The 56,636-nt window shown below is 70.9% G+C and carries 49 protein-coding genes and 1 tRNA gene (1 of these 50 running past the window's edge); 21 read left to right on the forward strand and 29 right to left on the reverse strand.

Going from position 1 to position 56,636, the window contains the following annotated elements:
- Positions 1–228 precede the first annotated feature (228 nt).
- Positions 229–301 (reverse strand) — tRNA-Lys (locus ACZ6JE_RS04480).
- A 97-nt stretch (positions 302–398) separates the two neighbouring features.
- Here ACZ6JE_RS04480 and bcp point away from each other — a divergent pair.
- Complete coding sequence (bcp, locus tag ACZ6JE_RS04485; protein WP_463463055.1) at positions 399–869, forward strand: thioredoxin-dependent thiol peroxidase; 471 nt, start codon at positions 399–401, stop codon at positions 867–869.
- Between the two features lie 42 nt (positions 870–911).
- Here bcp and ACZ6JE_RS04490 read toward each other — a convergent pair whose 3' ends face one another.
- The gene (locus ACZ6JE_RS04490) at positions 912–1,370 is read right to left on the reverse strand and encodes a hypothetical protein (protein WP_464318311.1); all 459 of its coding nucleotides are present in this window, start codon (positions 1,368–1,370) and stop codon (positions 912–914) included.
- Between the two features lie 167 nt (positions 1,371–1,537).
- Here ACZ6JE_RS04490 and ACZ6JE_RS04495 point away from each other — a divergent pair, with 167 nt between their 5' ends.
- Complete coding sequence (locus ACZ6JE_RS04495) at positions 1,538–1,786, forward strand: WhiB family transcriptional regulator (protein WP_055796236.1); 249 nt, start codon at positions 1,538–1,540, stop codon at positions 1,784–1,786.
- Between the two features lie 129 nt (positions 1,787–1,915).
- Here the strand turns inward: ACZ6JE_RS04495 and ACZ6JE_RS04500 are convergent, their stop codons facing one another.
- Positions 1,916–3,409 (reverse strand): sensor histidine kinase, encoded by a 1,494-nt coding sequence (locus tag ACZ6JE_RS04500; RefSeq protein WP_192058435.1) that lies wholly within the window; start codon positions 3,407–3,409, stop codon positions 1,916–1,918.
- A 227-nt stretch (positions 3,410–3,636) separates the two neighbouring features.
- Between ACZ6JE_RS04500 and ACZ6JE_RS04505 the strand changes: the two genes are divergently transcribed.
- Positions 3,637–4,053, forward strand: coding sequence for an Rv3235 family protein (locus tag ACZ6JE_RS04505; protein ID WP_192058437.1), 417 nt, complete (start codon positions 3,637–3,639; stop codon positions 4,051–4,053).
- Positions 4,054–4,142: 89 nt separating this feature from the next.
- Here ACZ6JE_RS04505 and secA read toward each other — a convergent pair whose 3' ends face one another.
- From secA to mtrA, 6 genes are all read right to left on the reverse strand, one after another.
- Positions 4,143–6,983 carry a preprotein translocase subunit SecA gene (secA, locus tag ACZ6JE_RS04510; protein WP_320476862.1) on the reverse strand — a complete coding sequence of 947 codons (2,841 nt, stop codon included), beginning with the start codon at positions 6,981–6,983 and terminating at the stop codon, positions 4,143–4,145.
- Between the two features lie 223 nt (positions 6,984–7,206).
- Positions 7,207–7,920 (reverse strand): ribosome hibernation-promoting factor, HPF/YfiA family, encoded by a 714-nt coding sequence (gene hpf / locus ACZ6JE_RS04515; protein ID WP_192058441.1) that lies wholly within the window; start codon positions 7,918–7,920, stop codon positions 7,207–7,209.
- A gap of 155 nt (positions 7,921–8,075) precedes the next feature.
- Positions 8,076–8,723, reverse strand: coding sequence for a ComF family protein (locus tag ACZ6JE_RS04520; RefSeq protein ID WP_243213544.1), 648 nt, complete (start codon positions 8,721–8,723; stop codon positions 8,076–8,078).
- Positions 8,724–8,828: 105 nt separating this feature from the next.
- The gene (locus tag ACZ6JE_RS04525) at positions 8,829–10,517 is read right to left on the reverse strand and encodes an LpqB family beta-propeller domain-containing protein (RefSeq protein WP_320476864.1); all 1,689 of its coding nucleotides are present in this window, start codon (positions 10,515–10,517) and stop codon (positions 8,829–8,831) included.
- Positions 10,514–12,133, reverse strand: coding sequence for an MtrAB system histidine kinase MtrB (gene mtrB, locus ACZ6JE_RS04530; protein WP_243213546.1), 1,620 nt, complete (start codon positions 12,131–12,133; stop codon positions 10,514–10,516). The genes ACZ6JE_RS04525 and mtrB overlap by 4 nt, the downstream gene beginning before the upstream one ends.
- Before the next feature lie 96 nt (positions 12,134–12,229).
- Positions 12,230–12,910 carry an MtrAB system response regulator MtrA gene (gene mtrA / locus ACZ6JE_RS04535; RefSeq protein ID WP_243213547.1) on the reverse strand — a complete coding sequence of 227 codons (681 nt, stop codon included), beginning with the start codon at positions 12,908–12,910 and terminating at the stop codon, positions 12,230–12,232.
- Positions 12,911–13,062: 152 nt separating this feature from the next.
- Here mtrA and ACZ6JE_RS04540 point away from each other — a divergent pair, with 152 nt between their 5' ends.
- The 5 genes from ACZ6JE_RS04540 to ACZ6JE_RS04560 all read left to right on the forward strand — a co-directional run bounded on the left by ACZ6JE_RS04540 (position 13,063) and on the right by ACZ6JE_RS04560 (position 18,388).
- The gene (locus ACZ6JE_RS04540; RefSeq protein ID WP_464318312.1) at positions 13,063–14,220 is read left to right on the forward strand and encodes a hypothetical protein; all 1,158 of its coding nucleotides are present in this window, start codon (positions 13,063–13,065) and stop codon (positions 14,218–14,220) included.
- Complete coding sequence (locus tag ACZ6JE_RS04545; RefSeq protein WP_464318313.1) at positions 14,217–14,888, forward strand: DUF4129 domain-containing protein; 672 nt, start codon at positions 14,217–14,219, stop codon at positions 14,886–14,888. Before ACZ6JE_RS04540 ends, ACZ6JE_RS04545 begins: the two co-directional genes overlap by 4 nt.
- On the forward strand, positions 14,885–16,060 hold the full coding sequence (locus ACZ6JE_RS04550; RefSeq protein WP_464318314.1) for a DUF4350 domain-containing protein: 1,176 nt from the start codon (positions 14,885–14,887) through the stop codon (positions 16,058–16,060). The genes ACZ6JE_RS04545 and ACZ6JE_RS04550 overlap by 4 nt, the downstream gene beginning before the upstream one ends.
- A gap of 79 nt (positions 16,061–16,139) precedes the next feature.
- On the forward strand, positions 16,140–17,093 hold the full coding sequence (locus ACZ6JE_RS04555) for an AAA family ATPase (protein WP_464318315.1): 954 nt from the start codon (positions 16,140–16,142) through the stop codon (positions 17,091–17,093).
- Between the two features lie 2 nt (positions 17,094–17,095).
- A complete protein-coding gene (locus ACZ6JE_RS04560; protein WP_192058460.1) occupies positions 17,096–18,388 on the forward strand; it encodes a DUF58 domain-containing protein in 1,293 nt (430 codons plus the stop codon).
- On the opposite strand, the gene ACZ6JE_RS04565 is transcribed toward ACZ6JE_RS04560, so the two are convergent.
- Entirely contained in the window at positions 18,385–19,380 is a 996-nt protein-coding gene (locus tag ACZ6JE_RS04565; RefSeq protein ID WP_464318316.1) for a stage II sporulation protein M, read from the reverse strand. The genes ACZ6JE_RS04560 and ACZ6JE_RS04565 overlap by 4 nt on opposite strands.
- Positions 19,381–19,398: 18 nt before the next feature.
- On the opposite strand from ACZ6JE_RS04565, the gene ACZ6JE_RS04570 reads away from it, so the two are divergent.
- Positions 19,399–20,283: an RDD family protein gene (locus ACZ6JE_RS04570; RefSeq protein WP_464318317.1), complete on the forward strand. Its 885-nt coding sequence runs from the start codon at positions 19,399–19,401 to the stop codon at positions 20,281–20,283.
- 1 nt (position 20,284) lies between these two features.
- On the opposite strand, the gene ACZ6JE_RS04575 is transcribed toward ACZ6JE_RS04570, so the two are convergent.
- From ACZ6JE_RS04575 to ACZ6JE_RS04585, 3 genes are all read right to left on the reverse strand, one after another.
- Complete coding sequence (locus tag ACZ6JE_RS04575; protein WP_464318414.1) at positions 20,285–20,536, reverse strand: metal-sensitive transcriptional regulator; 252 nt, start codon at positions 20,534–20,536, stop codon at positions 20,285–20,287.
- 153 nt (positions 20,537–20,689) lie between these two features.
- Complete coding sequence (locus ACZ6JE_RS04580) at positions 20,690–22,108, reverse strand: phosphomannomutase/phosphoglucomutase (RefSeq protein ID WP_464318318.1); 1,419 nt, start codon at positions 22,106–22,108, stop codon at positions 20,690–20,692.
- The gene (locus ACZ6JE_RS04585) at positions 22,098–22,310 is read right to left on the reverse strand and encodes a DUF3499 family protein (RefSeq protein WP_192058472.1); all 213 of its coding nucleotides are present in this window, start codon (positions 22,308–22,310) and stop codon (positions 22,098–22,100) included. The genes ACZ6JE_RS04580 and ACZ6JE_RS04585 overlap by 11 nt, the downstream gene beginning before the upstream one ends.
- Before the next feature lie 61 nt (positions 22,311–22,371).
- On the opposite strand from ACZ6JE_RS04585, the gene ACZ6JE_RS04590 reads away from it, so the two are divergent.
- Positions 22,372–22,821 (forward strand): metallopeptidase family protein, encoded by a 450-nt coding sequence (locus ACZ6JE_RS04590; RefSeq protein WP_192058474.1) that lies wholly within the window; start codon positions 22,372–22,374, stop codon positions 22,819–22,821.
- 22 nt (positions 22,822–22,843) lie between these two features.
- Here the strand turns inward: ACZ6JE_RS04590 and ACZ6JE_RS04595 are convergent, their stop codons facing one another.
- From ACZ6JE_RS04595 to manA, 5 genes are all read right to left on the reverse strand, one after another.
- The gene (locus ACZ6JE_RS04595) at positions 22,844–24,253 is read right to left on the reverse strand and encodes a DUF5719 family protein (protein WP_464318319.1); all 1,410 of its coding nucleotides are present in this window, start codon (positions 24,251–24,253) and stop codon (positions 22,844–22,846) included.
- The gene (locus tag ACZ6JE_RS04600) at positions 24,246–27,089 is read right to left on the reverse strand and encodes a glycosyltransferase family 2 protein (protein WP_464318320.1); all 2,844 of its coding nucleotides are present in this window, start codon (positions 27,087–27,089) and stop codon (positions 24,246–24,248) included. The genes ACZ6JE_RS04595 and ACZ6JE_RS04600 overlap by 8 nt, the downstream gene beginning before the upstream one ends.
- Before the next feature lie 142 nt (positions 27,090–27,231).
- Positions 27,232–27,549, reverse strand: a complete 318-nt coding sequence (locus ACZ6JE_RS04605) for a WhiB family transcriptional regulator (RefSeq protein ID WP_192058482.1) — start codon at positions 27,547–27,549, stop codon at positions 27,232–27,234.
- Between the two features lie 172 nt (positions 27,550–27,721).
- On the reverse strand, positions 27,722–28,681 hold the full coding sequence (galE, locus tag ACZ6JE_RS04610; protein ID WP_192058485.1) for a UDP-glucose 4-epimerase GalE: 960 nt from the start codon (positions 28,679–28,681) through the stop codon (positions 27,722–27,724).
- Between the two features lie 73 nt (positions 28,682–28,754).
- Positions 28,755–29,921: a mannose-6-phosphate isomerase, class I gene (gene manA / locus ACZ6JE_RS04615; protein ID WP_192058487.1), complete on the reverse strand. Its 1,167-nt coding sequence runs from the start codon at positions 29,919–29,921 to the stop codon at positions 28,755–28,757.
- A gap of 179 nt (positions 29,922–30,100) precedes the next feature.
- Here manA and ACZ6JE_RS04620 point away from each other — a divergent pair, with 179 nt between their 5' ends.
- The 3 genes from ACZ6JE_RS04620 (at position 30,101) to ACZ6JE_RS04630 (ending at position 34,048) form a co-directional block, all read left to right on the forward strand.
- Positions 30,101–31,297, forward strand: a complete 1,197-nt coding sequence (locus tag ACZ6JE_RS04620) for an acyl-CoA dehydrogenase family protein (protein WP_243213563.1) — start codon at positions 30,101–30,103, stop codon at positions 31,295–31,297.
- A 68-nt stretch (positions 31,298–31,365) separates the two neighbouring features.
- On the forward strand, positions 31,366–32,718 hold the full coding sequence (locus ACZ6JE_RS04625; protein ID WP_320476875.1) for an O-antigen ligase family protein: 1,353 nt from the start codon (positions 31,366–31,368) through the stop codon (positions 32,716–32,718).
- Between the two features lie 37 nt (positions 32,719–32,755).
- Positions 32,756–34,048, forward strand: a complete 1,293-nt coding sequence (locus ACZ6JE_RS04630; protein WP_320479011.1) for an exopolysaccharide production protein — start codon at positions 32,756–32,758, stop codon at positions 34,046–34,048.
- A gap of 24 nt (positions 34,049–34,072) precedes the next feature.
- Here ACZ6JE_RS04630 and ACZ6JE_RS04635 read toward each other — a convergent pair whose 3' ends face one another.
- Positions 34,073–35,446 carry a hypothetical protein gene (locus tag ACZ6JE_RS04635; protein WP_192058495.1) on the reverse strand — a complete coding sequence of 458 codons (1,374 nt, stop codon included), beginning with the start codon at positions 35,444–35,446 and terminating at the stop codon, positions 34,073–34,075.
- 124 nt (positions 35,447–35,570) lie between these two features.
- Between ACZ6JE_RS04635 and ACZ6JE_RS04640 the strand changes: the two genes are divergently transcribed.
- Positions 35,571–38,129 carry a glycosyltransferase gene (locus ACZ6JE_RS04640; protein WP_192058496.1) on the forward strand — a complete coding sequence of 853 codons (2,559 nt, stop codon included), beginning with the start codon at positions 35,571–35,573 and terminating at the stop codon, positions 38,127–38,129.
- Between the two features lie 55 nt (positions 38,130–38,184).
- On the opposite strand, the gene ACZ6JE_RS04645 is transcribed toward ACZ6JE_RS04640, so the two are convergent.
- The gene (locus ACZ6JE_RS04645; protein ID WP_464318321.1) at positions 38,185–38,814 is read right to left on the reverse strand and encodes a hypothetical protein; all 630 of its coding nucleotides are present in this window, start codon (positions 38,812–38,814) and stop codon (positions 38,185–38,187) included.
- A gap of 14 nt (positions 38,815–38,828) precedes the next feature.
- Positions 38,829–40,628, reverse strand: a complete 1,800-nt coding sequence (locus tag ACZ6JE_RS04650) for a hypothetical protein (RefSeq protein WP_192058501.1) — start codon at positions 40,626–40,628, stop codon at positions 38,829–38,831.
- 181 nt (positions 40,629–40,809) lie between these two features.
- On the opposite strand from ACZ6JE_RS04650, the gene ACZ6JE_RS04655 reads away from it, so the two are divergent.
- Entirely contained in the window at positions 40,810–41,772 is a 963-nt protein-coding gene (locus tag ACZ6JE_RS04655) for a glycosyltransferase family 2 protein (RefSeq protein ID WP_320476880.1), read from the forward strand.
- Between the two features lie 16 nt (positions 41,773–41,788).
- Here ACZ6JE_RS04655 and ACZ6JE_RS04660 read toward each other — a convergent pair whose 3' ends face one another.
- Together ACZ6JE_RS04660 and ACZ6JE_RS04665 are read right to left on the reverse strand one after the other, a co-directional pair.
- The gene (locus ACZ6JE_RS04660; RefSeq protein ID WP_243213575.1) at positions 41,789–42,523 is read right to left on the reverse strand and encodes an ABC transporter ATP-binding protein; all 735 of its coding nucleotides are present in this window, start codon (positions 42,521–42,523) and stop codon (positions 41,789–41,791) included.
- Positions 42,520–43,353, reverse strand: coding sequence for an ABC transporter permease (locus tag ACZ6JE_RS04665; RefSeq protein WP_192058505.1), 834 nt, complete (start codon positions 43,351–43,353; stop codon positions 42,520–42,522). The genes ACZ6JE_RS04660 and ACZ6JE_RS04665 overlap by 4 nt, the downstream gene beginning before the upstream one ends.
- Positions 43,354–43,493: 140 nt before the next feature.
- Here ACZ6JE_RS04665 and ACZ6JE_RS04670 point away from each other — a divergent pair, with 140 nt between their 5' ends.
- The 4 genes from ACZ6JE_RS04670 (at position 43,494) to ACZ6JE_RS04685 (ending at position 49,256) form a co-directional block, all read left to right on the forward strand.
- Positions 43,494–44,606: a glycosyltransferase family 4 protein gene (locus ACZ6JE_RS04670; protein ID WP_464318322.1), complete on the forward strand. Its 1,113-nt coding sequence runs from the start codon at positions 43,494–43,496 to the stop codon at positions 44,604–44,606.
- Complete coding sequence (locus tag ACZ6JE_RS04675) at positions 44,603–45,463, forward strand: glycosyltransferase family 2 protein (protein ID WP_464318323.1); 861 nt, start codon at positions 44,603–44,605, stop codon at positions 45,461–45,463. Before ACZ6JE_RS04670 ends, ACZ6JE_RS04675 begins: the two co-directional genes overlap by 4 nt.
- Positions 45,464–45,675: 212 nt before the next feature.
- Entirely contained in the window at positions 45,676–48,108 is a 2,433-nt protein-coding gene (locus tag ACZ6JE_RS04680) for a glycosyltransferase (RefSeq protein ID WP_192058512.1), read from the forward strand.
- On the forward strand, positions 48,108–49,256 hold the full coding sequence (locus ACZ6JE_RS04685) for a glycosyltransferase family 2 protein (protein ID WP_464318324.1): 1,149 nt from the start codon (positions 48,108–48,110) through the stop codon (positions 49,254–49,256). The genes ACZ6JE_RS04680 and ACZ6JE_RS04685 overlap by 1 nt, the downstream gene beginning before the upstream one ends.
- A 66-nt stretch (positions 49,257–49,322) precedes the next feature.
- Here the strand turns inward: ACZ6JE_RS04685 and ACZ6JE_RS04690 are convergent, their stop codons facing one another.
- Entirely contained in the window at positions 49,323–51,257 is a 1,935-nt protein-coding gene (locus ACZ6JE_RS04690) for a glycosyltransferase family protein (protein WP_464318325.1), read from the reverse strand.
- Positions 51,258–51,352: 95 nt separating this feature from the next.
- Here ACZ6JE_RS04690 and ACZ6JE_RS04695 point away from each other — a divergent pair, with 95 nt between their 5' ends.
- Positions 51,353–52,432 (forward strand): hypothetical protein, encoded by a 1,080-nt coding sequence (locus ACZ6JE_RS04695; RefSeq protein WP_192058519.1) that lies wholly within the window; start codon positions 51,353–51,355, stop codon positions 52,430–52,432.
- Between the two features lie 24 nt (positions 52,433–52,456).
- Here ACZ6JE_RS04695 and ACZ6JE_RS04700 read toward each other — a convergent pair whose 3' ends face one another.
- The 5 genes from ACZ6JE_RS04700 to ACZ6JE_RS04720 form a co-directional block, all read right to left on the reverse strand.
- A complete protein-coding gene (locus ACZ6JE_RS04700) occupies positions 52,457–53,533 on the reverse strand; it encodes a glycosyltransferase family protein (RefSeq protein ID WP_464318326.1) in 1,077 nt (358 codons plus the stop codon).
- Positions 53,534–53,553: 20 nt separating this feature from the next.
- Positions 53,554–54,414: a glucose-1-phosphate thymidylyltransferase RfbA gene (rfbA, locus tag ACZ6JE_RS04705; protein ID WP_192058523.1), complete on the reverse strand. Its 861-nt coding sequence runs from the start codon at positions 54,412–54,414 to the stop codon at positions 53,554–53,556.
- Positions 54,411–55,028, reverse strand: a complete 618-nt coding sequence (locus ACZ6JE_RS04710; RefSeq protein ID WP_464318327.1) for a dTDP-4-dehydrorhamnose 3,5-epimerase family protein — start codon at positions 55,026–55,028, stop codon at positions 54,411–54,413. Before ACZ6JE_RS04710 ends, rfbA begins: the two co-directional genes overlap by 4 nt.
- A gap of 52 nt (positions 55,029–55,080) precedes the next feature.
- Positions 55,081–55,311 carry a hypothetical protein gene (locus ACZ6JE_RS04715; protein WP_192058527.1) on the reverse strand — a complete coding sequence of 77 codons (231 nt, stop codon included), beginning with the start codon at positions 55,309–55,311 and terminating at the stop codon, positions 55,081–55,083.
- A 62-nt stretch (positions 55,312–55,373) separates the two neighbouring features.
- Positions 55,374–56,273, reverse strand: a complete 900-nt coding sequence (locus tag ACZ6JE_RS04720) for a M15 family metallopeptidase (protein WP_464318328.1) — start codon at positions 56,271–56,273, stop codon at positions 55,374–55,376.
- Positions 56,274–56,399: 126 nt separating this feature from the next.
- Here ACZ6JE_RS04720 and rfbB point away from each other — a divergent pair, with 126 nt between their 5' ends.
- Positions 56,400–56,636, forward strand: partial view of a dTDP-glucose 4,6-dehydratase gene (gene rfbB, locus ACZ6JE_RS04725; RefSeq protein ID WP_192058531.1) — the start only. Its footprint extends 747 nt past the window's final position; 237 of the gene's 984 nt are visible here — the first part of the coding sequence; it begins with the start codon at positions 56,400–56,402; its stop codon lies beyond the right edge, outside the window.

Genomic DNA, 56,636 nt, shown 5'->3' on the forward strand with positions numbered 1-56,636 from the left:
GCCCCCGCGACGAGCGAAGCGACGTCGCCCCGTCCCCACCCCGCGGCCAGCGAAGCGAAGCCGCACCGCGACGAGCGAAGCGACGTCGCCCCCGAGCAACACGCACCTGGCGGCAAAGCACCCCCACCCCGCGCGGCCCCAGGCCGCACGTCGGCGGAGCCGACCAGACCGGCACGACGAAAAATCCCCCGCTTCATCGACTGATGAACACGGGGGACCCATTTTTCGTGCACCCCCTCGGACTTGAACCGAGAACCCACTGATTAAGAGTCAGTTGCTCTGCCAATTGAGCTAGAGGTGCGCGCCGCGGTATGCCCCGCAACGAGGACCAACATTAGCATGAGTTCTGACCCCACTTGAACACACGGGCGCCTCGCGCGCCTGCAGATCGGAGCATCATGGCCACGAGACTCGAGAAGGGCGCCCCGGCGCCGACCTTCACCCTGGACGACGAGAGCGGTTCGCCGGTCTCGCTGGCGGACTTCGCGGGGCAGAACGTCATCGTGTACTTCTACCCGGCGGCATCGACGCCCGGCTGCACGACCGAGGCGTGCGACTTCCGCGACAACATCAATTCGCTGAAGTCGGCCGGCTATCAGGTGCTCGGCGTGTCGAAGGACGCCCCGGAGGCGCTCCGCCGATTCAAGGACGAGCAGGGCTTGAACTTCCCGCTGCTGAGCGACCCCGAGCTCACGGTGCACGAGGCCTACGGCGCCTACGGCGAGAAGAACAGCTACGGACGCATCGTCACCGGCACCATCCGTTCGACGTTCGTCGTCGACGGAGAGGGCGCCGTCGTGCTGCCGCTCTACAACGTGAAGGCGACGGGGCACGTGGCGTCGCTGCGGAAGAAGCTCGCGCTCGACTGACCCCTCCCCCTGTCGCCGCCCCGCGCCTCCTGCACCGTCCGGTCAGTAGGTGCGGGGCGGCACGTCGTCGCGGCGGGACGTGGCCGCCACCACCGACGCGGTGAGCAGCAGCACGACGACGAGCACGGCCGGCACGATGAGCCAGAGGCCGATGGTCGGGTTGGCGAACGTGCCCTGCAGGCTGCCGACGCCGACCGCGATCTGCAGCACCTGCCACACGATGGCCGCACCGCGGATCCAGGCTCGACCACGGAAGGCGCCGACCACGATGGAGCCGATCCAGGCGGTCGCCATCAGGGTCAGCACGAGCACGGCGACGGCCGACGCGTACGACGACGGCGTCTCGACGACGAGTTCGACGAGCAGGTAGCCGGCGGCGGACGCCACGACGGCGAGCTCGCCGACGAGGAGCACGATCAGCAGCCACAGCAGGGCGGGGCGCCGCCGGTCGGCAGACGGATCTGTCGGCGTCGCCGGGTCGTTCTCAGCCGCTCCGCTCATGCGTCGCCCTCCACAAAATCCTTGATTTGGCCGTACCAGTATGCGACCATATTCGAGGTCGAAGTGACGTGCACACGGCCGTGCGCGCCTCCCGAATTCTTTCTCTTTCCCCCATCCGGAACCGGTGCTTCGTTGCGCCGGTTCAGCATTTAAAGGAGTACCCATCGATGGATTGGCGTGACAAGGCCGCCTGCCTGACCGCAGACCCGGAGCTGTTCTTCCCCGTGGGCAACACCGGCCCCGCCGTCGACCAGATCGACAAGGCGAAGACCGTCTGCGGCCGGTGCACCGTCACCGAGACGTGCCTGCAGTACGCGCTCGAGACCAGCCAGGACTCCGGCGTCTGGGGCGGCCTCAGCGAAGACGAGCGCCGCGCGCTCAAGCGCCGCGCCGCCCGCGCCCGCCGCGCCAGCTAGACGAACCCGTCGTCGGGTGGCCTCGGCCATCCGGACGGCGTGAGAGAGGCCGGCTCCCCCATGGGGAGTCGGCCTCTCTTCGTCGTCGCAGAAGGCGCTGACAGTCGCTCAGGGAGCGCTGACAGCCGATCAGGGCTGCGTGAGCCAGCGGAACGGGATCTCGATGGTGACCTCGGTGCCGCTGCCGACGAGCGTGTGCCAGTCGATGGTGCCCCCGAGCTCGCCCTGGATGAGAGTGCGGACGATCTGGGTGCCGAGCCCGGAGCCGACCTTGCCCTCGGGGAGACCCACGCCGTTGTCGCGCACCTTCACGGTCAACTGCTCGTCGTCGCGTTCGGCGACGATCTGCACCTCGCCGTCGCGACCGTCGAGACCGTGCTCGACGGCGTTCGTGACGAGCTCGGTCAGCGCCAGCGCCAGCGGGGTGGCGTACTCGCTCGGCAGGGCACCGAAACTGCCCACCAGCGCGGGTCGGACCGTCGTGTTGTGACTCGAGGCGACCTCGGCGATGAGCATCAGGACGCGATCGAAGACGGTGTCGAAGTCGACGTTCTGGCTCAGCCCCTCGGACAGCGTGTCGTGCACCACGGCGATGGAGGCCACCCGGCGCATGGCCTGGGTCAGAGCCTCGCGGGCGACATCGGTGTGCGTCCGGCGGGCCTGGATGCGGAGCAGCGACGCCACCGTCTGCAGGTTGTTCTTCACACGGTGGTGGATCTCACGGATCGTCGCGTCTTTGGTGATGAGCTCGCGCTCCTGGTGCCGCAGCTCCGTGACGTCGCGGCAGAGGACGATCGCGCCCATCCGGTCACCACGGTCGCGCAGCGGGATGGCCCTCAGCGAGACCGTCACGCCGCGCGCCTCGATGTCCGTCCGCCAGGGGGCGCGCCCGGTGACGACCAGAGGCAGCGACTCGTCGATGACGAGCTTGCCCTGCAGCAGGTTCGTGGTGACCTCCGCCAACGACTCGCCCTCGAGCTCGCCGTCGAAGCCCATCCGGTTGAAGGCCGACAGGCCGTTGGGACTCGCGAAGGTGACCGTGCCGTCGACGTCGAGCCGGAGCAGCCCGTCGGAGGCGCGGGGGGCGCCCCGACGAGGCCCGGTGGGCGCACCCAGGTCGGGGAAGTCGCCCGCGGCGATCATGGCGAAGAGGTCGTTGGCGCACTGGTTGAAGGTGAGCTCTTGACGACTCGGGGTGCGGGCCTCGCTGAGATTCGTGTGCCGTGTGATGACCGCGATCGGAGCCTCGGTCACGTCGGGGCGGCTGGCGCCGAGACGACGCAGCACGGGGACGGCCCGGACTCGGGTCGGGGTCTCCTCGTACCAGTCGGGGGCCGCCGAGTCGACGATGCGGGTCGACGAGAAGGCCGAGTCGATCTGCACCCGCCACTCGGGCCGGACCTCCTGCCCCACGAAGTCGCGGTAGAAGAGCGTCGCACTGCTCGACGGCCGCGCGTGGGCGACGGCCACGAAACTGCCGGTCTGGGTCGGCACCCACAGGACCATGTCCGCGAACGCCAGGTCGGCCAGCAGCTGCCAGTCGCCGACGAGCAGGTGCAGCCACTCGATGTCCGCTTCACTGGAGCGGCCCTGGGCGAGTACGAGATCACTGAGCGTCGACACCGCCCCAGTCTAAGTCGAGCCGCGATCACGGAAAATCGGTGCGACACGAGTTCTCCACAGATCGGCCTGTCCCTAGCAAATCAATACCGAATGTCATATGTTGTGTTCGTCCGAGCCGCTTTCACGAAAGTTCGAGCACCATGCCACGTTCCTCACCAGCCACCCCTCCGCCCCGCGTCGAGCCCGAGTCCGGGGGCGGCGACACGCCGACGGCGACGATCGCACCCGTGCGCCATCTCAGCGCCGTCGAGGGGTGCGGGGCACTCGCCGCAGTGTCGCCAGACTCCCTGTCGTCGAATGTCCGACCCATCACCGCCGAAGCCGCCGTCGAGGCGCTGGCCAGATCGGTGCTGGAGGTCATGGCGGGCGCCCGCGACATCGACCAGCTGGCGCGATGGGTCACCGCCGACGTCTTCGCCACGCTGCGCAACCGGGTCAGGGTCTCGACGCAGGCCCGACTGGCCCACGGCGTCCGCAGACATCGACCGATCCTGCGATTCGGGCGCGTCCACATCGCCGAGCCCTCCCCCGGCATCGTCGAGGCGGTCGTCGTCGTCCACGGTCGCGGCCGCAGCCGTGGCGTCGCCGTGCGACTCGAGACCGTCCGAGGTCGTTGGCGCGCCAGCGCCCTGCACATCCTCTGAGCGACAGAGCGACATCCGCCAGAGCGGACGAGAGAAGGAGGCGCACCCGCCTGAGCGGGTGCGCCTCCTTCTGCTGCTCGACCCGACGTCTAGTCGGAGGCCTTCTTGCCTGCGGCGCGGCGCTCGGCCCGGTTCACGGGCGCGGGCTCGTCGCCACCGGTCTTCTGACCGAAGGCGCCCTTGCCCGCCGCGGCCGGCGCCGGACCGCTCGCGGCGCGTGCCGCGGCGACCTCGGGGGCGGTCGTGCGCTCGGCGGTGTCCTGCTGTCGCTGGGCCCGCGCCGTCGCCGCCTTCTCGAGACGACCCTTCTGGTCGCGCACCTCGACCTCGCCGTCGATGTTCGGGGCCGAGTACTCGAGCGCGGGCGGGGCCTGCTCGTTGCCGAGACCCTTCGCGGCGATGACGGGGGCCTTCTGCGAGTCGACCTGCCCCTGCACCTCGACCTCGAGGTTGAACAGGAAGCCCACGGACTCCTCGCGGATCTGGCCCATCATGCTCTGGAAGAGCGCGTAGCCCTCGCGCTGGTACTCGACCAGCGGGTCGCGCTGCGCCATGGCACGCAGACCGATGCCGTCTTTCAGGTAGTCCATCTCGTACAGGTGGTCGCGCCATCTGCGGTCGATGACCGACAGGACGACACGACGCTCCAGTTCGCGCATCGCCGCCTCGCCGAGCGACTCCTCACGGGTCTTGTACGCCACCTTGGCGTCGGAGAGGATCTCCTGGCCGAGGAAGTCACGGGTGGCCTTGCCCTTCGAGCCGGCCTCCGTGATGACCTCGTCGATCGTGATCGAGATCGGGTACAGCGTGCGGAGCTCCGTCCACAGCGCGTCGAGGTCCCAGTCGTCGGGGCTGCCCTCGCCGGTGTGCTGGTCGATGACCTCGTTGACCACGTCGTCCAGGAACTTCGAGGCACGGTCCTGGAGGTCGTCTCCCTCGAGGATGTGCCGGCGGTCGCCGTAGATGGCCTCGCGCTGACGGTTGAGGACGTCGTCGTATTTGAGGACGTTCTTGCGGATCTCGGCGTTGCGCGACTCCACCTGCGACTGCGCCGACCGGATGGCGCGTCCGACGATCTTGTTCTCGATGGCGAGGTCGTCGGGCACATTGCCCCGGCCCATCAGCGACTCGGCGGCGCCCGAGTTGAACAGACGCATGAGGTCGTCGGTCAGCGACAGGTAGAAGCGGCTCTCTCCCGGGTCGCCCTGACGTCCGCTGCGCCCGCGCAGCTGGTTGTCGATGCGGCGGGACTCGTGGCGCTCCGTCCCGAGGACGTACAGCCCGCCGGCCTCGATCACCTTCGCGGCCTCTTCGGCCACGGCCTCTTTATGCGACGCGAAGACGGCGTCCCATGCGGCCTCGTACTCGTCGGGGGTGTCGACCGGGCTGAGACCCTTGGCGTTCATCTCCGCCACCGCGAGGAACTCCGCGTTGCCGCCGAGCATGATGTCGGTACCGCGACCGGCCATGTTGGTGGCCACGGTGACGGCCCCGGCCCGACCCGCCTGGGCGACGATCGCGGCTTCGCGGGCGTGGTTCTTGGCGTTCAGGACCTCGTGCTTGACGCCCTTCTTCGCGAGGAGACGAGAGAGGTACTCGCTCTTCTCGACGCTCGTTGTGCCGACCAGCACGGGCTGGTTCTTCGCGTGACGCTCGACGATGTCTTCGACGACCTGGTCGAACTTCGCCGTCTCGTTCTTGTAGACGAGGTCGGTCTGGTCGATGCGCTGCATCGGACGGTTCGTCGGGATGGGGACGACGCCGAGCTTGTAGGTGCTCATGAACTCGGCGGCCTCGGTCTCGGCCGTACCCGTCATGCCCGAGAGCTTCTTGTAGAGGCGGAAGTAGTTCTGCAGGGTGACCGTGGCGAGGGTCTGGTTCTCGGCCTTGACCTCGACCCCCTCCTTCGCCTCGATCGCCTGGTGGATGCCCTCGTTGTAGCGGCGCCCGCTCAGGATGCGACCGGTGTGCTCGTCGACGATCAGGACCTCGCCGTTGATGACGACGTAGTCCTTGTCGCGCTTGAACAGCGCGTCAGCCTTGATCGCGTTGTTGAGGAACGAGATGAGCGGCGTGTTGGCCGACTCGTACAGGTTGTCGATGCCGAGGTAGTCCTCGACCTTCTCGATGCCGGGCTCGAGCACGCCGACCGTGCGCTTCTTCTCGTCCACCTCGAAGTCGACACCCGACACGAGACGGCGGGCGATGGTCGCGAACTCGGCGAACCAGCGGTTCGCCTCGCCGCTGGCCGGACCGGAGATGATGAGCGGCGTCCGGGCCTCGTCGATGAGGATGGAGTCGACCTCGTCGACCACGGCGAAGAAGTGGCCGCGCTGGACCATGTCCTGCGACTGCCACGCCATGTTGTCGCGCAGGTAGTCGAAGCCGAACTCGTTGTTGGTGCCGTACGTGATGTCGGCCGCGTACTGCTCGCGACGCTGCGCCGGGGTCTGACCGGCGAGGATGCAGCCCGTGGTCATGCCGAGGGCACGGAACACCCGGCCCATCAGCTCGGACTGGTAGCTGGCGAGGAAGTCGTTGACGGTGATCACGTGCACGCCGCGCGAGGCGATCGCGTTCAGGTAGGCCGCGGTCGTCGCGACGAGGGTCTTGCCCTCACCGGTCTTCATCTCGGCGATGTTGCCCAGGTGCAGGGCGGCGCCGCCCATCAGCTGGACGTCGAAGTGCCGGAGGCCCAGCGTCCGCTTCGAGGCCTCGCGGACGGCGGCGAACGCCTCGGGCAGCAGATCGTCGAGCGACTCGCCGCCCGCGTAGCGCTCGCGCAGCTCGACGGTCTCGTTCTTCAACTCGTCGTCGGTGAGCGTGGTGAAGTCGTCTTCGAGTTCGTTGACGGCTTTGGCGTACGCCTTGAGCCTGCGGAGGGTACGGCCCTCGCCGACGCGAAGGACCTTCTCGAGAACGTTGGCCACCGGTTACTCCCTGTGTTTCGGTCGAGCACGCGAAGAGACCCGCGCACCCCGTGAGGCGGGCCCGAGGGCCTCGCCGGGATCGGCTCGACCCGCGGACGGACGAGCACAGAATGGTAACAAGACTAGCGGCCGCGGCCCTGGGAGCCGGCAAGGCGAGAGCCTCGTCGTCTCCGCAGAGCCGCGGCCGTGTCGGGGCCCGCTTCACGGGCCCCCGTGGGTCGGGTCAGCCGGCCAGACCCGCCCGGAGCGCCGTGGCGACCTCCTGCAGCTCGGGGGCCGACTGGTCGAGGCCGATGACGCCGTAGTCCCAGCCCTTCCGGCGGTAGACCACGCTCGGCCGATCGGTCTCGGAGTCGATGAAGAGATAGAAGTCGTGCCCGACGAGCTCCATGTAGTAGAGCGCGTCGTCGACCGTCATGGGCGTCGAGGCGAACACCTTCGAGCGGATGACGACGGGGCAGTAGTCCTCCTCCGCCTCGGCGGCCGCGGTCGCCGCGTCGTCGTCGGTGACGACCGCGACGGCGCCCGTGCGGACGGCGTCGAGGGTCTCGGCGGCGGCCGGCGTCACGCCGTGCGTGCTGAAGTCGGACGTCGCCGCCTCGTGCAGCGACGTGGGTCGGTGCTGACCCCGGTGCACCTTCTTGCGGTCTTTGGCCCGGCGGACCCGTTCGAGCAGACGCGCGATGGCGAGGTCGAACGCGACGTACTTGTCGCCGGCCGTCGACTCGGCGCGCACGAGCGGACCCGGTCCGATGAGGGTGAGCTCGACGCGGTCGTCTCCCGCCTGACCGCTCGACTTCTCGTGGTGCCTCGAGACCTTGATCTCGAGTGCCAGGGCTTTGGTGGCGAGTTGCGCCACCTTGTCGGCCTTGTCAGTGGCGTAGTCGCGGAAACGATCGGTGATCCCGACGTTTCGACCCGTGACGGAAATTTCCATGACGACCTCCTTTGGCTAAGACGTGCCGCCTGTCAGCCAGGCGAGTGTTCTTTCACGCCGTTTGCCCCACCGTAACCGTGACGGCCCCCGCCCGTCACCCCGTGTCCACCGAGTCGCCCGTTCTCCAGCGGATTCGAATGCCCTCTGTCGATCGGTCACAGCCGTCTCCCGGTGAGCGGCGTGGACGCCAGACAGGCGGCCCCGACGACGGTCGCCCCGTTCGTCACGAGCGCACGTTCCGCCTCGAGCAGCGTCGATCCGGTCGTGACGACGTCGTCCACGAGCAGCACGCGACGTCCTGTCAGATCGGCGGCAGCCCGGAGGCTGCCCAATCGATCGCGGTGCCGCTGCACCCGGTCGCGGTGCTTCTGCGAACCGCCCGCACCGACGACGGACTTCAGGAGGCGCGGTGCGAGGACCAGCCCCGCCTCGCGGGCGAGCAGACCCACGGGATCGAACCCGCGCCTCCTGAGGCCCGCCCTCGAGGCGGGCACGGCGACGAGCAGCGGCGGCGCACCCGGCGGGCAGGCCTCGGCGAGCGCCGCCCGCAGAGCGGGGGCCAGCCATCGCGCGAGCCGGAGCCTGCCCTGCTGCTTGAAGGCGATGACCGCGCGGCGCACCTCGAACTCGTAGTCGAGTCCCGACACCACCCGGAGCCCGGTGACGAGGGTGCGCGATCGGACCGCCGGCTCCAGTCGCACGCGGCAGTCGGTGCAGAGTTCGACGTCGGGCGCAGCGCACCCCGCGCAGGCCACCGGGGACACGACGGACAGGGCCTCGCGGAGGGCGGTTCGAGTCGTCATGCCCCCAGCGTGCCCGGCCCGCCGGCGGGGTCCGCGCCGCGACGGAAGTCGTCCACAGCAGGCGCGGACCTCGGCCCGCCGGGGAGGAGAGGCGCCGGGTCGGGATCAGCGCTGGGTGCCGAGCAGATCGGCTCGGACGCCGCTGTCCTGCCAGCTGCTGCCGCGGGGCTCGAGAACGGTCCCGTCGGAGGTGCGGACCTGCAGACGGGCCAGACCGTTGCCGCCGACGATCGTGTCGGGGTCCCCGGGCGGCCTGCCCCGCGAGGTGGCCGGTCCGCCGACCTCGGAGACGGTGACCTGCGGTTCGTCGCCCGCTCGGGTGAGGACGGCGACCGACGACTGATCGGCCCAGGTCGCATCGACGGGCACCCCCGTGGGGGCCGCCAGCTCGAGCGCCTCGCCGAGGGCCGTGGGGATGCCGTCCGCGTCTCGGACGACGGCGGCGACGAGGATCCGCGCGTCGCCGTCGTCGTCGAGGAGGGCGAGGACGCGGGTGCCGTCGCGCGAGACGCGGAGGGCGACCACGTCGGCGCCGCCCGGCAGCGACGAGACGACCCGGTGCGACACGCCGTCGGCGCCGATGGCGCGGAGACCCTCGGGGTCGCTCTCGGGGACGCTCCAGACGAAGCCCCGGTCGTCGAGGGTCGGCGGCACGAGACCGGGGCGCGCGTCGAGGAGGCGCGTGCTGCCGTCGGCCCTCGCGAGCACTGCCCCCTCCGGGGTCGCGACGGCGGCGGAGGACTGGTCTCCGGACAGCTCGACGGACGTCGCGCCGAGATCGGCCACGGCGGACGACAGCCCGTCGAGCTCGCTCACCGAGCTCCGCGACGCGAAGCCGAGGATCCCGTCGGCGACGACGAGGGGTCGCGCGTCGACGGTCGGATCTCTGAGGGGCGAGTCGGAGCCCAGGTCGGGCACCTCGAGCACCGTCGACTCGACGCTCAGCTCGACCCTGGTGATCGCCGCGACGCTGGAGAAGCTCGCCAGCAGCTGCGCCTGCATGCGGGCCCGGGCGTCCGCCCCGGCCCCGAGGGCGTCGGCCGTGAGGTCGACCCGTGCCGTGCCGTCCTCCACGGTGATGGCGGTGAGCGACAGCCTCGTGCCGTCGGGGAACGCCGAGACGACGGCGCCCTGCAGCCACGGCGACGGGCCGGAGAGCAGCGCGCTGGCGATGCGCGTGCCCGTGGAGGAGCGCGCCAGGAACCACCGTTCGTCGGGGACCAGGTAGGTCAAGGTCGGGTCGTAGAAGTAGACCGAATGGGCGCGGAAGACCGACTGGAAGGTCGCCGGGGTGAGCACGATCCCGTCGGGCGCGTCGCTGATGCGCCACTGGCCTTCCTCCTGCACGAACCGGTAGCCGAGCGTCGTCGGGACGGACGACGTCGCGGGGGCGTAGCGCCCGTCGTCGTCGACCGTCGCCGAGTCGACGAACGTGTAGTCGAGCTCGGTGTCCGAGACCCGGGTCGTGGTGCCCGTCCCCGGGCGGACGGTGACGCTCGCCCGAGGGTCCCAGCCGTCGGCGAACCCCGTCGAGAGGAACTGCCGCGCGACGGCGTAGTCGTTCTGCGGCCCCGTGCCCGCGGCGAGGAAGCCGTTGAGGAGCTGCTCCTGCGAACTGCCGACGGAGGGGCCGTTCGGCGTGTAGACGACGTCGCTGTCGACCACGTCGCTCGTGATGGGCTCGCCCTGCTGCACGGAGCCGCTGTCGGGGATGCCCGCGCAGCCGACGAGCACGGCGACGACCGAGGCGGCCACGGCGAGGGCCGCGGGGCGTCGGGAGATCCGACCGGTCATGAGAGTCCTTCCGGGCGGATGGGCAGGGGCCACGAGTCGACCGGCCGCCCGACGACGCGGGGCAGCGTCATGACGAAGCGGCTGCCCTCGCCGGGTCTCGACCACACGTCGATGCGCCCGCCGTGCAGCACGGCGTCCTCCAGGCTGATCGCCAGCCCGAGACCCGTGCCCCCGATCGTCCGACGGCGTGACGGGTCGGCCCGCCAGAAGCGGTCGAAGACGCGCTCGGCGTCGGCCTCGGTCATGCCCACCCCGTGATCGTGGACGGCGATCGCGACGGAGTCGGGGTCGGAGTCGACTTCGACGGTGATCGGGCGTCCCTCGCCGTGCTCGATCGCGTTGCCGAGCAGGTTGCGGAAGATGCGACGGACGCGACGGGCGTCGACCTCCGTCTCGAAGTAGCCGCCCCGGGCGACGATCTCGATCTCGCTGCCCGTCTCGGCCGCCAGGGGCTCGTACTCGGCGACGCCGTCCTCGACGAGTCGCACGAGGGTGATGCGCTCGAGCTCGAGCTCGACGGCTCCCGCGTCGAACCGGGAGATCTCGAGGAGGTCGGCGAGGAGCAGCTCGAAGCGGTCCACCTGGGTGTGCAGCAGCTCGGTGGTGCGCGCCGCCGACGGGCTGAAGCCCTCGCGCTGGTCGTAGAGCACGTCGCCGGCGAGGCGGATGGTGGTGAGCGGAGTCCGCAGCTCGTGCGACACGTCGCTGACGAAGCGCTGCTGCACCCTCGACAGCTCGGCGAGCTGCGAGATCTGCCTCTGCATGGCGTCGGCCATGCCGTTGAACGACCGCCCGAGCGTCGCCACGACGTCCTCGCCCTTCTCGGGGATGCGCTCCTCGAGATGACCGGCGGCGATCTTCTGGCTCGTCTCGGCCGCCACCCGCACGGGGGCGACGACGAGCCGGACGACGGCGTACGTGATGAGGGCGATCAGCGCGACGAGGGCGATCGAGCCGATGGCGAGGGTGCGCTGCATCAGGGCGAGGGTGGCCTCGGCGTCGCCGAGGTCGTACACGAGGTAGAGCTCGTACTGGCCCGCGGTGGGCACCTGCAGGGTCGAACCGACGGCGATGCCCGGCGCCGCGCCTCCTGAGGTCGACGCCAGCGACACCGACTGCAGGGCCAGCGACCCGGTGTCGGCGGCCACCTGGCGACGGAGGTCGGATGTGATGACGTCGGCAGGGAAGTCGGGGCTGGCGATGTTCTGGATGGTGCGGGCGGTGGTCTGACCCGGCGTGCGGAGGATGGCGATGCGGGTGCCGCCCGGGCTCGACGTCGAGCCGAGGATCGCGCTCTGGGCCTCGTTCTGCAACGAGTCGAGCTCGACCTGGTCGGCGTCTTCGGTGGCCGTCGCCGAGTCGAAGATGCTCTGCGCCAGCAGGGTCGCCCGCAGCGACTCGGACTGCACCTGGTCGCGACGCTGATCGAACAGGTTCGCGCCGATGCTGACCGAGATCGACGCCGCGATGATCGACGCGCCCACCCCCGCGAGCACCACGGTGAGGGCGACGGTGCGGAGCTCGAGCGACGAGCGCCAGACGTGGCTGAGCCGGCGACCCACGACGGCGAGCCGTCGGACCGTCGCCCCGGGGAGGGCCAGGCGCGGCGACGTCATCGCCCGGCTGCGCCCACGGGGACCCGGGGGCCCGTCGCGCCGGGTGAGCCCGCCGAGCTCGTGGAGCTCACGGGCGACCGCGACCCGTGCACGCCGTCACGCGCTCGAACCGGCCCGGTACCCCACGCCGCGCACGGTCGTGACGATGCGCGGGTTGTCGGGATCGTGCTCGACCTTGGCCCGGAGGCGCTGCACGTGGACGTTCACCAGACGCGTGTCGGCCTTGTAGTGGTAGCCCCAGACCTGCTCGAGCAGCATCTCGCGCGTGAACACTTGCTGGGGCTTCGACGCGAGTGCGAGCAGCAGCTCGAACTCGAGCGGCGTCAACGGGATCGCCGTCTCGCCGCGTCGCACCTCGTGCGCGGCGACGTCGACCCGCAGGTCGCCGACGGTGAGGACGTCGTTGGTTGGCTCGGTCGCCGGGCGCAGGCGGGTGCGGATGCGGGCGACGAGCTCTTTCGGGTTGAACGGCTTGACCACGTAGTCGTCGGCGCCGCTCTCGAGGCCCTTGACCACGTCGACCGTGTCGCCCTTCGCGGTCAGCATGATGATCGGGACGCCGCTCTCGGCGCGGATCGCGCGGCAGACCTCGAGGCCGTCCATGCCCGGCAGCATCAGGTCGAGCAGCACGAGGTCCGGGCTCGAGTTGTGGAAGGCGTCGAGCGCCGCGCTGCCGTCGCTGCAGAAGTGGGGCTCGAACTCGTCGGCCCGGAGGACGATGCCGATCATCTCGGCCAGAGCGGGGTCGTCGTCGACCACGAGGATGCGCGGGGTCATGGTCTCCGTCTTCGGGATGGGCCGCTCGGAAGGCGGCACGTCGGATCAGATTACTGCAGGAGGCGCGCATCGGCTGGCACCCTCGCCTCCGCTATGGAAACATGGCGGGAGACGCGAGGACGACCTCGGCGGTGGACGACCCGGGGGGACGAATGACCGATCCGAACGACTGGGCCGCCCCCGGCGGCGCCGACGACGGCCCTCGCTGGGGCGAACGCGTCGCCCCCGAATCCGCACCGCTCCCCCCGCGAGCCGACTGGACCCCTCCGGCCAAGCCCGGTCTCGTGCCGCTGCGCCCGCTCACCTTCGGCGAGATCCTCGGGGCGTCGTTCCAGGTCTTCCGACGCAACCCCCGGACGACGTTCGGCACGGCGCTGCTCGCCCAGGTCGTCGTCGCGATCGTCACGGCGGGGGCCGTCGGCGCCGCCACGTTCGCCGCCTTCGACCGGATCGAATCGGCCCGTCCCTCGGACCTCGAGACGGTGACCTCGGGCGCCGTCGCCCTCATCCTGCTCTCGGCGCTCGTCCCTGCCGCCCTGTCGCTCGTCGTGAGCTCGGTCCTCCAGGGGCTCTTCGTGCTCGAGACCTCGCGGCAGATCCGGGGCGAGCGTCTCCGGCTGGGCGGTCTGCTCGCCCTGGCCAGGGGGCGCATCGGCGCCCTGATCGGCTGGTCGGCCCTCGTCGCCCTGGCGACGATCGTCGCCCTGGCGGTCGTCGCCGCGATCGTCACCCTCGGCGTCGTCATCGGGACGGGCCCCAGCATCGGAATCGGCATCGGCGCCGGTCTGCTCGCGGGGCTCGGAGCCACGGCCCTCGGTGTCTGGCTCACGGTGCGGCTGTGCCTCGTGCCGAGCACGCTGATGCTCGAGCGCACCACGTTGCGCACCGCCGTGGCCCGATCGTGGTCGCTCGTGCGCGGCGACTTCTGGCGGACCTTCGGCATCGTCGCTCTCGTCTTCGTCATGATCCAGGTCGCCGCGCAGGTGGTCGCGACCCCGTTCTCGATCCTGTTCGCCCTGCTCGGCGGCACCCTCGCGCCCACGGGCGACACCCTCGACCCGACCTCGCTCGTCGTCACGGGCATCGGCTACCTGCTGACCATCCTCGTGACCTCCGTGGTGACGGCGATCGGCTCGGTCGTCCAGGCCGCCTCGGTCGGTCTCGTCTACGTCGACCGCCGCATGCGTCTCGAGGGCCTCGATCTCGAGCTGGCACGGAGCATGGACGAGCGCGCCTCCGACCCGACCGGCCTCGATCCGTTCCGCACCCCGAGCGACGTGCACGACCACGCGGGGGCGTCCCCTCGGTGATCACGACGACGGTGTCGGCCGCCGCCCCGCTGCTGCCCGAGCCGGACGACGCCCGACGCGCGCTGCTCCGCGAACTGACCGGTGCCGACTACGTCGCCGCCCGACCGACCTGGCTCGACCGCGCGGCGCAGTCCTTCTGGGACTGGATCGAGGGCATCCGGTTCGGCGGGGTCGACGGCGCACCGGCGGCCGGGCTCCTCATCGCCCTGATCGTCCTGGTGGGTGTCGTCGTCGTGGTCTTCGTCGTCTACGGCAGACCCCGGCTCGACCGCCGGTCGGCCTCTTCGGGTTCCGTGTTCGGCGTCGACGACGAGCGCGACGCCGACACCCTGCGCCGCGCGGCCCGGGCGGCCGCCGCCCGAGGCGATCACGCGACCGCGATCGCCGAGGCGTTCCGCGGTCTGACGCGCGCACTCGTCGATCGAGGGCTGATCGAGACGTCCCCCGGCACCACGGCGAACGGCGTGGGTGAGCGCGCCTCGGCGGTGTTCCCCGAGCACGAGCGGGCCTCCAGGGCCGCGGCCCGGGCCTTCGACGAGGTCCGCTATCTGGGTCGCACCGGCTCCGAAGACGACTACCGGGCCGTCGCCGAGCTCGACCGGATCCTGTCGAGCGAGCAGCCCCCTGCACGGTCTGCCGGCCGCGACACGGTACGGGCGGGCGCATGAGCGTCGTCACCCCCACGCTCGGGGCCCGACTGCGTTCGGCGCGGGTCTGGATCGCCCTGGCGGCGGTGGCCCTCGCGGGTGCGATCGTCGTCACCCTGCTCGGGGTCGGCGGCGGCACGGGCGGACGACCGCTCGGGCCCGAGAACGCCGCTCCGGCCGGGGCGAAGGCCGTCGTCGAGGTGCTCCGGGACGAGGGCGTCGGCGTGACGGTGACGACGTCGCTCGCCGACACCCTGTCGAGATCGACCGACCCGACACGCACCGCGATCGTCGTCGACGACGCCGACGGATTCGTCACCGACTCGCAGTGGGCCCGACTCGCCGGCACCGGGGCCTCGCTCGTGCTGCTCGCCCCCTCGCAGACCGCGCTCGACTCCATCGCGCCCGGGGTGACGGAGGCCGGTCCGTCCGACGACGACGTCGTGGCGCCCCGTTGCGACGTCGAGATCCTGTCGCGCGTCGACCGGGTCGACGCCGGCGGGGTCGCCTACGCGATCAACGACTCCGGCTCCCGCGACTCCGACACGGCCGCGTGCCTCCCGACCGATGCCGGCCTCGGCCTCGTCGAGCTCGCCGGGCCCGACTCGACGGTCACGGTCGTCGGCGCGACCACGGCGCTCACCAACGAGGAGGTCGGCTCGGACGACAACGCCGCCTACGCCCTCGCGCTGCTCGGCGGCTCGCCCGAGCTCGTCTGGTACCTGCCGAGTGCGACCGATCTGCCCGAGGGCGAGGGCACGCTCGCCACGCTCACCCCGTCGTGGGTCACCCCGGCGCTCGTCGTCCTGCTGCTGACCGGCGTCGCCGCCATGGTCTGGCGGGGCCGCCGCCTCGGCCCCCTCGTCGTCGAGCGGCTGCCGGTCACGGTGAAGGCCGCCGAGACCACCGAGGGGCGGGCACGGCTGTACGAGAGATCCGGCGACCGACGGCACGCCCTCGACCAGCTGCGCATCGGGACGCTGGGTCGCCTCGCACGCGTCACCGGGCTGGCCGCCGGCGCGTCGGTCGACGAGATCGTCGACCGGGTCGCACCGCTGGTCTCGGCCCCGCCGGCGGCGCTCCGCCACGTCCTCCTCGACGCCGACCCGGCCGACGACCGCGAGCTGCTCTCGCTCAGCGACGCGCTCCTCGATCTGGAGCGGGCCGTGCGGGCGGCGGTGGCTCCCTCGTGACCGGCGCCGCGCCTCCTCGGCTTCCCCCCGCGCCTCCCCCATCCGCAGACGACCACCACCACCCGGAGAAGAGCACGACATGACCTCAGACCTCCAGCAGACCTTCTCGCGAGTCCGCGTCGAAGTCGGCAAGGCCGTCGTCGCCCAGGACGGCGCCGTGACCGGTCTCATCGTCACGCTGCTCGCCCAGGGGCACGTGCTGCTCGAGGGCGTGCCCGGCGTCGCGAAGACCCTGCTCGTGCGCGCCCTCGGCCACTCGATGTCGCTCGACACCTCGCGCGTGCAGTTCACCCCCGATCTGATGCCCGGCGACATCACGGGCTCGCTCGTCTACGACGCGAAGGCCGGCGAGTTCGAGTTCCGACCGGGGCCCGTCTTCACGAACGTGCTCCTGGCGGACGAGATCAACCGGACGCCGCCGAAGACCCAGTCCGCGCTGCTGGAGGCGATGGAGGAGCGCCAGGTCTCGGTCGACGGGGTCAGCCGTCCCCTCCCGACCCCCTTCATCGTGGCGGCGACGATGAACCCGATCGAATACGAGGGCACGTACACGCTGCCCGAGGCGCAGCTCGACCGCTTCCTGATGAAGCTGACCCTCGATCTGCCCCCGCGCGACGCCGAGGTCGAGGTGCTCGGTCGACACGCGGCGGGCTTCTCGCCCCGCGACCTGCGGGCGGCGGGGGTCACGCCCGTCCTCAGCCCCGACGACCTCGCCCGGGCCCAGGCCGAGGTCGGCCGGGTCGGGGCCTCCCCCGACGTGCTCGCCTACATCGTCGACCTGGCCCGCGCGACCCGTGAGAGCCCTTCAGTCGTCGTCGGCGTGAGCCCGCGCGGCTCGACCGCACTGCTCGCGGCGGCGAAGGCCTGGGCCTGGCTGACGGGCTTCGACCGCATCACCCCCGACCACGTGCAGGCCATGGCGCTGCCGGTGCTCAGGCACCGGCTCAAGCTGCGCCCCGAGGCCGAGCTGGAGGGCGTCGACGCCGACAGCGTCGTCCGATCGGTCCTCCAGCAGGTCAGGGTGCCGATCTAGCCATGGCCGTCACCGGATGGTTCGTCGCGCTCGTCGCCCTCGGGGTCGTTCCCGTCATCGCGACGGAGAGCCCCTGGGCGCTCGTCGTCTGGCTCGTCGTCGTCGGCGCCCTGACCGGGCTCGACGTCGCCCTCGCGGGGTCGGCGCGAGCCCTGGGCCTCCATCGGGGGCTGCCCGGGCCGATCCGGCTGGGCGAGAGCACGACGGCCCGCCTGACGATCTCGAACGACGGACGTCGGACCATCCGCGGGCAGCTGCGCGACGCCTGGCAGCCCTCGGCGGGCGCCTCGCCGACCCGACGTCGTCTCCATCTCCGACCGGGGGCGGCCACGACGTTCACGACGACGCTGACCCCGTTCCGCCGCGGCGAGCGGCTCGCCGACTCCGTGACGCTCCGCACCGTCGGCCCCCTCCGGCTCGCGGGCCGCCAGGCGACTCACGCCGTGCCCGGCTCGGTGCAGGTGCTGCCGCGCTTCTCGTCGCGCAAGCACCTGCCGTCGAGGCTGGCCCGTCTCCGCGAGCTCGACGGTCGCACGAGCGTGATGATCCGCGGGCAGGGCACCGAGTTCGACAGTCTCCGCGAGTACGTGCGCGGCGACGACGTGCGGTCGATCGACTGGCGCGCGACGGCCCGGCGCGACGAGGCCGTCGTCCGCACCTGGCGACCCGAGCGCGACCGTCGGGTCGTCGTGATCGTCGACAGCGGCCGCACCTCCGCCGCCCGGATCGACGACGAGCCCCGCCTGGACACCGCGTTCGAGTCGGCGCTGCTGCTCGGCGCCCTGGCCTCCCGAGCGGGCGACCGGGTCGATCTCGTGGTCGTGGACCGCCGGGTCCGGGCCAGGGTGCAGGGCACCACCGGGCCCGCCCTGCTGTCGTCCATGGTGACCGCCATGGCGCCCCTCGACCCCGAACTGGTCGAGACCGACTGGGCCGCCCTGCCGGGCATCGTGCGATCGGTCACCACGCAGCGCGCGCTCGTCGTGATCGCGACGACGGTCGACAGTCCCGGCTCCGCGCGGGCGCTGCTCGCCGCCCTCCCCCAGCTGACCCGGCAGCACCTCGTCGTGGTGGCCTCCGTGGCCGATCCCGCGCTCGAGGCGCTGAGCGTCGATCGGAGCTCCCGCGACGCCGTCTACCACGCGGCCGCCGCCGAGCGCGCCCGCCTCGACGGCGCGAGAGTCCGGACGGCTCTGCTCCAGTCGGGCGCCGACGTCGTGATGGCCGCCCCGGCCGACCTGCCGCCCGCTCTGGCCGATCGGTACCTCGCCCTGAAGGCCGCGGGGCGGCTCTAGGCCGAGACGAGGCGGGTCGCGCCGGCCTCGAACTCGTCGAGGTCGCCGGTCTCGCCCGCCCGGTGGGCACGACCGCCCAGCACCCACTGGTAGGCCAGGAACGCCAGCAGGGCGATCGTCCCGATGCCGATCTTCACCGGCCAGGGCCAGGCCTGACGGGTCACGAACCCCTCGATGACCCCGGACACGAGCAGGGCGAGCACCAGCCCCACGGCGATCGTGATGAGGGCCCGACCGTCTTCGGCCAGCGCCTGACCCCTGGTGCGGGCGCCCGGGGCGACCCAGGACCAGAAGATCATGAGCCCGGCCGCGGCGGCGACGAAGATGCTGTAGAGCTCGAGCTGGCCGTGGGGGGCGATGTACAGGAAGAAGTAGTCGAGCCGACCCTGATCGGCCATGATGCCGGCCGAGACCCCCAGGTTCACGGCGTTGCCGAACACGACGTAGGGCACCCAGACGCCGGTGATGCCGAAGGCCACGCACTGGGCGGCGATGTAGGCGTTGTTCGTCCACACCTGCCCCGTGAACGAGGTGGAGGCGCTCTCGGAGTAGTACTGCACGAAGTCCTGCTCGGCGAACTGGCGCCGGAACTCCTCCGACCCGAACGACGCCAGGACGGCCGGGTTCTGCGCCGCCCAGACGGCGAACACGGTCGCCACGATCGCGGTCGCCAGCGCCACCGCGATCGACGCCCAGCGGACCCGGTAGAGGGCCGCGGGCAGCTGCGCCCAGAAGAAGGTCGGCAGCTGCCGGAGGACGTTCCGACCCGCGCCGGTGAATCGCAGCCGGGCACGCGACAGGGTCATCGACAGCCGGTCGGCGGCCGGCGAGTCGCCGGTGGCCGTCGTGAGCGCAGACAGCTCGCCGGCACCGGACTGGTACAGCGCGACGAGCCGGTCCGCCTCGTCGCCCGTGAGTCGCCGACGGCGCGCCAGACGGTCGAGCTCGGCCCAGTCGTGACCGTGGGCTGCGGCGTAGGCGTCGATGTCCATTCTGATTAGATACTAGGCATGCCTCGCCGCACGCCACCACGCGCCTCCCCGGTGGCCCTGCGCGCCGACCAGGTCGAGACGTTCACGGCGGGGGGCGACGAGCTCGTGACCGGCGAGGCCGTGGCCCTCGACCTCCGCCCCACGAGCATCGTCCTGCGGGGTGCGGGCGTGATCATCGACTACCTCGTGTACGCGACCTCGGTCGTCGGGCTGATCGTCCTGGTGGGGCTGCTGAACGAGGCGGGCGTGCTCGACGACGCGCTCTCGCAGGCCTTCGTGATCGGCTCCGTCGCCTTCGGCCTCATCATCGTCCCCGCCGTCGTCGAGACGGTGTCGCACGGTCGCTCGCTCGGGCGCCTGGTCGTCGGCGCCCGGATCGTCCGAGTCGACGGAGGCGCGATCGGCTTCCGGCACGCCCTCACGCGGTCGCTCGTCGGGCTGCTCGAGATCGTCCTCACGACGGGGGGGCTCGCGGTCGTGGTCGGCCTGCTCAACGGCTCGTCCCGGCGTCTCGGCGATCTGATGGCGGGCACGTACAGCCGCAACGAGAGACTGGCCAGAGACAGCCGCGTCATCGCGGCGATGCCGCCCGAGCTCGCCGGCTGGGCCTCGATCGCCGACGTCGCCCGGCTGCCCGAGGGCACGGCCCGACGGGTCGCCGCGTTCGTGCAGCAGGGCTCGCGCCTCACCCCGTCGAGTCGGCTCCGGGTCGCCGCCGAGCTCGCCGACGAGGTCCGGGCCCACGTCTCGCCGGTGCCCGACGTGGATCCCCGGCTCTGGTTGACCGCCGTCGCAGTGCTCCGACGCGATCGAGAATCGACCGCCCTCGCCCGCGAGGCCGCGACGCTGGCCCGTCTCGAACCGGCTCTCACCGGCACCGTCCCCGGGTTCCCCCGGCGCTGACCTACGAGCGGACGAGACGCGCGATGGCCGCCGAGGCCTCGCGGATGCGCTGATCGGCGATCTCGCCGCCCTCTCGAGCCGCCTCGGCCACGCAGTGCGCGAGATGGTCGTCGAGGAGCTGCAGGGCGACCGTCTCGAGCGCCTTGGTCGCCGCGCTGACCTGGGTCAGCACGTCGACGCAGTAGGTGTCGTCGTCGACCATCCGCTGGATGCCCCTGACCTGCCCCTCGGCGCGACGCAGGCGCTTGAGGATCTGCTCCTTGTCGCCGCTGTAGCCGACGTGGTGTGCCGGGCTGGCCGTCTCGTGGTCCGTCACCGCGCCTCCTCGTCCATCGATCACCGGGTGGGGCGAGCGGGCCGACGGGCCCGACGCACCCGACCGGCGGATACCCCCTGGGGGTACAGACTAACCGCGGATGAGGCGCAGCACGTCGTCGCGGACGCGGATCATCTCGGGCTCGGTGGCCGCCTCGGCGTTGAGACGCAGCAGCGGCTCGGTGTTCGAGGGGCGCACGTTGAACCACCAGAAGCCGCCCTCGTCGGACGCGCCGTTCACCGTGAGACCGTCGAGCTCGTCGAAGTCGCCGACCCCCGCGTAGGCGTCGACGATGCGCGCGTAGGCGGCGGGCACGTCGGTGACCGTCGAGTTGATCTCGCCGCTCGCCGAGTACGGCGTGTAGCGGTTCGTGAGCGTCGACAGCGGCTCGTCCTGCGAACCGAACTCGGCCAGCACGTGCATGGCGGCGAGCATGCCGTTGTCGGCACCCCAGAAGTCGCGGAAGTAGTAGTGCGCCGAGTGCTCGCCGCCGAAGATCGCGCCGGTCTCGCGCATCTCGTCTTTGATCAGCGAATGCCCCACCCGCGTGCGGACCGGCGTCGCGCCCGCCGCCTCGATGGCCTCGGGCACGGCCCGCGAGGTGATGAGGTTGTGGATGACGGCGATGTCGGCGTCGGGCTCGAGGGCCCGCACGCGCGCGATCTCGCGCACCGCGACGATGGCCGCCACAGCCGACGGGGTGACCGCGTCGCCGTTCTCGTCGACGACGAAGCAGCGGTCGGCGTCGCCGTCGAAGGCGAGCCCCAGGTCGGCGCCGTGCTCGACGACGGCCTTCTGCAGGTCGACGAGGTTCGCGGGCTCGAGCGGGTTCGCCTCGTGGTTGGGGAACGTGCCGTCGAGCTCGAAGTACATCGGCACGATCTCGATCGGCAGCTCGGCGAGCCCCGCGGCGGTGCCGAGCACGGCCGGGACGGTCAGCCCGCCCATGCCGTTGCCCGCGTCGACGACGACCTTGATCGGCCGGATGGTCGACAGGTCGACGAGTCGACGGAGGTACGCGGCGTAGTCGCCCAGCGCGTCGTACTCGCGGATCCCGCCCGGCTCGGCGACGGCCTCGATGCCGCCGTCGAGATACGAGGAGGCGCGGTCGCGGATCGACGCCAGCCCGGTGTCGAGACTGATGCCCTGGGCACCCGCACGGCTCATCTTGATGCCGTTGTAGCTGGCCGGGTTGTGGCTGGCCGTGAACATCGCGGCCGGAGCCGACAGCGAGCCCGAGGCGAAGTACGACTCGTCGGTCGAGCAGAGCCCGAGCGCGACGACGTCCGCGCCACGGGCGCGAGCCCCCCGGGCGAAGGCGGCGGTGAAGGCGGGCGAGGAGTCGCGCATGTCGTGGCCGACGACGAGCTCGGAGCCGGCGGCCTCGATCTCGTCGGCGAAGGCCGCACCGAAGGCCTCGACGACCTCTTCGGTCAGCTGGCTGCCGACGAGCCCCCTGACGTCGTAGGTCTTCACGAAGGCGGTGAGGTCGGGGCTCTCAGATGTCATTCCCCAAAACTACCCGGCGCAGGACCTCCCACCCCTGCGGAACCGACAACGTCGATGCGTGTCGCTCGCAGAGGTCGTACCCGTGGGGTTCGACGACGCCGCTCAGCGGGCCGACGACCACCATCTGGTCGGAGTACACGTATGTCAGGGTCGCCGCCGCCTCGCGGTGGCAGGTGACCTTGCTGCAGGGACGCGCGTTCATCGGACACGAGACTAGTGCGTACCGCCGGGGGCAGGTCCGCGCCGCGGGCTAGCATGACGGGATGGCCAGGCCACATCACGTCCGCGTCACCGATCGCTCGCGTCACCGCGACCGTCACGGCCGGGGGCTCCGTTCGTCCGCGGCCGGTCCGCATCTGCCGTTCCTCCGCACGCGGGTCGACCTGTTCGACGACATCGTCGCCTCGACCGCCGACTACCTGCGCGAGCTCTGGCCCGACGAGCTCGAGGGCGTGACCTTCGAGGTGGCCGGTCTGCCGGCCGAGCCCGATCGGACCCGCGTCGAGCGCTGGCTCGTCGACCGGCAGGCCCGCCGGGTCCTCCTGTACCGTCTGCCGATCGAACGACTTGCGCCGGCGCACGAGCACCGGTCCTCGCCCGACGGCGACTGGGACCACCGGGTGCTCGTCGAAGGCCACGTGTTCCGCGCCGTGGCCGAACTGCTCGGCAAGGACCCGTGGGAGCTCGCGCCCGACCGCTGGCGCGACCAGTGATCGGCCCCGCCCCGCGTCGATCTCAGGGGTAGACGGTGACCGGGGACGACGCCGGCAGCGGCGAGACGACCGGCCACGCCGCGACCGCTCCGTCCGCCGAGAAGCTCATGCCCGCACGGAGCCCGTCGGCGCCCGTCAGCAGCACCGACTGCCCCGCTGACACCTCGAGAGTCGCGCTGCCGGTCGCCGGCACCTCCACGACCCGGTCCTCGCCGTCGACGCTCACCGTCGCCGAGACGGCGTCGTCCGTCGGGTTCGCCAGGGTGAGACCCGCGCCCTCGCCCTCCGGCACCGACAGGAGGGTGCTGCCGGACAGGGCCGGCGCCGAGGCCGCCCATGACACGTCGACGGCGCCGTCGGCGGACAGCGCCGAGGTGCGGACGGCGCTCACGACCGGGACGTCCGACGTGATGGTCGCCGTGTAACGGCCGTCCGCCAGGCCGTCGATCGGCACGTCCGTCACGAGACCGGACTCGACTCGCGTGTCGAAGGACGTGCCGGTGCCGTCGTCCGAGGCGATGCGCACGGATACCAGCGCCGCCGAATCGCCCGGCGCGAAGAGACGCAGGGCGCTCTGCAGATCGCCGGCGGCCGGGTCCGCCAACGCCGCCTCGAGGGTCTCGCCCCCGCGGACGATGATCCCGGGGACGACCGAGGTCGTGCTGGGGGCCGCCGCCCCGCTGATGATGTCCACCCCGCCCGGATCGAGCGTCCGGACGATCGACTCCTGCATCGACGCGACGATCTGGCCGCCGCGGCTGGTGACGTGCACGACCGGGGAGAGGAGCCCCGTCGAGAAGCCGGAGAGCGGGATGACCCGCTGACTGCGCGGGCCCACCACGATGCCCTCGATGCCCGGGCCCTGGACGGGACCGTTCTCGGCGGAGATGTCGAGGTCGATCGTGGAGTTGACGTCGCTCGGGTTGACGAGGGTGATCAGCGAGACGCGACCGGTCTCGGTCGACCCGCCGACCAGCCACGTCGAACTGCTGGGCTCGGTGCACGGCGCACTGGCGAATCCGACGAGATCGTCGGAGGCGACCGCCTGGCTCTGCGCCGCCGCGACGAGGGGGACGTCGTCTCCTGCCAGAGGCGCGGTCACGAGCAGAGGGTCGGAGCTGCTGCCGTCCGCACCGGCGAGCGTCGTCGTCGATTCGTCGTCGTCGCTCGAGGACGTGACGACCTGCGCACTGTCGACGGCGCTGGCGGTCGTCGCCTGCTGCCCCTCGGCGTCGGAGAGCCTGAGCACGCTGCCGCCGCAGACCCGCTGCGGGTCGAGGGGCACGGGCGTGACGACCTGACCGGCCGGAGTCGCCTCGAGACTCGGCAGGGGCAGGACGGTGGCGGCAGTCACGACGGCCACGCCGACGGCGATGCCCACCACCCCCACGATGATGCGCCCGGTGGTCGAGGCGACGGATCGCTCAGTCATCTCTCTCCTCGTCGAAGGTGGTGGCGGGCTGCTCGGCCTCGGGTGTCCCGGCACGGCTGCGGCGACGACGCGGAGTCGTCGGAAGCGCCAGCAGGAGGGCCGAGCCGAGCACGAGGGCCCAGGTGACCAGGACGATCACGCCGAGCGGACCGCCGTCGGGGTGCGGCTCGCGCTGGTCGGTCGAGTCGATGTAGCGCCAGAGCAGACCGTTGCTGGTGTCGCCGACCGGCAGGAACGCCGCGTCGGCGTCGAGGGCCTCGCTCGATCGCTGGGCCAGAGCCGAGGAGTCCGGATCGTCGGCGCCCTCGGTCAGCAGCACGAAGCCGATGCCCTGGCGCGCGAGGTCGTCGGAGGGGTCGAATCCGCTCCGGCTCACCAGGTTGCCGGCGAGGACGGTGAGGTCGTCGGTGGTCGAGGTGAGACTCTGCGCCGTCGAGTCGAGGGACGACTGGTCGTCGAGGGTGGACCCCTGCCCGTGCTCGAGCGAGACCGCCAGCGAGCCGTCGGGCTGCGGCGTCAGCACCAGGGTTCCGATCTCGGGTGACGCCTCGGCTTCCGCCGTCACGTAGGCGGACAGGATCCGCCCGGTGCTCGAGCGGATGTCCGCCGCGCCCGAGAGCGAGCCGATCACCACGGGAACGGCCGCGGCGACCGCGAACACCGCGACGACGACACCCGACGCGGGTGCGATCCGGGGCAGTCGATCGAGCGTGACCGAGGCCGCGCCGATCAGACCGAGCAGGTAGAGGCTGAGCGCCCCTCCGGCCCAGATCGTCGTGCTCTCGCTGCCGACGCCGATGATCGACAGCTGCGTCGCCGCCACGGCCGTGAGGTAGCCGGCCAGCGCGATGACGAGCGCGGGCACGGCACGGGTGCGCGAGCCGACGAAGGGCGAGGCGAGCGCGAGGAGCGCGAGGGGCACGAGACCCACTGCCACGATGATCGCGAGCGTCCCGCCCTGGACGCCCGACCCACCGAGGAGGGCGGTCCATCCGTTCAGACCTGTCTCGGGAGAGCCGAGCAGGAGCTGGAGGGGCGACGCGGGATCCGTCCGGGTGGGGACTCCGGGGTCGGCGAGGAGGGCCCACCACGTGCCGCGCATCGTCTGGACGATCGCCAGCGGGGCGAACAGCACCACGGCCGGCAGGGGGATCGCCAGCATGCGGTGGATCCCCCTCGGCCGGGTCGCGAGCGATCCGATCCAGAGGAGGAGCAGCGCCGGCAGGAGGACGGGTGCACCGGCCGCGACGAGCGCGAAGAGCAGCGACGCGGCCGCCCCCGAGGCCCAGGAGCGCGCTGCTCCGATGAGCGCCCAGATGAAGAACGGCAGCGCCATGTGCGCGACGACCGCTCCGAGGTGCCCGGTCTGGAGTGACGAGAACAGGGGCGACGACACGGCGTAGAGCGCGGCCGCGACGGCGGGGACCCACGAACGCGTCGTGATTCGCCGGGCGACGAAGAAGGTGCCGATCGCGGAGACGGGCGCAGCGACGAGGTAGACGGCGAGCACCGACGTCGACGGAGACCAGAAGGTGGCCGTCCCGAGGAGCGCCACGACGAGGGCGAACGGGTCGGACGGACCGACGAAGCCGGCGCCGATCTCGCGCCAGCCCCAGCCGACGGACTTCCAGAGCTCTCCGACGGTGGTGCTCAGCGGCAGGAGTCCGCCGCCGGTCATCGCGGGCTCGCGCACCAGCCGGAGGAACGCGACCACGCTGACGACGGCCGTGGCGACGACGACCCACAGTCCGCCCGATCCGATGAAGCTGGCCCTCGGGTCGGCGGAGTCCTCGCCCCGGGCGACCAGGGCGTCGCGCTCGTTCACCCGACGCTCGCGCACCTGGTTGTAGCTGGCCCGCAGGGGTTCGACGGCCGACCACGACACCGTCCTGGTCCGGTGCAGCGCCCGGCGTGCGGCGGGCACGCGCCCTCCCCCGAAGGCCACGCGCAGAGCGGTCGAGAACTCGCCGAGGACCGCACCGGGGTTCTTGGTGAGGAGGTGCCAGACGCTGCGGACGACGGCCAACGGGACGAGGCTGAGCCAGTGCAGGGGCAGTGCGGCGAGAGGTGCGTAGACGAGGCGTCGGTGGAGCTGCGCCGCCCGACGCAGCCGGGCCCGACGAGCCTGCCCGCCGTGCGACTGCCCGAAGTCCTCCGGATTGCCCGCGCTGCTGACGTGCGCGGCGGGGACGGCGATCACCCGGTGTCCGGCGAGTCTGGCGCGCACCGAGAAGTCGAGCGACGCGTCGACGTGCGGCAGACCCGGGTCGAACCCGCCGAGAGCGTCCCAGACGCTCCGCCGCACGAGCATGCCGCCCCCGGCGACGCCGAGGACGTCGTCGTGGAAGTCGTGCTGCCCCTGATCGAGCTCGTTCTCGACGAGCGGCATCGACGCCCCGTAGCGCGTCATGGTCTCGCCGAACTCGGCGATCGTGCCCGGCTCGTCCCAGCGCATCAGCTTCGGACCGGCGACCGCCACGGAGGGAGCCACCTCGACCGTCGCCATCAGACGCTCGAGCGCGTCGTGCTCCGGCGCGTTGTCGTGCCCGAGGAACCACAGCCATTCGTCGTGGGTGTCGTGCGGGGCGTCCGACGTCGGGCCCGACACGCGGACGCCGTGAGCGAGGGCCTCGCCGAACGTCCGGGCCGCGGGGACGCTGGTCAGCTGGGCGGCGCCGCTCAATGACAGGCGGCCCGCCGCCGAGTCCGGTCCACCGGTGTCGACGACCACGAGGGCCTCGGGCGGTCGCGTCTGACGCGACAGACCCTCGAGGGTTCGGTCGAGGTAGGTCGCCCCACCGGGGGCGACGAGGATCGCTGTGACTCTCGGCTGCATGACCTGTGCAGCCTAGGTCGAGCCTCGCACCTCCGTCGACCGGCGCGCCGGTCCCGGCGCACCTGTGAACCACCCATGACCGGGTACGACGACGGCGTGCCGCCCGTTCGGGGAGCACGCCGTGATGTCGAGGAGGCGCGGGTCAGGCCTGCTTGCGGAGCTTCCGCCGTTCGCGCTCCGACAGACCACCCCAGATGCCGAAGCGCTCGTCGTTCTGGAGGGCGTACTCGAGGCACTGGGCCTTGACGTCGCACGAGGCGCAGATCTTCTTGGCGTCGCGGGTGCTTCCGCCCTTCTCGGGGAAGAACGCCTCGGGATCGGTCTGCGCGCAGAGCGAGTCGGCCTGCCAGGCGAGCTGGTTCTCTTCGTCGTCGACCTGGTTCTTGCGCACGCCGGGGACGCCGAGCAGGACCGGGTCGACGTGCCAGTCGTCGGGTACTCCGACACGGGTGTCGTTCATCGTCACAGCACATCTCCCCTCGTCGTCGTCGCCCCCTGAACGGCTGCGATGGGGTCAATTACACCGGTGTAATTCGGCCACGTCAAGTCAGGGCCCAATAAACCCTGAACCCCTCATCGAGGGTCAAGCGGGCCCCGGCGTGTCGGGGTACGGTTCGGCTCGTCGAGCCGGCTCAGGCGCGCGGGGCGGCGGCCCAGGCGCTCGAGACCATGTCGAGCAGACTGTGTCGCATCGTCCAGTCGAGGTCGCGGGCCGCGAGTGCGCCGTCGGCGACGATGCGATCCGGATCGCCTGCGCGCCGAGGGGCGACCTCGGGCGTGAAGTCGATGCCGGTGCCCTCGCGCATGGCGTCCATGATCTCCCGGACCGACACCCCGCCTCCCGAACCGAGGTTGTAGGCGGGCTCGACCGGCTCGCCCGCGTCGAGGCGTCGAGCGGCGGCCACGTGCGACACGGCGAGGTCGGCGACGTGCACGTAATCGCGCACGCAGGTGCCGTCGGGCGTGGCGTAGTCGTCGCCGTTGATGCGCGGCGTGCGACCCGCGGCGAGCGCGTCGAACACGAGGGGGAAGAGATTGTGCGGGCTGGCGTCGTACAGCTCGGGGTGTCCGGAGCCGACCACGTTGAAGTAGCGGAGGCTCGTGTGACGGAGTCCGGTCGCCACCGCCTGGTCGCGCAGCAGCCACTCGCCGATCAGCTTGCTCTCGCCGTACGGCGAGGCGGGGGCCTTGGGGGTGTCCTCCGTGACGAGCTCGGTGGGCGGGGTGCCGTAGACGGCGGCGCTCGACGAGAACACGATGCGATCGACGCCGTTCCCGGTCATCGCCTCGAGCAGGCGCTGCGTGCCCGTCACGTTCTGGTCGTAGGTGTGCAGCGGACGCTGGACGGACACACCGGCGTACTTGTAGCCCGCGACGTGGACGACGCCGGTGACGCCGTGGCGGGCGATCGTCTCGGAGACGAGGTCGCCATCGAGGATCGACCCCCGGACGAACGGCACCCCCTCGGGCACGAACGACTCGATGCCCGACGAGAGGTCGTCGAGCACGACCGCGTCGATCCCCGCCGACCGGAACTCGCGGACGACATGGGATCCGATGTAGCCGGCGCCGCCGGTGACCAACCAAGACATGGGGCAACTCTAGTCAGCGACGGGGGCGCCGCCGCGGCGGCTCGCTCGCACCGAGGAGGCGCGGGTCGACGGCTCAGGCGGGGGTCGCCACGTAGAGGGTCCCTCCCCCGGTGACGGCCAGCCGGACCTCGTCGGGTGTGACGAACGCGGACTCGCCGGTCGCGAGGCGGATGCTGCCGTCCTGACCCTTCACCTGCACCTCGCCCTCGGTGACGAGCATGATGCTCGGTCCGCCGATCTGCACGACCGCGCCCGCGCCTCCGGCGTCCACCCGGAGGAGGGCGAAGCCGACGCCCGTCGGGTCGAACCGCTCGACCCCGCGCGCGGTCTCGACCGGACGGAGGTACGGGACCGGCAGCGGGTCGAAGTCGAGCACCTCGAGCAGCTCGGGGACGTCGACGTGCTTCGGGGTGAGGCCGCCGCGGAGGACGTTGTCGGACGGCGCCATCAGCTCGACCCCGAGACCCCCGAGGTACGCGTGCACGTTGCCCGCCGGGAGGAAGAGCGCCTCGCCACGGGAGAGGGTCACGTGGTTGAGGAGCAGCGAGACGACGACGCCGGGATCGCCGGGGTAGCGACCGGAGAGGTCGGCGACGGTCGCGATCGAGGGCGACGGGTCGGCCACGCCCTGCGCGAGCTCGGAGACGTCCGCGACGATCCGAGCAGAGTCGTCGGAGCCGTCGAACAGCCGCGTCAGAGTCGTCTCGAGCGACGTCTCGATCATGCCGCGGAGCGTCGACAGCCGGCCGGTGCCGCCGTCGAGGGCATCGACGTCGGCGACGGTCTCGGCCAGGGTGCGGAAGCCGCAGAGCGCCTCGAACGCGTCGCTGAGAGCGACGATGATCTCGGGCTTCGGGAACGGGTCCTTGTAGTTGCGCGACGGCGAGTCGAGGGGCACGCCCGCCTCGTTCTCGGCGGCGAAGCCGGCCCTCGCCTGCTCGGGGGTCGGGTGCGCCTGGATCGACAACGGGGAATCGGCGGCGAGGACCTTCAGGAGGAACGGCAGCTCGGACCGGCCACGGCCGAGGGCGCGATCCGGCTCGGCGGCGAACCAGTCGGCCAGCGTGTCGGCCCCGCCCACGACGGCCGGGTTGACGACGACGCTCGGCGAGCCGGCGTGGGCCCCCAGCCACAGCTCCGCCTCGGGTCGCCCGGACGGTCGGCGCCCGAGCAGCGTCGAGATCGCGGTGGTCGAGCCCCATGCGTAGTCGCGGGGCGTGTTGGTGATGGCCAGGAACATGCTCTACCTGCTTGTCGAGTGGAGGGCTTGGGGCCCCTCTACAAAGACATCGGGGCCTCAACCGGGAGGCGTTGGCCAAAACTACCAAGTCCGTTGCCGCGCGCGGGCGGCGTGCCTAGGCTCGCCGGGTCCCGGCGGCCAGGCCGCGCAGGGCCCCGACACAGAGCAATGGAGCACGGATGTCATCGACGACCCTCACCTCGTTCAGCACGCTGGCCAGCGACTTCTTCGGATTCGAAGACCAGCTCTCGGATCGCGAGAAGGGCGTGCTGTCCGAGCTGCGCTCGTATCTCGAGACCGAGGTCAAGCCGATCGTCAACCGGCACTGGGCCGACGCGACCTTCCCGCACGAGGTCGTCAAGGGCCTGGCGGGTCTCGGCCTGTTCGGCATGCCGTGGGACGAGACCCGGCCGTTCGAGAACTCCGCCGTGTTCCGCGGCTGGGTCGCCCTCGAGCTCGCCCGGGTCGACGCCTCCGTCGCGACCTTCTGCGGGGTGCAGAACGGGTTGGCCATGGGATCGATCAGCGTCGGCGGATCACCCGAGCAACGTGCCGAGTGGCTGCCGAAGATGGCCAGCGGCGAGGTCGTGGGCGCGTTCGGGCTGACCGAGCCCCTCTCGGGCAGCGACTCGGCGCAGGGCCTGCGCACCGTCGCCACCCGCGACGGCGACGACTGGGTCCTCAACGGGTCGAAGCGCTGGATCGGCAACGCGACCTTCAGCGACATCACGATCATCTGGGCGAAAAGCGCGGAGGACGGCCAGGTGAAGGGCTTCATCGTCCCGACCTCGACGCCGGGGTACTCGGCCACCAAGATCGAGGACAAGCAGAGCCTCCGCATCGTCCAGAACGCCGACATCACCCTCACCGACGTGCGCGTCCCCGACCGCCTGCGCCTCCAGCAGGCGACGTCGTTCCGCGACACCGCTGCCGTCCTCCGCCTCACCCGCGCCGACGTGGCCTGGGCCGCCGTCGGCAACTCGATCGGCGCCTACGAGGCGGCGCTCGCCTACGCCAACGAGCGCGTCCAGTTCGGCAAGCCGATCGCCAAGCACCAGCTCGTCCAGGATCTGCTGGTCAAGAGCATCGGCAACATCACCGCCTCGATCGCCCTGGTGGCGCGCTGCTCGCAGATGCTCGACGAGGGGGTCCAGCGCGACGAGCACGCGTCGCTCGCCAAGGCGTTCACGACGGCGAGGATGCGCGAGACCGTCGGTTACGCGCGGGAGGTGCTCGGGGGCAACGGCATCGTGCTCGACTACGACGTCGCCCGGTTCTTCGCGGACGCCGAGGCCCTCTACAGCTACGAGGGCACGCGCGAGATGAACACGCTGATCGTCGGTCGGGCGATCACCGGCCAGGCGGCCTTCGTCTGACCCCGCTCCTCCACAGGTCCACGACGGGCCGCCCCGGCCGGGGCGGCCCGTCGTCTAGCCTGGTGCCCATGACGTCGACGACCACCTCCCCGCCCGCGGTCCTGGCACCGCGTCGACAGGGCACGGTCTTCGCGACGCTGGCGTTCCTCGTCCTGTTCGGCGGCGACGTGCTCCGCAACGGCACCTCCTTCTGGGGCTGGGGCGTCGCCTGCGGGGCGATGGTCGTCGCCTCCGCGGTCGTCGTCGCCCGCAACCGGCCCGACCCCCGGCGGCTCCCCCGGCTGCTCGTGCTCTTCACGATCTGGGCGGTCGTCTCGATCACCTGGTCGCAGTACCCCGGCGCGTCGGCGCTCGGCATCGTCGCGACCCTGGCCACCATGCTCGGCGCCCTGGCGGTCGCCTGGTCGCTCCCCTGGCCGCTCATCGTCGCGGCGCTCGGTCGGGCCCTCCGCATCCACGTCGGTCTGTCGCTGCTCTTCGAGCTGATCGTCGCGACCCTCGTCCGACGCCCAGTCTGCCCCGTCTACCTCGACTGCACCGGCGGGGTGCCCGACGCCTTCTTCTGGTCGCGCGACGTGCTGCTCGAGGGCGGTCGCATCCAGGGGCTGCAGGGCAACAGCAACATCCTGGGCATCCTGGCCCTCCTGGCGCTCGTCGTCACCGCGTCGCAGTGGTCGGCCCGCACCATCAGCTCGCGTGCGGGCACGATCGGGGTCGCCCTCGCGATCGCCGCCCTGCTGCTCACCCGATCGGCGACCACCGCGGCGAGCGGCCTCGCCGTGGTGGCCGTGCTCGCGCTCGTGCTGCTGGTCCGCCGCACCGCGCCTCCTCGGCGTCCGCGTCTGTACCTGGCCGCCGTGGCCGCCGTCGTGGTCGTGGCCGTCGTCGCCGTGCTCGCCCGCACGCCTCTGCTCGGCGCGCTGGGTCGCAGCAGCGACCTCACCGGCCGCACCGACATCTGGGCCGCGGTGCTCGACCTGGGCGCGCAGCACCCGGTCGTCGGCTGGGGTTGGGTCGGCTACTGGGTTCCCTGGGCCGCCCCGTTCACCGACCTCGCCGAGCGGAACGGCGTCGTCTATCTGCAGGCGCACGACGCCTACCTCGACGTCTGGTTCCAGCTCGGCTGGATCGGGCTCGTGCTCTTCGGCCTCGTGTGCCTCGGCGTGCTGGCGCGCTCGTGGTGGTGGGCCACCGACCGCCGTGTCCTCGGCGTCGGGCGGGAGGCCCCGTGGGCGACGCTCGACCTGCTGCCGCTGCTGCTCGTCGTCGCGCTGCTCGTGCACGGCATCGCCGAGTCACGCCTGATCGTCGAGTGGGGTTTCGCGCTGCTGGTCGTGGTCGTGGTCGTGACCCGGCGCGACGCCCACGGCTGGAGCGACCACGACCGGGTCGCCGAGCCCACCGACGCCCTCCGTCCGTGACGACGGCGCCCAGAGGCCGCCCTGCCACAATGGTCGCGTGAGGCAGACCCGAGACGAGCGCGACCCGATCCGCCGCTACGTGTCGGCCTGGATCGGGTTCTCGGCGGGTGGTCACTTCAGCCAGGCCCTCGCGGTCGCCATCGTGCTCTACGCCTTCACGACCGAGTCGGTCCGCACGCTGATGGGCTGGCCGGGCTCCGTGGCGATCCTGGCGGCCCTGGTCCTCCTGGCCGGCGTCTCGCTCTTCGGCCAGCGGCACCACATCGAGTGGCGCGGCATCCTGCCCGTGTCGCTCATCGCCCTGTTCGGGTTCATGGGCCTCAGCGTGTTCTGGAGCGAGTACACCTGGGTGACCGTAGGAGGCGCGGCGTACGCTGCCGCGTTCGGCGCCCTCGGCATCTACCTCGCGCTCGGACGGGATCTCGTCCAGGTGGTGCGCGCCGTCGGCGACGCACTGCGGATCGTGCTGGTGACCTCGCTGGCTCTCGAGGTGTTCAGCGGGCTGCTCATCGACCAGCCCATCCCCTTCCTCGGCATCCAGGGCAACCTGGCCTACGGCGGGCCCATCCAGGGCATCGCCGGCACGCGCAACTACATCGGCTACCTCGCCGCACTGGCCCTCATCACCTTCGCCGTCGAGTTCCTCACCCGGTCGGTGCCCCGTCCGCAGGCGGTCGCCTCCGGGCTGGTCGCCATGACGACCCTGCTGCTCGCCCGCTCGCCGGTCACGGCCGTGGCGGTTCTCGCTCTCGTGGTGGCCGGGCTGGCGCTCAACGCGCTGCGTCGGGCGCCCGAACGGCGTCGCCCTCTGCTGCAGGGAGCGCTGGCGACGCTCGTCGTGATCGGCGGGACACTCGCCTACGCGGGCCGTTCGCGCCTCCTCGACTCCGTCGACGCCACGGCCGACCTGTCGGTCCGCACGGCCCTCTGGGCGCGGATCCGCGAGCTGACGAGCGTCCACGACGTGACGGGGTGGGGCTTCGTGGGGCAGTGGCCCGGCGAGATCTTCCCGTTCTCGACCATCATCTCGCCGAGCGGCCGCCCGCATGCGACGGGACTGAACGCCTTCTACGACATGGGGCTGCAGCTCGGCCTCGCCGGCGTCCTGCTCTTCGTCGTCGCCGGGACCCTTGCGTTCGTCCGGAGCTGGACCACCGCCTCCGGCCACCCGATCGTCGCCTACGTCTGGCCGGCCCTCGTGCTCGTGCTGATCGGGTTCACGGCCCTGGCGGAGAGCTACGTGCTGTTCGAGGGCTCGCTGATGCTCTTCGTGACGGTGGCCACCGTCGCCGCCCGCAAGCGGTCGTGGCGCTCCCGCCTGCCGAACTGACGACCCGGTCTGCTCGAGCGCGGGTCACTCCACGCGGCCGCCGAGGAGATCGTCGCATTCGATCATGACGTTCCAGGGACTGGGGGGCGAACGCCGCTCCGGCGCCGTCCGGATGGTCTCGACGGCGGACGGATCGATCGAGAGGCAGGCCGTCTCGGCCTGGTCCACCTGCACCGACCAGATGGGGCCTTTGTGTCGGCGGTTCTCCGTCGTGACGACGCCGCTCAACTGGACGGCGACGACGAGCACCGCCAGCAGCGGGGCGATGAGACGGACGGGGCCACGCTCGCGCCAGAGTCGTGACGCGGCCACCACCGTCACCGCCAGGAGGAACATCGAGGGGACGACCGCGTAGCGCAGCAGGACGAACGTCGGGAGCCCTTCGTCGATCGTCTGCGCGTACTCGAACTGCTCTTGGGGGTTCAGCGTCACCGCGGCCACCCAGATCCCTGCGGAGGCGGCGGCCGCTGTCACGGCGAAGACGCGCTCGCGCAGATCTCCGCGGACCACGAGGTAGACGGCGGCGGCGACCGCCACGAGCAGAGTGAGGACGAGCGGCAGGAGTCCTGCGTCCGCGACCAGGTTCTTCACGCCGTCCGTCGTCGCCGCGATCGTTCCGCCCACCGCGTTGAGCAGATACCCGATGGCGATCGAGTCGAGGCCGCTGATCGCGTTGGTGTTCTCGGTTCGAGGAGACAGCAGGGTCGCGGCGACCTGGGCACCGACGCTCAAGACGAGCGCGACGCACATCGGGCGTGCGAACGGTCGGCGCCAGGCCAGCAGCACGAGCGGCACGAAGAGGATCAGCTGGATCTCGGTCAGGCCGGCCGCGAGCATCACGACGCCGAGCAGGACGCCGCTCCGTCTCGTCCGCGGTTGGGACAGGAGCATCCACGGTGCGGCCCAGATGAAGTACCAGTGCAGGTTCGCGGTGTTGCCGAGCACCTCGATCGAGGCGCTCGGCACCAGGAAGGTGATGGACGCGACGACGACCCGGGCCACGACCCCGGGCACGACCGAGCGCGAGGTGACGTAGACGAGGGCGGTCACGAGACCGACCACGACGCAGGAGGCGGCCGACATCGCGACGGCGTACCGGTCGACCGGCAGCAGCGAGACCACGAGATCGGCGATGATCCGCGGCACGACGTGGAAGTACCCCTCGTAGACGGTCAGCAGGCCTGCGATCGGGCCGTCCGCGATGCGGTCCCCGATGAAGTTGCGACCGTCCTCGGCCCAGAGGGTGGAGCGCGCCGCGGGAGGGAGACGCAGCCACGACACCACCGTGCCGACGACGACGAGCAGCAGGGGCACGGCGATCCCCGCGATCCTGCGCGCGACAGGACCGGCCGAGGTGCCATCGTCGGCGACCATCGCCGGAGGAGCAGTTGACGACATGGATTCCCCCTGGGCGACCGAGCACATGAGCATCCATCGTGGCATGCTGCCGGGGCACCGAGCCCCATCCGGCGTGTCGGCCGGTTGCTAGACTCGCCGTTCCGCCCCCTGTGAAAGGCCCTTCGTGACTGAACGCCGCCCCGGAGTCGTCTCCGTCGTCCTCGTGAACTTCCGCGGTGCGGACGACACCATCGCCTGCATCTCCGAGCTCAAGAAGGTCGACTGGCCGAAGGAGCGCCTCGAGATCATCGTCGTCGAGAACGGCTCGGGCGACGACAGCGCGGCCCGCATCCGCGAGGCGCACCGCGACATCATGCTCGTCAAGTCCAAGAAGAACCTCGGGTTCACGGGCGGGAGCAACCTCGGCGTGGCGAAGTCGAGCGGCGAGTTCGTCGCCTTCCTGAACAACGACGCGCGCCCCGACGCGGCCTGGGTCCGCGCGGCCGTGCAGACCTTCCACCAGGGTCGGGACATCGCCGCGGTGGCCTCGAAGGTGCTCGACTGGGAGGGCCGGAAGATCGACTTCGTCGACTCCGCCGTCTCGTGGTTCGGCATGGGTCACAAGCCGCACTACCTCGAGCCCGACGACGGCAGCCACGACGAGGCCCGAGACATCCTCTTCGGCACCGGTGCCGCCCTGTTCGTCCGGGCCGAGGTCTTCGAGCAGGTGGGCGGCTTCGACGAGCGCCTCTTCATGTTCTACGACGACGTCGACCTCGGCTGGCGGCTGAACCTGCTGGGGTGGCGCGTCCGCTACCAGCCGGCGTCCTTGGCGTACCACAAGCACCACGCCTCGATGAAGGACTACGGCGACTTCCGAGAGATGTACCTGCTCGAGCGCAACGCCCTCTACACGATCTACAAGAACCTCGACGAGGAGTCGCTCAACAGGGCCCTCCCGGCCGCGATGTCGCTCATCATCCGTCGCTCTCTCGCCCGGGGCGGAGTCGACTCCGGCGTGCTCGACCTGCGGGTGCCCGGCGACGACAGCGATCCCGACATGTCCATCCCCAAGACGAGTGCCGCTGGCGCCTTCGCCATCGACGCCTTCGTCGACGACCTCCCCTCGCTGACCGAGACCCGCCGTGAGCTTCAGGCCGGTCGACGTCGAACCGACCGCGAGCTCTCGCGACTGTTCGGGGTCACCGACACCCCGCTGGCCGATATGCCCCGCTACCTCGACGGCTACGACGCCGTGGTCGACGCGTTCGCCGTCATGGCCGGGCGACCGTCCTCCCTCGAGGCGTCGACGGACGACCCCTCCGCCACGGCCTCGAACCGACGACGCATCCTCATCGTCACCGGCGACTCCTTCGGCAAGAAGATGGCCGGGCCGGCGATCCGGGTCTGGAACATGGCTCTGCTGCTCTCGAAGGAGCACGACGTCCGCGTCGTCAGCCTCACCACGGCCGAGACGATGGAGGCTCCCTTCGACATCGAGGTGGTGTCGCCGCACTTCCCGGCCGCCATGGCCCGTCACGAGGACTGGGCGGACGTCATCGTCGTCCAGGGCTACGCGCTCCAGCAGTTCGAGGTGCTCGAGAGCACGCAGAAGGTGCTCGTCGTCGACATCTACGACCCGATGCACCTCGAGCAGCTCGAACAGGGACGGGAGAAGGACCTCGACGAGTGGGACGACCAGATCCTGGGTGCCGCCGACTCGCTGAACAAGCAGATCGGCCTCGGCGACTTCTTCCTCTGCGCGTCCGAGCGCCAGAGGCTCTTCTGGCTCGGGCAGATGGCCGCCATGGGCCGCATCAACGCCCACAACTACAGCCGTGACGAGTCGCTCAACTCGCTGCTCGCCATCGCGCCGTTCGGTCTGCCCGACAGCGAGCCCGTGCACACGCGACGCGCTCTCCGGGGCGTCGTCCCCGGCATCGGCGAGGACGACAAGATCGTCGTCTGGGCCGGTGGTCTCTACAACTGGTTCGACCCGAAGACCCTGGTGCGAGCGGTCGCCGATCTCGCGACGCGACGCGACGACGTCCGGCTGTTCTTCATGGGGACGAAGCATCCCAACCCCGACGTCCCCGAGATGGCCATCGTCGCCGAGACCCGAGATCTCGCCCGCCAGCTGGGCGTGCTCGACAAGAACGTCTTCCTGAACGACTCGTGGGTCGACTACGAGGACCGCCAGAACTACCTGCTCGAAGCGGACGCCGGGGTCTCGACGCACTTCACGCACGTCGAGACCACCTTCTCGTTCCGCACGCGGATCCTGGACTACCTCTGGACGGGTCTGCCCATCGTCAGCACGCGCGGCGACAGCTTCGGCGACCTCGTGGAGAGCAGCGGGCTCGGCGTCGCCGTCCCCGAGCTCGACGTCGACGCCCTGTCGGCCGCTCTCGAGTCGATGCTCTACGACGACGAGGCGAGAGCGTCGGCCAAGCGCGAGATCGCCGCCGTGCGGAAGCAGTTCGTGTGGGAGAACGCTCTCGCGCCCCTCCTCGAGTTCTGCCGTCAGCCCGTACGTGCCGCAGACAAGACGCCGCGATCGAGCGCGCCCATGCCGGGGGCCCCCGGCCCTGGCCGGCGATCGGCTCGCAGCCTGATCACCGTGCGACCGCCTCGTCGTCACGGTCTCGCGCACGACGCCGAGCGGGCGCTGTTCTACCTCCGCCACGGCGGCGTCAACGCGGTCTACACCCGGGTGCGACGCCGTCTGATCAAGCCCCGCTGAGAAGACGACGGGCCCGCCAGCCCCTCGGGGGCGGGCGGGCCCGTCCGGCTTCCGGTCAGGATCGACGGACGCCGACCGGGACGACCGCCGACGTGCCGGTCGACGTGGACGAGCGGTACGACATCGTCACCGACCAGTCTCCGGCCGCGCGGTCCGCGGTGCTGACCGAGACCGAACCGCAGTACGTCGCCGTCGCATCGCCTCGAGCCGTCGACGTCGCCCGCACGACCTCACCACCCGATCTGGCCTCGAGGGTGCACACCCCTCCGGTCTCGACGACTCCGTCGACGATCCCCGCCGCGGTCAGCGTCTCGGTCGCAGCGTCCCATCGGGCCGTCGGCACGGTCACCGTGACGGTGGTGAGATCCTGATCGTCCACCGAGTCGTCGGGCGCGGCAGTCGGACGGGCCGAGGGCGCCGCCTGGGGTTCGGGGACCACGGGCGCGGAACCCGGCGACGTCGCATCGTCGTCGGACTGCGCCGGAGGCGTCTCCGGCTGCGGAGCCGAAGCCGACGGAGCCGGAGCCGTCGCCGTGCGCGACGGTGCGGGTGTCGCCGTCGCCGTCGGGCTGGGTGCCTCCGACGTGGGCACAGGCCCCGCCGCATCGTCCGTGGTCGGACGCAGCACGTACAGGGCGACTCCTGCGGCGACGACGATCACCGCGCCTCCTGCGATGGCAGCCACCAGTCGTGGTCTCCTCACGAGACGACCACGGTCTTGCACGAGCCGATGGCGATGTTCTTCCCGACGCCCACGTTGATCCCGTAGGCGCACACCTGGCGCGTGCCGGGCGCGACGCCGGAGATGCTCGCCGAGTAGCCGTGAGCTGCCCCGTAGCCCGGGTAGGCGCCGGCGACGTCGGGGCGCGAACCGGTGGCGGGTGTCGCGAGGACCGGCTTGCCGTCGATGTAGAGATGCACGGTGATGGAGGAGGCCGTGTCGGGGTCGAGCGCCCACCCGGATGCCTTCACGACGCCCTTCTGCGGACTCGTGGTCGAGTCGAGCCGGCCGACGGGAGAGCCCGACGGCACGCTGACCGTCTTGCAGCCGAGGAGGGCGTTGCTGCCCCGACCGACGTTGATCCCGTAGACGCAGACGCGACGATCACCGGGCTTCAGGCCCGTCAGCGTGGTCGAGTAGCCGTGTGCGGCCCCGTAGCCGGGGACGGAGGACACGATGTCCGCGCGCGCGCCGTTCGCCGGGACCGACGTCACCGCCCGACCGTCGACGTAGGCGTGGACGCGGATGGGCGCCGTCGTGTTCGGGTCGATCGCCCAGCCGGCCAACGAGACGGTGCCGGGGCCCGTCGCGCGCACCGAGTCGACGCTGCCCCGCGGCTGCGTCGGCGTCGTGACGGAGCGGCAGCCGAGGAGACTGTTCTTCCCGACCGACACGTTGATCCCGTAGGCGCACACCTGGTGGGTGCCCGCGGAGAGCCCCGTGAGCGTGGCGGCGTACCCGTGTCGGGCACCCCACTCGGGGTAGGCGCGGGCGATGTCCGGTCGATTGCGATCGGCGCGGACGCTCGTCGTCGCCCGCCCGTCGACGTACAGGTGGACGGAGATCGGCGCAGCGGTGTCCGGGTCGGCCGCCCAGCCGGACACTCGAGCCACCCCGAGCCCGTCGAGGGAGGCGGCGTCGAGGGCGCCGCGCGGGTCGACCCTGCCGATGGGGCTGCCGAACCAGTCGCTGAAGAGTCGCCAGAAGTTGCGGTTGCCGTAGGCGGAGCACGAGTCGCCTGTGCCGTACAGGTTCTTCAGAGCCGCCGCGTTGGGCTGATAGGGCGTGTAGTAGTAGAGAGCCGCTGTCGCCTTGTTCTGGATCGTCACCCGGGAGCTGCCGCAGGAGGGGGCGTTGGCCTGGTACGAGACCGACACCGTGCCCCCGACGGGGAACCACGTGAAGAAGTCCGAGGCCACGGAGTAGTTCTTGAACTGACGCGCAGCCGAGTAGATCTGCCGGTCGAGACCCGCGAAGGCGGGGTCGCACGCGGCCGTGTCGGGGCAGCCGTAGCCGAGCGCCCGGTCGAGGGTCGACCGGCTCGGCGACCTCGACGTCGTGATGAGCGACTGCTCCTTCTCGAGGGTCACGAGGAGCACCTTGGGGTTGATGCCGCATGCCGCGGCGACCCGCGAGAGGACGTCCGCGAACCGCACGGACCTGCCCCCCGTGTAGGCACGGCACACGTTGTCGGCCACACGGTTCTGCGAATCGACCCTCACGTGCTTCAGACAGGTGGCCCCCGTGCACGACGCGCTGCCCCGTGCCTGGAGGAAGGTCTGCACCTGATCGCCGGTCATCGACGACGCATCGTAGAAGTTCTGATCGCTGATGATGAAGCCGGGGTTGAAGTCCGAACCCGTGGCGGCCTCCGCCCGAGGGGCCGTCGTCCCGTCGGCCACGACGGCGACCGTCGCCAGCAGCATCGACGCCGCGACGACCGCCACGACCCTGGTCAGCGCTCGTCGCGGTCGTGCCCTCCTGGAATCGGTGAACATAGGCGTATCCCCTGATCGGTCGACGCCGCCGGACCCAGCGCGGGAGTGCCCCTGAGGTCCGAGCGCCTGATCGCTCTGATATTCTCGGGTCGGATGCTGGTCCAGACGTCATGTGTTGTGCAGCGATCATAACCTCGACCGTCGTCGGGTCGCGACCCATAAGTTCGGTGAAAGGCGACGCATGATCTCCGTCGATGTCGTCGTCGTGAACTGGAACGGCTCGGCCGTCCTGGGCGACTGCCTCCGGTCCCTGCTGGTCTCGGCCGACCGCTCGAGCCGCGCCGTGACGATCACGGTCGTCGACAACGGCTCGGTCGACGACTCCGTGGTGCTCGCCCGCGCTGTCGCTCCGTCGGCGGCGATCGTGCGTTCGCAGGTCAATCTCGGCTTCGCGGGCGGCGTGGCGCTCGGGATCGACTCCACGACCGGCGAGGCGATCGTCCTCGTGAACAACGACGCCACGGTCGACCCCGACTTCATCGAGCGGATCGTCGACGCCCTCGACCGCGGCGGTCCGCGGCGCGGCGCCGTGACCGGGCACATCGTGCTCGCCGGAAGCGAGGACGACCGCGGCGTGCCGCTCGTCAACTCCACGGGCTCCGAGGTCGGGCCCACCGGCAACGGGCGCGACCGGGGCTACCTCGAGAGGGACGACGCGCCTCCTGCACCTCCTGAGGTGTTCGGCTTCTGCGGCGGCGCCGCCGCCCTCCGTCGGAGTGCTCTCGACGAGGTCGGGAACTTCGACCCCACGCTGTTCCTGTATTACGAGGACACCGAGTTGAGCTGGCGCCTGCGACGACACGGATACGACGTCGGCTACGCCCATGACGCGGTCGTGACGCATCGACACGCCTTCAGCAGCGGGCTCGACAGCCCCGTCTTCACGTTCTACAACACGCGCAACCGGCTGATCGTCGCCACCCGCCACGCTCCGGCCCGGGTCGCCTCCGCAGCCTGGGCGTCCGCCCTGGTGAGGATGGCCCGTCTCGCGACGAGCCCTGCGGGACGGCGCACGCTGGGGCCGGTCGCTCGAGGCACGCTCGGCGCGCTACGGGCGCTCCCCCGCGATCTGGCGACGCGCCGACGACTGCGTCGTACGACGACGCTGACCTCCGCCGAGATCCGCGCGCTGATCACACGCTGACGGAGACGCCGGAGCATCACTGCGAGCGCATGAACTCCTCGTACTCGGCGGAGACGGGCTTGGCCTCGCCGACCCTGACGAGCTTGCCGCGGTCGAGCCAGGCGACGTGATCGCACATGTTGCGGATGTTGGCCATCGAGTGGGTGACGAGGATGACCGTGCGACCACCGTCGCGGAGCTCTTCGAACTTCTTCGCGCTCTTGCGCTGGAAGGCCGAGTCGCCGACCGCGAGCACCTCGTCGACGACGAGGATGTCGGGACGGACGGTGATCGCGATCGAGAACCCGAGCCGGACGTACATGCCCGACGAGTAGTTCTTGACCGGCTGGTCGATGAAGTCGCCCACCTCGGAGAAGTCGATGATCTCGTCGAGCCGTGCGGAGATCTGCTTGCGGCTCAGCCCGAGGATCGACCCGTTGAGGTAGATGTTCTCGCGCCCCGACAGCTCCGGGTGGAAGCCGCTGCCGACCTCGAGCATCGCGGCGAGACGCCCCGTCGAGGAGATCGTGCCGCGGTCGGGGTAGAGGATCTTCGCCAGGGTCTTGAGCAGCGTGGACTTGCCCGAGCCGTTGCGACCGATCAAGCCGAAGGTCGACCCCTGGGGGACGGTGAAGCTGACGTCGCGCACTGCCCAGAAGTCCTCATGGACGGAACGACCCCGCATGGCGACGGACTTGAGCGAGCGGTTGCTCTCTTTGAACAGGCGGAACTTCTTCGAGACGTGGTCGACGACCACTGCGGGTTCGGTCACAGCATTTCCGCCAGCTTCTTCTCGTTGGCCTTGAAGACCAGGATTCCCACGACCGCGAACACGATGGTCCAGGCGAGGCACCAGAGCGTGTCGCTCATGTCGGGCAGACGGTTGTCGTACAGCAGCTGCCGGAAGACGCTGATGAAGCGTTCCAGCGGGTTCAGCTCGTAGATCTGGAGCAGCGTGATGTCGCCGACGATCGGCCCGAAGTTGGCGGACCGGTCGGCGACGTAGCTCACCGGGTAGACGACGGGGCTCAGGTACATCAGCAGTCGGAGCGCGATGCCGATGATGTGCTGCATGTCCTGGAAGTAGACGTTGACCACGGCGAGGATGAGCCCGATGCCCGTCGACATGATCACCAGCAGCACCATGAAGACGACGACGAGGGGCAGGAACGGCAGCACGAAGGCGCCGGCCACCAGGACGGCCGCGGCGAGGATCAGCATCTCGATCGACCAGTTGAACGCCGCCGAGAACGAGGCGGCGAGCACGAGGTTCGTCCGCGGGAAGTAGACCTTCTTCACGAGAGCCGTGTTGGCCCAGATGGCGCCCATGCCGCCGTTCACCGCGTTCTGGAAGAACTGGAAGGGCAGCAGCCCGCAGAGCAGCCAGAGCGCGAAGACGTCGAGTCCGCTGGGATCACCGGGGCCCGGGTCGCTTCGGAAGATGATGCCGAAGACGATCGTGTAGACGAGCATGGAGGCGAGCGGGTTGAGAAGCGACCAGAGCTGTCCGAGAACAGTGCGCTTGTATCGTCCCGTGATCTCTCTCATGGTGAGATTCAGCAGGAGTTCCCGGGACGCCCAGAGTTCTCGGAAGTACGTCATGCAACAGCTTTCTGCCAGGTGGCGACAGAGACTCGTCGCCGATGCTCCTGGTCTAGACTCGAAAGATCGACACGTCATCATACTCGAACGCCTCTCGGCACTCGACCAGCACACCGAGGGTCCTCCTCGATGCGACGTCGATGCCCGATTCGCTCGGCGGCGTCGGCCGTTACATCGTCTCGCTCGTCCGTGAGGTCGCGTCGCGGGGCGTCGTCGAGCTGATCGTCGTCGTCAGCCCCGGGGCGGAGGCCGAGCTGGTCCGTGCGGCCCCGGGTGCGCGCATCGTCGCGGCACCCGCCCTCACATCGTCGACCCTCGGTCGCTTCGTCTGGGAGCAGACGGGCCTCCCCCGCCTGGCCGACAGACTGGGCGCCGACGTCATCCACTCGCCGCACTACACGATGCCTCTGGCCACACGTCGGGCCCGCGTCGTCACATTGCACGACGCGACGTTCTTCAGCTCACCCGAGTGGCACATCCCGTCGAAGGCGCGGTTCTTCCGAGCATGGACACGACTGACGGCGCGTCTCGCCGACACGGTCGTGACACCCAGTCGGGCCACCGCCGAGGGGGTGCGCGAGGCCCTGGGGCGCCCGCTCCGCCGTGTCGTCGTCGCTCCTCTCGGAGTCGACGGGGGGATCTTCCATCCCCCCACCGCCGCCGACCGCCAGGCCCTGGCCGACGCCGTGCCCGACCTCCCTGCGACCTGGATCGCCTTCCTCGGGACACTCGAGCCCCGCAAGAACACGGCGGCGCTGATCCGCGCGGCGAGACGGGTCGCCCGAGAGCGCCGGGCCGCCGGTCTGAGCGCGCCCGCCCTGCTGCTGGCGGGCGCACCGGGGTGGGATGCCACGGTCGACGACGCGGTACGCGACGCGGGGGACGATCTCGACGTGCGCCTCCTCGGCTACCTGCCCCTCGAAGCCCTCGCCGCGTTCCTCGGCGACGCCGACTGCGTGGCCTACCCCAGCCTCGGCGAGGGCTTCGGTCTGCCGGTGCTCGAGGCGATGTCGTGCGCCGCGGTGGTCGTGACCACGACGCGCCTGTCGCTGCCCGAGGTGGGCGGCGACTGCGTCCTGTACAGCGACGTCGACGACGCGTCGCTCGCCGCTACACTCGTCACGGCCCTGTCCCCCGCGAGCGACGACCTGCGCCCTCGTGCCCGAGAGCGTGCCGAGACCTTCGACTGGGCGTCCTGCGCCGAAGCCCACGAGCGCGCCTGGACGGGTGCGGCGACGAGAGGACACCGATGAGCCCCGACGGACGCATCCTCATCGTCACGGTCACCTACGACTCGGGCGGGCATCTCGAGAAGTTCCTGGCCTCCGTGCCCGAGGCCACGACGCGGGCGTACACGGTCGTCGTCGTCGACAACGGCTCGTCCGACGGCGCCCCCCGCGCCGCGGCCCTCGCCGACCCCGACCTCTCGTTGCTCGAGCTCGACGAGAACGTCGGCTACGGCAGCGCCATCAACGCCGCTGCGCGGGATCTCGACGCCGACGTCGACTGGATCCTGATCGCGAACCCGGACACCGAGCTGGCACCCGGCTCGGTGGACGCACTCGTCGAGGAGGGCGTGCGGGACGCCCGCATCGGCGCGCTCGGCCCGGCGATCACCGACGAGGCGGGCGTGCCCTACCCGTCGGCCCGGCGGTTCCCCTCGATCGTCTCGGGAACAGGCCACGCGCTCTTCGCCCGCATCTGGAAGAACAACCCCTGGAGCACCGCCTACCTGATGGCGGGGGTCGAGGGCGGCTCGCGCGACGTCGACTGGCTGAGCGGCGCGTGCCTGCTCGTCCGCCGCGAGGCGTACGTCGACGTCTCGGGCTTCGACGAGGGCTACTTCATGTACTTCGAAGACGTCGACCTCTCGCTCCGGCTCCACCGGGCGGGCTGGCTCAGGCGCTTCGTCCCGTCGGCCTCGATCGTCCACGTCGGCGCGCACTCGACGTCGGGTCGGCGGGCGGCCATGGTCAAGGCGCATCACGTCTCGGCCGGGCGGTTCGTCGACACCCTCTATCCCGGTCCTCTCGCCGCCCCGCTCCGGCTCGTGGTCCACGTCGGCCTGCGTGTGCGGGCGGCGCTGCTCGCGAGACACGGGGCCCCCTGACCCGACGGGCTGCACGACGACCCCTGGGTAAGATCGAGTCGACGTCGCGGCCCTCGACATTCACAGACGGAGCAATCATCAACGAACGCACGAGCCCCCTACCCGCTCTTCGAGACCGTGCCACCGCCGGTCTGCGGAGTCTCGCCCAGACGCCCAAGGCGGCCCCCGTCCGGCGCGAGCTCTGGGCGAGACGCATCGCCCGGGCCGGCGTCGTGGATCGCCGCTACTACGAGATCCAGACGGGGCAGACGTTCTCGTCCGACGAGGCGGCGGCGCGTCATCTGATGAGCCGGACACGCGGTGAGGACTTCTCTCTCAACCCCCTGTTCGAGCCCGAATGGCTGCTGGCTGGGCTGTCGACTCCGGCGGAGAAGCTCGGCGTCGCGTACCTCCTCGACGATGCGGCGGGCACCTCCTGCGGGCCCGTCGACGACCGCTTCCCCGTCGGGGCGGAGGGGCCGCTGTCGCAGCTCCGCTCGCTCCAGACCGACGACTCCACCGCGGCGATCCGCGCCGCCGTCGTCGAGAACGCGCGCCGTTTCGCCGAAGAGCGCGCCTGGCTCGCACCGGTCGGCGCCAAGCGCTCGACCGCCACCGATCCGGCCATCGCCGGTCCGCGCGCCGTGACGGTCGTCATCCCGACCTCCCTCGAGGCCTCCGACCTGACCGAGCGTCTGAGCGACCTCGCGGCCCAGACGCACGGCGACTGGAAGGCCGTGGTCGTCGGCGACGTCGACTCCGCCCGCGACGTCGTCGCCGGGTCGGGTCTCGCCGTCGACCGCTTCACGTTCGTGGCCGCCGACGGCGACCCGAGCCGCATCCTCGCGGCCGCCCTGGCGCAGGTGGCCTCGGGCCCCGTCGCCTTCCTGGTCGCGGGGTCCCGCTGGGCTCCGAGTGTGCTGCTCGACGGGGTCACCCGCTGCAGCGGAACGTCGTTCGCCTGGTTCTCGGCCGGCGTCTCCGAGCACAACTCCGATCTCGTCGCCTGGAGTGCCAACGACCTCGGTCCCGTCGCCCTCCGCGAACGCGGCATAGACACCTCTCTGGCCGCCGTCGTCGTCGAGGCCGAGCTCGTCGCCGAGATCGGCGGCATGGACACCGACCTGGGAGGCGCGGAGGACTTCGATCTCCTCATCCGCCTGCTCTCGTCGGGCCGCGGCGTGCGCGCCGGGCGCGGTGTCCGACACACCTTCCCCGAGCGACCGGTGAGGCCGCGTTCCACCGCAGACCCCCGGGTCTGGGAGAAGGTCGTCGTCAGCAAGCATCTGATCGACTGGGAAGCCCTAGAGGTCGGACTCCCGAAGCGGGTCGCCGGGCGCATCTCCGTCTGCATGCCCACCTACGAGGACTGGTCGATGACCCGCCGCGCGGTCGCCGCGGTGCTCGACTCGTCGCCCGACGGCGACGTCGAGGTGGTCATCGTCGACAACGGCTCGCGTCGCTCCGTGTCGTCGATCCTGACGGCCCTCTACGAGGACGAAGACCGGGTGCGCGTCGTCCGCTCGCCCCGCAACCACAACTTCTCGACGGGCTCCAACCTGGCCTTCGCGCAGAGCTCGGGCGAGTTCGCGATCTTCCTCAACAACGACACCGTGGTCGCACCCGGGTCGTTGGCTGCGCTGCGCGATCGACTCAGCGAGGCGCCCGATGTCGTCGGCGTGCAGCCGCTCCTCCTCTATCCCGATGGCACCGTGCAGACCGCCGGCACCTTCTTCAACGGCGAGCGCATCATGCCGTGGCACTTCCTGGCGAGCCACCCGCGCAGCGATGCGTACGCCGCCGGGGTGCGACGGTTCTCCGCCGTCACGGCCGCAGCGCTGATGATGCGCGCGTCGGACGTGGTCCAGCTGCGCGGGTTCGATCCGGAGTTCCAGAACGGTCTCGAGGACGTCGACCTGTGCCTGCGCGGCAACCTGCTCCGCGACGATGCCCACTTCGAGACGGTCCTCGAGTCGACCGTCTTCCACCACGAGTCCAAGAGCGTCGGCCGGATGAACTCCAGCGTGCTGAACCGCGGTCTGTTCGACCTGCGGTGGCGTGGGCGCTATCCCGCATCGGACCTCCCCCGCTACACCGCCGCCGGTCTCCAGGCGCTGCACACCACCGCCGGCACCCCCCAGGCCTTCCGCCTGCTGCGGACCAGCCACCCCGTCGTGGTGCGCCCGCCCCGCATGGTCCCCGACGGGCCGTCGGCTGGCCGTCCGAGCCTCCGCTGGGCCATCAAGGTCGACAGCGTGTTCGACGAGACCACCTGGGGAGTCGAGTCCACCGACCCGCTCGTCGACGAGATCCGCAGCGTGCTGCAGCAGCACGGACAGGAGGTCGTCGTCGACCAGCGCGGCACGCATTACCGCACCTCGGACTACCTCGACGATGCGACCGTGACCATCCAGGGCTCGGTCGCCGTCTCGCCGCAGCCCGGCGCGACGAGCTTCCTCTGGACGGTCGGCGACCCCGTCCGGATCTCGCCCGACGAAGCGCACTCCTACGACCTCGTCGTGGCGGACGGCGACGTCAGCCGGACCGCAGCGGTCCCCGCGACGCAGTCCGTGCTGACCCGGACGGGCTCGGTCGCCGACGACGTCACGGTGATGCTCGACAAGGCCATCGAGATCGTCTCGAGCCGCAGAGGCCCCGTCGCCTGATGACCGCCGACGACAAGACCACGAGAACCGGGAGCGCCGACGTGACGCTGGCTTTGACCATGATGGTGCGCGACGAGGCGGACATCATCGAGACGATGCTCGAGTTCCACCTCGCCCAGGGCGTCGACGAGATCCTCGTCACCGACAACGGGTCGGCCGACGGCACGACGGAGATCCTCGAGGAGTACGCGGCCGCGGGGCGCATCCGGCTGTTCCACGAACCGGTCCAGAAGAAGCAGCAGGGTCAGCTGGTCACCAACATGGCACGCCGCGCCCACACGGAGTTCGGGGCGGACTGGGTCATCAACGCCGACGCCGACGAGTTCCTGCGTCCCGTCGACCCCTCGAAGACGCTGCGCGACGTCTTCCGTGAGATGCCGACCTCGCTCGGGGCCTTCACCGCGCCGGTGGTCAACCTCGTCGGCCCTCCGGCGTGGTCGGGCTCGGGCGTCGGCCGTCTCGTCTGGCGCGACGGCCGCTCCGAAGAGCAGCTGCGCCTCGGCGGAGTCCACGCCCAGCCGACCCCGAACGCGATCCACGTCGGAGACGCGGGTGTCATCGTCAAGCAGGGCAACCACCACGTGTCGATCCCCTCGACCGGCCAGCCGCCGGCCGGTCTCGAGCTCGAGGTGCTGCACCTGCCGTGGCGCTCGTGGCGCCAGTTCGAGCACAAGGTCGAGATCGCGGGTCGCGCGTACCGCGACAACCCGAGACTGAAGCCGAGCCCTCGTCACCACGGCATGCGCGACTACGCACGGCTCCAGCAGGACCGACTCCTGCCGATCTACCTGCTCCGCCAACCTGATCCCGCCGACCTGCTGCCGGGCGCCGACCACGGCCCCTTCCGGTTCGACGATTCCCTCGCCCGATCACTCGAGCTCCTCCCCGCCCCTCGTCACGAGCTGGCTACGGCGCCCGAGAGCCTCATGGAGGCCGAGTTCGTCGCCGAGCAGCGTGAGCTGGCGCAGACGTACATGCTCGTCGAGGCCGACGGTGCCGCGGTCCTCGAGCTCGCCGAGGAGATGTGGGCCGAAGAGCGCCGTCAGCTCGTCGCCGAGATCGACCGTCGCGATCGCGAACTCGAGGGATTCCGCAACCGCCGCATCGTCAAGGCCGCCGAGCAGCTGAACCGGCTCCGCCGTCGGTAGGCCCTGAAGAAGGTGCCGCGCACCTCCTTCAGGGTCCGCCCGATGGCCGGGACGTCGGCGGGACGATCAGGATCGGTGACGCACGACGTCCGTCATGAGGCGCCGTGCTCGGGCGTCGAAGGAGTGCTCGGCACCGATTCGGCGGGCGTTCGCCTGGATCTCCGAGTCGGGGGCCCATGCCTGATCGTCGCTCAGGAGTCTGCGGAGGTCGTCCGGGCTCGAGTACGCCTGCACGGACGGACCGAAGACGTCCGTGATGCCGGCGATGTCGTCCGACACGATGCGCGCCCCCGCGCTGGCCGCGTCGAACAGCCGGTTCGAGAAGAAGCCGAAGTCCCGCATGTCGGCCCAGTGGTCGTTCAGCACGATGCGGGCACCCCGGTAGTGACCCGGCAGGTCGTCGTTCGAGACGAACTCCCCCGCCACCGAGTCGGCGTCGACGAACTCCGCCCACCCCTCGCCGTAGAGGGTGAGGTCCGCGCCGGCCTGGAGGGCGTCTCGCACGATGGGGCGGAAGACGAGACGCGTCTTGCCGATGAACAGGACGTCGGACGCGACGTCGGATGCCTGCGCCCCGGCCGCGAACCGGTTCGGATCCGTGGCCTGCAGCAGCGTCTCGACGGGCAGACCCGTCGATGCGGTCGTCCTCTCAGCCCAGGCGGCGCCGGCCGAGTACCTCAGATCGAACAGCGACAGCTCGTCTCGTGAGACGAGTTCGGGGTGGCTGATGACCCAGAGGATGTTCGTCCGGGCCGACGAGGGCGTGGTGACGTCCAGCCCTCGGAGCGTCAGGCTGACGTCGTCCAGGTGCTCGGACCAGGGGCGGCTGTGCGCCTGCCGGTGATCGATGACCACCCGCTGGCCCAGACGACGGAGGGCGTTGGCGAGGTCGCGTGCGAAGAAGAGGTCTCCCCAGTCGTCGCCCCGCGCACCGGGGTGGGCCGCGATCTTGATCGACCAGCGGAGACGCGGGAGACCGTCGACACCGTCGAAGGCCGGATCGACTCGACCGCCCCCGACGACCGGGCGGGCCGGCCTGACGAGATGACGGACCGGCACCCGGGCTCCCGCGACGGCATCGAGGGAGAGCCCCGCCTGACCCAGGGCCGACGAGTCCGCGGGGATGTCGCTCCATGCCGCGACGAGCTCGGCCGCGGGCGCGTCGAGCCTGCGCAGCGCGGCACCGGACACCCGGTACACACGACCGACGGGCGTCGACGTCACGCCTCGGCCGCCGGACAGCCCCGCGTCGCGGGTCAGGGCGGTGATCGCGAGGACCTCGTCCGATGTCTCGGGCAGTCGCTCGGGCAGATCGACGAGGTCGGTGACGAAGACCGGCTGCGCGGCGCCGAAGACCTCGGCCGCCCCCATGATCTCGGCGTCTTCGTAGGGATGCCCCTCGAGGAGGTCCGCGGGGGCCAGCGAGCGATGCGGACGGAACGCCCCGGCCGACAGGACGACGTCGTCGGTCCCCCGCACGACGGGGGTCGTGACGCCGCCGTCATGCAGCCCGACCAGTCGGACGATGACCGACGAGTCGATCTCGACGGCCGCGTCGAGCACGAGCACACGCGAGAAGGCGGCCCTGCTCGCACCGGCGGCGAAGGCCGAGGTCCAATCGTCGTGGAGGTCGGCGAGGGAGGCGCGCGCGGGCGCCGCCGTCGGCAGAGCGGTCGCCGCCGGGAGGCCCGCACCCTGATAGGCCGCGACGATCACCTCGTGCTCCGCGGAGATCTGCGGCAGGGCGGCGTCGAGCTCGGCGAGGCGGTGGGGCACGAAGGCGCCCTGGTCGTGCCGGACGGTGAGGACCACGGTCACGCCCGGTCGACCGGGCCCTGAGCGAGTGATGTCACGCACCCGTGTCGCCACCAGCGAGGGGGCCTGAACGGTCGGCGGATCGAGACGCCGTGCCACGGCGGCGAGCACCGATCGGGGGTTCCTGGCCACCGAGCGGAGGCGGTTCGTGAGGTGACCGAGGCCCGAATCTGGCGTTTCTCTCATTGTTCGAGCCTACTGGGGCATCCCCCGAGGTCGGCCTGCACCCTTGCCGTAAGATCGTCGTCGTCGCCGTCGTGGCGGATGGAAGGCAGGACAAGGTGCAACCCGAGAACACTCACCGCCCAGCAGCCGAAGCCGGCACCGCCACCGGACTCGGCACCGACGAGCAGGACGTCGTCGAGCTGGCGGCCGAGATCGCCGAGGTCGCAGGCCGGGCGGGCGACGTCCCCAAGCCCGAACTGGATCGCCTCCTCCGCCACACCTGGTGGACACCCACCATGCGCGCGCTCACCGAGGGGACCCTGACCCGCAGCGCGACATCGGGCGAGACGCTCGCCGGCCCGCTCGCCGCCGTACTGGGCGCGCGTCCCGAGGTCGTCGCCGGCCTCGAGCCGAAGCAGCGACGCATCTACCAGCTCCTGTCGGCCGATCGATCCGACCTCGCGTCGATGCTCCCCGACGTGCCCGGGGGCACCTACCTCAAGGGCCGCCGGATCGGGGCGGACGACCTCCAGCGAGGCTTCGACCTGGCACAGCAGATCGTCCGCAGCTCGGCCCCCGAACGACTCGTCACGACCATCTACGAGGCGCACCTGCTGCGTCACCTGATCGCCGTCGTCGATTCGGCGGACGACGCGGAGTTCGCCGAGCTCGCCGCCATCACGGGTCGCTTCGCGGACCGTCTGCGTCCGTACGTGCTGCACGCCGACTTCTGGCCCTGGGCAGGCTCCCTGACCGCGGCACTGGCGCACTCGGTCGAGGCGGCCCGGGCGGTGGTGCGCCTCGGCGAGACCGGTCGTTTCTCGCTGGTGCAAGAACGACGGGGCAAGTTCCTCATCGTTCCGGAGGCCGCGTACGAATCGACCCCGGCCGTCTCGACGGTCTTCCTCAACCGCAGCACGCTGGTCGAGAACGTGGTGCAGTCGTCACCCGGGCAGGCCGACGGCGTCCCCGTGCCCCGGGCCGTCATCACCCGTCCCGGCAACTACGACGTCTTCGCCCGGCTCGACGTCCCCGGTGTCCTGGACCTCCCGTTGACCCTCGGCGCGGACAACAGCGAGCAGGCCGCTCGTGTGACGGTCCGCCCGTCGGGCGCCTTCCTGTCGCTGAAGACCAGCCCTCGACGCCGACGGAACCGCTCGGCGCGACCCAAGACGGGACGCCCCGTCCAGGCGTGAGCGGCGGTCCGAGACCGAGCCGCCTCACGACGACGGTAGACCACCCAGGCCGCCGACCGCCTCCCACCATCCGTCGTCGACCCTGAAGACCCGCTCCTCCTCGACGTGGCTGCGGGCCTGCTGGGCGTGACGTCGGCGTCCGTGCGGGTCGTCGGACAGAGCATCGGCGGCCTCGCGCCACTCGTCGGGGTCGTTACCGACCAGGACCGCTCCGTGCGGGCCCGCCTCGTCGTACGCCGTGCCCTGCGATGCGATGGTGGGGATGCCGAGCGCCGAGTACTCGAGGAACTTCAGGTCGCTCTTCCCACGGTTGAAGCCGTTCGACACGAGCGGGGCCAGGCCCACGCTCCATCGTGCAGAGGACGCACGGAGAAGACGCACGTACTCGGGATACGGCATCGGGGTCGATGCGAGATGCGAGAGCGAGTACCACGAGGCGGTCTCCGGGGTGACGCCCACGACCTCGAGACGGCGCTGCGCCGACGGCACGCGACGGAGGAGCTCGAGGTCGTCGCCGTGCGTGTGACTGCCCGAGTACAGGTACCACGATCCGCGCACGTCGTCCCGGTCGAGGGCCGTCACCGCCGACTCGCCCCGGGGATGCCCGCCCGGGTCGGCCGGCACCCCGCCGAACCAGAGCTCGGGGTCGAGTGCGTTCCGGACGACGGCGACGGCTCCCGTGGAGTCCGGCCGCCGCATGGCGAGCACCGCCGTGCTCGCCAGCGTGATGTCGGCCGCCGTCGAAGCGATGTCGAAGGCCGCCAGTCGCGCAGGCGAGTAGTCCTGACCGAGGAGGCGCGCTCGGGACTCGTCCGACCAGAAGTCGTCGTCGACGTCATGCACCATCCGGATCCCGCGTCGGGAGATCTCGCCGACCGCGGCGGTGGCGAGCACGCTGTCCAGCAGGGCGTCGCGCTGGACGATCACGGCGTCGACCCCGTCGAGGTGCCGCCCCGCCGCCAGCGCCTCAGGCGTGACGAAGCTGAAGTCCGCCAGGCCGAGACGTCCGGCCCAGCGTGCCCGCAGGACCACACGAACGAACGCCGACCCGGGGTGCCTGCCGTCCGCGCCGTGGACGACCAGGGCGACCTTCGGTCGCACGATCGACCCCACGGCGGTGCTCAGCCCAGCAGGTTGCTCAGGTAGACCCCGTAGCCGCTCTTGGCCAAGGGCGATGCGAGCTCGCGGAGATCGTCGTCGGAGATCCAGCCGTTCCGCCAGGCGATCTCCTCGATGCAGCCGATCTTGTGGCCCTGACGGTCTTCGATGACCCGGACGTACTCGGAGGCCTGCATCATCGAGCCGAAGGTGCCGGTGTCGAGCCAGGCGGTGCCGCGATCGAGGACCTGCACCTGGAGGCGCCCCTCACGGAGGTAGCGCTCGTTGACCGTGCTGATCTCGAGCTCACCGCGAGCGCTGGGCTCGATGGTCTTCGCGATGGCGACGACGCTGTTGTCGTAGAAGTACAGACCGGGGACGGCGTAGTTGCTCTTCGGCGCGACGGGCTTCTCCTCGATGGACGTCGCACGGAACGAGTCGTCGAAGGCGACGACTCCGTATGCGGTCGGATCGGCCACGTGGTAAGCGAAGATGGTGGCTCCGTCGACCGTGGCGTTCTTCGAGAGGCTCGAGCCGAGACCCACCCCGTGGAAGATGTTGTCGCCGAGGACGAGGGCGACGCTGTCGTCGCCGATGAACTCCTCACCGATGATGAACGCCTGGGCGAGACCGTCGGGTGACGGCTGCACGGCGTACTCGATGCGCATGCCGAGGTGCGAACCGTCTCCGAGGAGCGCACGGAACTGATCGTTGTACTCGGGGGTCGTGATCACGAGCACCTCGTTGATGCCCGCCATCATCAGCGTCGACAGGGGGTAGTAGACCATCGGCTTGTCGTAGATGGGCATGAGCTGCTTCGAGATGCCCTTGGTGATGGGCCAGAGGCGGGTGCCGGACCCGCCGGCGAGGATGATGCCCTTCATGACCGGTTCTCCTTCGAATCGAGGGTGGCGTAGAACTCGCGCATGGCGTCGTAGGTGGGGAGCAGACCCTGCGCGGCGGCCTCGTCGAGACCAGGAGCGTCGGTGTCCTTCGGCGACAGGAGGGGTTCGCCCGCCTCGTCGGGGAAGATCAGACCGATGCGCTCGTCCAGCGGGTTGATGCCGTGCTCGCGGGCGGCGTTGAAGGTGTCGGTCACCAGATAGCTGACCGTCGCGTCGTCCGTCAGAGCGACGAAGGCGTGCCCGAGGCCCTCGGCCAGGTAGATGGCCCGGCGGTCCACGCCGTCGAGGAGGACGGAGTCCCATTCGCCGAAGGTCGGCGATCCGACCCGGATGTCGATGACGAAGTCGAGGACGGCACCGTGGGTCGCCGTGACGTACTTGGCCTGACCGACCGGCACGTCGGCGAAGTGGATGCCGCGGACCACACCCCGCTTCGAGACCGAGGTGTTGGCCTGCCGGAGGTCGATGGAGTGCCCGACGGCCTCGGACAACCGGTCGAACCGGTACCACTCGAGGAAGACTCCCCGGTCGTCACCGAACTGCTTCGGTGTGATCTCGTAGCTGTCTGGGATCTTCAGTTCGCGAATCTGCACCCGGCGAGCCTAGCAAGGGCCTCCGCCGAGGCGGGGAGGACGAGCCCTCGACTCAGCCGCGCGTCCAGTCGGCGTTCTTCTTGACCGCGGCCCGCGGGATACCGAGGCCGTTCAGCACTTCGTAGAAGGCCACGGCGTTGAGGTTGCGGGCGGGGATGCCGACGGCGACGAGGTTGTTCATCTGAGAAGCGGAGGCGATGTGCCGGAGCGAACGGGTGTCGACCACGCAGGTGTACCCCCTGCCCACGCCGGAGAGCGAGTCGGTGCATCGGAGGAGCAGCATGTGGGGATCCTTCTGGGCTCGGGGATTCGGTGTGGAACGGGTCCCCGGGGAGGGGACCGCCGTCAGGGGCGCCAGTAGTCGGCGTCGACCCGGATGGCCTTGCGGGGTATGGAGAGACCGTTGGTGATCTCGTAGAAGGCCTTGCGCGTGACCTCGAAGTAGGGGACGCCTGCGACGCGCAGGGCGTTGATCCGGGTGATGACGGGGACGTGCCGGAGGCTCCGGACGCCGACGACGGCGGTGTAGATCGACGCGACCTCGGTGAGCGGCTCGACGGCTCGGAGGATCATCATCCCGGCGTCGGCAGGCGTCATCGCACCGCCACCGGTGGTCGCCGCGTAGGTGGCCACGTAGTCGAAGTGCCACGGCTCGGGCTGGGAGAAGGCGTTGCCCGTGGGCTTCCAGCCGTACGACATCGAGTTGGCGTCCATCCACCGCTTCGCCGCGGACCCGGCCGTCTGAACACCCGCACCGAAGTCGCAGGCGATCCCCCAGCCGTGGTTCGACGTGCCGGGGTAGGCCGCCAGGTTGCCCGTTCCGTTCTGGTACTTGTTCCAGTAGTCGGTCTGACGCGCGAAGCTGCGGTATCCCTCGGTGATGAGCAGGGATGTGCCGATGGCCTGGGCGAAGGCGAGGCTCATCTTGAAGTACTGCCGGGCGGCGTCGTCGCGGAGGAACCCCGACCCGGCGACGTCGGAGACGACCCGGGTCAGCGCACCGGCGGGGATCTTGCCGTTCGAGTGCCCGCCCCAGGCCGACAGCGCCGCGAGCGCCTGGGCGTCCGCGACGGTCTCGACGGAGCCAGAGGTCTCGCCCAGACTGACCGCCGCCGATGCGCGGTCCGACTCGCCGGCGAGCACGGCCGCCGTGCCGAGGGTCGTCGCGGCCGCGGCGTAGGCCAGCACCCGTCGGCGCCCGAGAGAGGAAGCAGACCGCGTGGGGTCGTCTGGAGAGCAGACCATTGGTCAAACCTCTCATGCGGGAAGTGGATCGTCCACCCCCCTATCGGGCATCGGCAGAAAGGGGGACACGAGCGGCCTCCGGTAGCATCGACCGACACGTCCGCGCCTCAACACCAAGGAATCAGTGTGAAAATCCTCGTCACCGGCGGAGCCGGCTTCATCGGCTCCAACTTCGTCCGCCGCACTCTCGAAGACGCCTACCCGGGTCTCGAAGGCGCCGAGGTCGTCGTCCTCGACGCCCTCACCTACTCGGGCAACGAGGCCAATCTCGCCTCCGTGGCCGACTCGCCCCGGTACTCCTTCGTCAAGGGCGACATCCGCGACGGCGCACTCCTCGACACGCTCTTCCCCGGGGTGGACGCC

The sequence above is a fragment of the Frigoribacterium sp. AC759 genome (assembly GCF_979256015.1).

Coding starts and splice junctions, on each gene's coding strand:
- bcp (WP_463463055.1), top strand. CDS start 399: ATGGCCACGAGACTCGAGAAGGGCGCCCCGGCGCCGACCTTCACCCTG.
- ACZ6JE_RS04490 (WP_464318311.1), bottom strand. CDS start 1,370: ATGAGCGGAGCGGCTGAGAACGACCCGGCGACGCCGACAGATCCGTCT.
- ACZ6JE_RS04495 (WP_055796236.1), top strand. CDS start 1,538: ATGGATTGGCGTGACAAGGCCGCCTGCCTGACCGCAGACCCGGAGCTG.
- hpf (WP_192058441.1), bottom strand. CDS start 7,920: ATGGAAATTTCCGTCACGGGTCGAAACGTCGGGATCACCGATCGTTTC.
- ACZ6JE_RS04520 (WP_243213544.1), bottom strand. CDS start 8,723: ATGACGACTCGAACCGCCCTCCGCGAGGCCCTGTCCGTCGTGTCCCCG.
- ACZ6JE_RS04525 (WP_320476864.1), bottom strand. CDS start 10,517: ATGACCGGTCGGATCTCCCGACGCCCCGCGGCCCTCGCCGTGGCCGCC.
- mtrB (WP_243213546.1), bottom strand. CDS start 12,133: ATGACGTCGCCGCGCCTGGCCCTCCCCGGGGCGACGGTCCGACGGCTC.
- mtrA (WP_243213547.1), bottom strand. CDS start 12,910: ATGACCCCGCGCATCCTCGTGGTCGACGACGACCCCGCTCTGGCCGAG.
- ACZ6JE_RS04540 (WP_464318312.1), top strand. CDS start 13,063: ATGACCGATCCGAACGACTGGGCCGCCCCCGGCGGCGCCGACGACGGC.
- ACZ6JE_RS04550 (WP_464318314.1), top strand. CDS start 14,885: ATGAGCGTCGTCACCCCCACGCTCGGGGCCCGACTGCGTTCGGCGCGG.
- ACZ6JE_RS04555 (WP_464318315.1), top strand. CDS start 16,140: ATGACCTCAGACCTCCAGCAGACCTTCTCGCGAGTCCGCGTCGAAGTC.
- ACZ6JE_RS04560 (WP_192058460.1), top strand. CDS start 17,096: ATGGCCGTCACCGGATGGTTCGTCGCGCTCGTCGCCCTCGGGGTCGTT.
- ACZ6JE_RS04565 (WP_464318316.1), bottom strand. CDS start 19,380: ATGGACATCGACGCCTACGCCGCAGCCCACGGTCACGACTGGGCCGAG.
- ACZ6JE_RS04570 (WP_464318317.1), top strand. CDS start 19,399: ATGCCTCGCCGCACGCCACCACGCGCCTCCCCGGTGGCCCTGCGCGCC.
- ACZ6JE_RS04580 (WP_464318318.1), bottom strand. CDS start 22,108: ATGACATCTGAGAGCCCCGACCTCACCGCCTTCGTGAAGACCTACGAC.
- ACZ6JE_RS04585 (WP_192058472.1), bottom strand. CDS start 22,310: ATGAACGCGCGTCCCTGCAGCAAGGTCACCTGCCACCGCGAGGCGGCG.
- ACZ6JE_RS04590 (WP_192058474.1), top strand. CDS start 22,372: ATGGCCAGGCCACATCACGTCCGCGTCACCGATCGCTCGCGTCACCGC.
- ACZ6JE_RS04595 (WP_464318319.1), bottom strand. CDS start 24,253: ATGACTGAGCGATCCGTCGCCTCGACCACCGGGCGCATCATCGTGGGG.
- ACZ6JE_RS04600 (WP_464318320.1), bottom strand. CDS start 27,089: ATGCAGCCGAGAGTCACAGCGATCCTCGTCGCCCCCGGTGGGGCGACC.
- ACZ6JE_RS04605 (WP_192058482.1), bottom strand. CDS start 27,549: ATGAACGACACCCGTGTCGGAGTACCCGACGACTGGCACGTCGACCCG.
- galE (WP_192058485.1), bottom strand. CDS start 28,681: ATGTCTTGGTTGGTCACCGGCGGCGCCGGCTACATCGGATCCCATGTC.
- manA (WP_192058487.1), bottom strand. CDS start 29,921: ATGTTCCTGGCCATCACCAACACGCCCCGCGACTACGCATGGGGCTCG.
- ACZ6JE_RS04620 (WP_243213563.1), top strand. CDS start 30,101: ATGTCATCGACGACCCTCACCTCGTTCAGCACGCTGGCCAGCGACTTC.
- ACZ6JE_RS04625 (WP_320476875.1), top strand. CDS start 31,366: ATGACGTCGACGACCACCTCCCCGCCCGCGGTCCTGGCACCGCGTCGA.
- ACZ6JE_RS04635 (WP_192058495.1), bottom strand. CDS start 35,446: ATGTCGTCAACTGCTCCTCCGGCGATGGTCGCCGACGATGGCACCTCG.
- ACZ6JE_RS04650 (WP_192058501.1), bottom strand. CDS start 40,628: ATGTTCACCGATTCCAGGAGGGCACGACCGCGACGAGCGCTGACCAGG.
- ACZ6JE_RS04655 (WP_320476880.1), top strand. CDS start 40,810: ATGATCTCCGTCGATGTCGTCGTCGTGAACTGGAACGGCTCGGCCGTC.
- ACZ6JE_RS04665 (WP_192058505.1), bottom strand. CDS start 43,353: ATGACGTACTTCCGAGAACTCTGGGCGTCCCGGGAACTCCTGCTGAAT.
- ACZ6JE_RS04670 (WP_464318322.1), top strand. CDS start 43,494: ATGCCCGATTCGCTCGGCGGCGTCGGCCGTTACATCGTCTCGCTCGTC.
- ACZ6JE_RS04675 (WP_464318323.1), top strand. CDS start 44,603: ATGAGCCCCGACGGACGCATCCTCATCGTCACGGTCACCTACGACTCG.
- ACZ6JE_RS04685 (WP_464318324.1), top strand. CDS start 48,108: ATGACCGCCGACGACAAGACCACGAGAACCGGGAGCGCCGACGTGACG.
- ACZ6JE_RS04690 (WP_464318325.1), bottom strand. CDS start 51,257: ATGAGAGAAACGCCAGATTCGGGCCTCGGTCACCTCACGAACCGCCTC.
- rfbA (WP_192058523.1), bottom strand. CDS start 54,414: ATGAAGGGCATCATCCTCGCCGGCGGGTCCGGCACCCGCCTCTGGCCC.
- ACZ6JE_RS04715 (WP_192058527.1), bottom strand. CDS start 55,311: ATGCTGCTCCTCCGATGCACCGACTCGCTCTCCGGCGTGGGCAGGGGG.
- ACZ6JE_RS04720 (WP_464318328.1), bottom strand. CDS start 56,273: ATGGTCTGCTCTCCAGACGACCCCACGCGGTCTGCTTCCTCTCTCGGG.